Source organism: Halobacteriovoraceae bacterium (assembly GCA_020635115.1).
Classification (GTDB): Bacteria; Bdellovibrionota; Bacteriovoracia; order Bacteriovoracales; family Bacteriovoracaceae; genus JACKAK01.
Window position 1 is genome coordinate 57,672 of record JACKAK010000008.1, and the last position, 57,671, is coordinate 115,342.

At 32.8% G+C, this 57,671-nt stretch carries 47 protein-coding genes (2 of these 47 cut by a window edge); 26 read left to right on the forward strand and 21 right to left on the reverse strand.

What is annotated here, in order from left to right:
- Together H6622_13465 and H6622_13470 are read right to left on the reverse strand one after the other, a co-directional pair.
- Positions 1 to 601: the start of a hypothetical protein gene (locus H6622_13465; GenBank protein MCB9062525.1), read on the reverse strand. It extends 683 nt beyond the left edge of the window; only the first 601 of its 1,284 coding nucleotides appear in the window; the start codon lies at positions 599 to 601; the stop codon falls past the left edge of the window.
- 11 nt (positions 602 to 612) lie between these two features.
- Positions 613 to 1,164, reverse strand: coding sequence for an ATP-binding protein (locus H6622_13470; protein MCB9062526.1), 552 nt, complete (start codon positions 1,162 to 1,164; stop codon positions 613 to 615).
- Between the two features lie 180 nt (positions 1,165 to 1,344).
- Here H6622_13470 and H6622_13475 point away from each other — a divergent pair, with 180 nt between their 5' ends.
- The 8 genes from H6622_13475 to H6622_13510 all read left to right on the forward strand — a co-directional run bounded on the left by H6622_13475 (position 1,345) and on the right by H6622_13510 (position 11,963).
- Complete coding sequence (locus tag H6622_13475; GenBank protein ID MCB9062527.1) at positions 1,345 to 1,566, forward strand: hypothetical protein; 222 nt, start codon at positions 1,345 to 1,347, stop codon at positions 1,564 to 1,566.
- A 14-nt stretch (positions 1,567 to 1,580) separates the two neighbouring features.
- Positions 1,581 to 4,934: a type I restriction-modification system endonuclease gene (gene hsdR / locus H6622_13480; GenBank protein MCB9062528.1), complete on the forward strand. Its 3,354-nt coding sequence runs from the start codon at positions 1,581 to 1,583 to the stop codon at positions 4,932 to 4,934.
- A gap of 25 nt (positions 4,935 to 4,959) precedes the next feature.
- Positions 4,960 to 7,098, forward strand: a complete 2,139-nt coding sequence (locus H6622_13485; GenBank protein ID MCB9062529.1) for an N-6 DNA methylase — start codon at positions 4,960 to 4,962, stop codon at positions 7,096 to 7,098.
- Positions 7,098 to 9,371, forward strand: coding sequence for a hypothetical protein (locus H6622_13490; protein MCB9062530.1), 2,274 nt, complete (start codon positions 7,098 to 7,100; stop codon positions 9,369 to 9,371). The genes H6622_13485 and H6622_13490 overlap by 1 nt, the downstream gene beginning before the upstream one ends.
- Before the next feature lie 308 nt (positions 9,372 to 9,679).
- Positions 9,680 to 10,279 (forward strand): nucleotide-binding protein, encoded by a 600-nt coding sequence (locus H6622_13495; protein MCB9062531.1) that lies wholly within the window; start codon positions 9,680 to 9,682, stop codon positions 10,277 to 10,279.
- A gap of 12 nt (positions 10,280 to 10,291) precedes the next feature.
- On the forward strand, positions 10,292 to 10,729 hold the full coding sequence (locus tag H6622_13500; protein ID MCB9062532.1) for a hypothetical protein: 438 nt from the start codon (positions 10,292 to 10,294) through the stop codon (positions 10,727 to 10,729).
- Positions 10,730 to 10,980: 251 nt separating this feature from the next.
- On the forward strand, positions 10,981 to 11,082 hold the full coding sequence (locus H6622_13505) for a hypothetical protein (GenBank protein ID MCB9062533.1): 102 nt from the start codon (positions 10,981 to 10,983) through the stop codon (positions 11,080 to 11,082).
- A gap of 161 nt (positions 11,083 to 11,243) precedes the next feature.
- A complete protein-coding gene (locus H6622_13510) occupies positions 11,244 to 11,963 on the forward strand; it encodes a hypothetical protein (GenBank protein MCB9062534.1) in 720 nt (239 codons plus the stop codon).
- Between the two features lie 441 nt (positions 11,964 to 12,404).
- On the opposite strand, the gene H6622_13515 is transcribed toward H6622_13510, so the two are convergent.
- Complete coding sequence (locus H6622_13515; protein MCB9062535.1) at positions 12,405 to 12,740, reverse strand: DUF805 domain-containing protein; 336 nt, start codon at positions 12,738 to 12,740, stop codon at positions 12,405 to 12,407.
- Positions 12,741 to 13,114: 374 nt separating this feature from the next.
- Here H6622_13515 and H6622_13520 point away from each other — a divergent pair, with 374 nt between their 5' ends.
- Together H6622_13520 and H6622_13525 are read left to right on the forward strand one after the other, a co-directional pair.
- Positions 13,115 to 13,873: a hypothetical protein gene (locus H6622_13520; protein MCB9062536.1), complete on the forward strand. Its 759-nt coding sequence runs from the start codon at positions 13,115 to 13,117 to the stop codon at positions 13,871 to 13,873.
- A 282-nt stretch (positions 13,874 to 14,155) separates the two neighbouring features.
- On the forward strand, positions 14,156 to 15,949 hold the full coding sequence (locus H6622_13525; protein MCB9062537.1) for a hypothetical protein: 1,794 nt from the start codon (positions 14,156 to 14,158) through the stop codon (positions 15,947 to 15,949).
- A gap of 13 nt (positions 15,950 to 15,962) precedes the next feature.
- Here the strand turns inward: H6622_13525 and H6622_13530 are convergent, their stop codons facing one another.
- From H6622_13530 to H6622_13555, 6 genes are all read right to left on the reverse strand, one after another.
- Entirely contained in the window at positions 15,963 to 17,066 is a 1,104-nt protein-coding gene (locus H6622_13530; protein ID MCB9062538.1) for a HAMP domain-containing histidine kinase, read from the reverse strand.
- Between the two features lie 147 nt (positions 17,067 to 17,213).
- The gene (locus H6622_13535) at positions 17,214 to 17,627 is read right to left on the reverse strand and encodes a hypothetical protein (GenBank protein ID MCB9062539.1); all 414 of its coding nucleotides are present in this window, start codon (positions 17,625 to 17,627) and stop codon (positions 17,214 to 17,216) included.
- A complete protein-coding gene (locus H6622_13540) occupies positions 17,624 to 18,631 on the reverse strand; it encodes a hypothetical protein (GenBank protein MCB9062540.1) in 1,008 nt (335 codons plus the stop codon). The genes H6622_13535 and H6622_13540 overlap by 4 nt, the downstream gene beginning before the upstream one ends.
- Before the next feature lie 51 nt (positions 18,632 to 18,682).
- Entirely contained in the window at positions 18,683 to 20,170 is a 1,488-nt protein-coding gene (locus H6622_13545) for a response regulator (protein ID MCB9062541.1), read from the reverse strand.
- Between the two features lie 78 nt (positions 20,171 to 20,248).
- A complete protein-coding gene (locus tag H6622_13550) occupies positions 20,249 to 21,697 on the reverse strand; it encodes an adenylate/guanylate cyclase domain-containing protein (protein MCB9062542.1) in 1,449 nt (482 codons plus the stop codon).
- Complete coding sequence (locus tag H6622_13555) at positions 21,694 to 23,136, reverse strand: class I SAM-dependent methyltransferase (GenBank protein ID MCB9062543.1); 1,443 nt, start codon at positions 23,134 to 23,136, stop codon at positions 21,694 to 21,696. Before H6622_13555 ends, H6622_13550 begins: the two co-directional genes overlap by 4 nt.
- 297 nt (positions 23,137 to 23,433) lie before the next feature.
- On the opposite strand from H6622_13555, the gene H6622_13560 reads away from it, so the two are divergent.
- From H6622_13560 to H6622_13590, 7 genes are all read left to right on the forward strand, one after another.
- Positions 23,434 to 24,249, forward strand: coding sequence for a sterol desaturase family protein (locus H6622_13560; protein ID MCB9062544.1), 816 nt, complete (start codon positions 23,434 to 23,436; stop codon positions 24,247 to 24,249).
- 71 nt (positions 24,250 to 24,320) lie between these two features.
- Complete coding sequence (locus tag H6622_13565; protein MCB9062545.1) at positions 24,321 to 25,793, forward strand: hybrid sensor histidine kinase/response regulator; 1,473 nt, start codon at positions 24,321 to 24,323, stop codon at positions 25,791 to 25,793.
- Positions 25,794 to 25,890: 97 nt separating this feature from the next.
- Positions 25,891 to 26,193 carry a DUF2288 family protein gene (locus H6622_13570; protein ID MCB9062546.1) on the forward strand — a complete coding sequence of 101 codons (303 nt, stop codon included), beginning with the start codon at positions 25,891 to 25,893 and terminating at the stop codon, positions 26,191 to 26,193.
- A gap of 36 nt (positions 26,194 to 26,229) precedes the next feature.
- Positions 26,230 to 27,180, forward strand: a complete 951-nt coding sequence (locus H6622_13575; protein MCB9062547.1) for a hypothetical protein — start codon at positions 26,230 to 26,232, stop codon at positions 27,178 to 27,180.
- 65 nt (positions 27,181 to 27,245) lie between these two features.
- Positions 27,246 to 28,154 (forward strand): response regulator, encoded by a 909-nt coding sequence (locus H6622_13580; protein ID MCB9062548.1) that lies wholly within the window; start codon positions 27,246 to 27,248, stop codon positions 28,152 to 28,154.
- Positions 28,147 to 29,448 carry a glycosyltransferase family 2 protein gene (locus H6622_13585; GenBank protein ID MCB9062549.1) on the forward strand — a complete coding sequence of 434 codons (1,302 nt, stop codon included), beginning with the start codon at positions 28,147 to 28,149 and terminating at the stop codon, positions 29,446 to 29,448. Before H6622_13580 ends, H6622_13585 begins: the two co-directional genes overlap by 8 nt.
- Entirely contained in the window at positions 29,448 to 31,529 is a 2,082-nt protein-coding gene (locus tag H6622_13590) for a hypothetical protein (GenBank protein MCB9062550.1), read from the forward strand. Before H6622_13585 ends, H6622_13590 begins: the two co-directional genes overlap by 1 nt.
- Here H6622_13590 and H6622_13595 read toward each other — a convergent pair.
- Positions 31,510 to 32,322: a polysaccharide deacetylase family protein gene (locus tag H6622_13595; protein ID MCB9062551.1), complete on the reverse strand. Its 813-nt coding sequence runs from the start codon at positions 32,320 to 32,322 to the stop codon at positions 31,510 to 31,512. The genes H6622_13590 and H6622_13595 overlap by 20 nt on opposite strands.
- Before the next feature lie 296 nt (positions 32,323 to 32,618).
- Positions 32,619 to 33,677, reverse strand: coding sequence for a hypothetical protein (locus H6622_13600; protein MCB9062552.1), 1,059 nt, complete (start codon positions 33,675 to 33,677; stop codon positions 32,619 to 32,621).
- Positions 33,678 to 33,789: 112 nt separating this feature from the next.
- Here H6622_13600 and H6622_13605 point away from each other — a divergent pair, with 112 nt between their 5' ends.
- The 8 genes from H6622_13605 (at position 33,790) to H6622_13640 (ending at position 44,376) form a co-directional block, all read left to right on the forward strand.
- Positions 33,790 to 34,224, forward strand: coding sequence for a SufE family protein (locus tag H6622_13605; GenBank protein ID MCB9062553.1), 435 nt, complete (start codon positions 33,790 to 33,792; stop codon positions 34,222 to 34,224).
- On the forward strand, positions 34,221 to 35,207 hold the full coding sequence (hemB, locus tag H6622_13610) for a porphobilinogen synthase (protein MCB9062554.1): 987 nt from the start codon (positions 34,221 to 34,223) through the stop codon (positions 35,205 to 35,207). The genes H6622_13605 and hemB overlap by 4 nt, the downstream gene beginning before the upstream one ends.
- Positions 35,208 to 35,573: 366 nt before the next feature.
- Positions 35,574 to 36,338 (forward strand): hypothetical protein, encoded by a 765-nt coding sequence (locus tag H6622_13615; protein ID MCB9062555.1) that lies wholly within the window; start codon positions 35,574 to 35,576, stop codon positions 36,336 to 36,338.
- 1 nt (position 36,339) lies between these two features.
- Positions 36,340 to 39,930: a hypothetical protein gene (locus H6622_13620; GenBank protein MCB9062556.1), complete on the forward strand. Its 3,591-nt coding sequence runs from the start codon at positions 36,340 to 36,342 to the stop codon at positions 39,928 to 39,930.
- A gap of 96 nt (positions 39,931 to 40,026) precedes the next feature.
- Positions 40,027 to 41,418, forward strand: coding sequence for a TonB-dependent receptor (locus tag H6622_13625; protein ID MCB9062557.1), 1,392 nt, complete (start codon positions 40,027 to 40,029; stop codon positions 41,416 to 41,418).
- Between the two features lie 90 nt (positions 41,419 to 41,508).
- Positions 41,509 to 41,928, forward strand: coding sequence for a response regulator (locus tag H6622_13630; protein MCB9062558.1), 420 nt, complete (start codon positions 41,509 to 41,511; stop codon positions 41,926 to 41,928).
- Positions 41,929 to 42,009: 81 nt separating this feature from the next.
- Positions 42,010 to 43,131: a glutamate 5-kinase gene (proB, locus tag H6622_13635; GenBank protein MCB9062559.1), complete on the forward strand. Its 1,122-nt coding sequence runs from the start codon at positions 42,010 to 42,012 to the stop codon at positions 43,129 to 43,131.
- Positions 43,132 to 43,140: 9 nt separating this feature from the next.
- A complete protein-coding gene (locus H6622_13640; GenBank protein ID MCB9062560.1) occupies positions 43,141 to 44,376 on the forward strand; it encodes a glutamate-5-semialdehyde dehydrogenase in 1,236 nt (411 codons plus the stop codon).
- Between the two features lie 348 nt (positions 44,377 to 44,724).
- On the opposite strand, the gene H6622_13645 is transcribed toward H6622_13640, so the two are convergent.
- Together H6622_13645 and H6622_13650 are read right to left on the reverse strand one after the other, a co-directional pair.
- Positions 44,725 to 45,705, reverse strand: a complete 981-nt coding sequence (locus H6622_13645; protein ID MCB9062561.1) for a hypothetical protein — start codon at positions 45,703 to 45,705, stop codon at positions 44,725 to 44,727.
- A 139-nt stretch (positions 45,706 to 45,844) separates the two neighbouring features.
- Entirely contained in the window at positions 45,845 to 46,048 is a 204-nt protein-coding gene (locus tag H6622_13650) for a hypothetical protein (protein MCB9062562.1), read from the reverse strand.
- 136 nt (positions 46,049 to 46,184) lie between these two features.
- On the opposite strand from H6622_13650, the gene H6622_13655 reads away from it, so the two are divergent.
- A complete protein-coding gene (locus H6622_13655) occupies positions 46,185 to 47,780 on the forward strand; it encodes a lysine--tRNA ligase (protein MCB9062563.1) in 1,596 nt (531 codons plus the stop codon).
- Positions 47,781 to 47,785: 5 nt separating this feature from the next.
- On the opposite strand, the gene H6622_13660 is transcribed toward H6622_13655, so the two are convergent.
- The 8 genes from H6622_13660 to H6622_13695 form a co-directional block, all read right to left on the reverse strand.
- On the reverse strand, positions 47,786 to 48,580 hold the full coding sequence (locus H6622_13660) for a hypothetical protein (GenBank protein MCB9062564.1): 795 nt from the start codon (positions 48,578 to 48,580) through the stop codon (positions 47,786 to 47,788).
- A gap of 63 nt (positions 48,581 to 48,643) precedes the next feature.
- Positions 48,644 to 48,874: a hypothetical protein gene (locus H6622_13665; protein MCB9062565.1), complete on the reverse strand. Its 231-nt coding sequence runs from the start codon at positions 48,872 to 48,874 to the stop codon at positions 48,644 to 48,646.
- Between the two features lie 99 nt (positions 48,875 to 48,973).
- Positions 48,974 to 54,436: a hypothetical protein gene (locus H6622_13670; GenBank protein ID MCB9062566.1), complete on the reverse strand. Its 5,463-nt coding sequence runs from the start codon at positions 54,434 to 54,436 to the stop codon at positions 48,974 to 48,976.
- 172 nt (positions 54,437 to 54,608) lie between these two features.
- Positions 54,609 to 54,827, reverse strand: a complete 219-nt coding sequence (locus tag H6622_13675) for a hypothetical protein (protein ID MCB9062567.1) — start codon at positions 54,825 to 54,827, stop codon at positions 54,609 to 54,611.
- Between the two features lie 46 nt (positions 54,828 to 54,873).
- A complete protein-coding gene (locus tag H6622_13680) occupies positions 54,874 to 55,089 on the reverse strand; it encodes a hypothetical protein (protein ID MCB9062568.1) in 216 nt (71 codons plus the stop codon).
- Between the two features lie 182 nt (positions 55,090 to 55,271).
- Positions 55,272 to 55,901, reverse strand: a complete 630-nt coding sequence (locus H6622_13685; GenBank protein MCB9062569.1) for an HAD family phosphatase — start codon at positions 55,899 to 55,901, stop codon at positions 55,272 to 55,274.
- A complete protein-coding gene (locus tag H6622_13690; GenBank protein MCB9062570.1) occupies positions 55,898 to 57,259 on the reverse strand; it encodes a sodium:alanine symporter family protein in 1,362 nt (453 codons plus the stop codon). Before H6622_13690 ends, H6622_13685 begins: the two co-directional genes overlap by 4 nt.
- 205 nt (positions 57,260 to 57,464) lie before the next feature.
- Positions 57,465 to 57,671, reverse strand: partial view of an IS5 family transposase gene (locus H6622_13695; protein ID MCB9062571.1) — the 3' portion only. 543 nt of this gene lie beyond the right edge of the window; only the last 207 of its 750 coding nucleotides appear in the window; its start codon lies beyond the right edge, outside the window; it ends in the stop codon at positions 57,465 to 57,467.

A 57,671-nucleotide genomic window follows, 5' to 3' on the forward strand; every position in this document is an offset into this window, starting at 1 on the left:
TTTCCATAAGTTGTTTTAAGCGAAGCTTAAAGCTTTTAGAATTATCATCCCCAAGCTTTGATTCCATAAATTCCTTAATAGGTTTAGGCATCTTCTCTTTAAATTCAGCAGCAATATGCTCAAGCTCAAGATCACGACCGTTAACTTTTAGACCACTTCTTGTGATATCTGCTCTTATATTGTCACTAATAGGCTCAATATAGAGAAAGATCTGACTACCACCTGCAAGGATGGAAAACTTCTGAAGCCAAAGATTACTTGGAGAAAGGCGATTATAGATTTCACCTTTATGGATAATTGCAATATGACCTTTGGCCCCATTGTCAGTGCCTAGAAGAGTATTGTTCTTTTTTAAGAAGTCTTCTGGTTGTATCCACCAGTGAACAATGACTTCATCAAGTTTAACTTTTCCCTTAGCTAATGGACTCTTGTCCAAAAAACCTTTTGTTCCAATAATTCTTCGATTCTTTGTTCCTCCATAGGCATCATTACTATCGTCAGCAGTAAGTACAATACCTGACGGGATTTCATGAAACTTTTTGTTTAAGTTTTGGATGATTGCCTTAAAGCCAACATCACTTCGTTTTGCATTCGTAGTCATTTGTGTTCCTCCTAGTTATCAAAGTTTTTCCTTCTGGCGGTATTTTCATTTTTATTTTTACCGAGAAGGGTTACCGAAGTGCCGCTTTTGGCATTTCTAAGAATTGTTGGAACATCCTTGTTTGATATTTTGACTGGGCCATGAATGAGGTACAGACCATTCTTACTTGAAATGGTCATTTGGTAGCATTTCCCATTTTTCTTTGATTTGTAGACAACCCCATGTGGATTTTGCTTAAGAGCAGAGATTTTCCCTCCAACTCCAAAATTACCAGTTTCACCATGATTTTTATTACCACCTTCGACCGCCAAGGTACCTAGATGACTTTCCATCTCACTAGGAGTCATGCCATCACCGTTATCCACAATCATAAGTTTCTCAACTTTAAACTTAGCTTTGTAGATAGGGTCAACTCCCCAGTGAATTTGTCCTTTAACAACTTTTGTTCTTTTAATGGCCTCAATGGAATTTACAGTCAGTTCTCTGATGAACTGTTCTGGTGAGACACCATTAGACATGATGTTTAGTAGTCTACTTACATTTTCAACTTTTAGTTCTTTCATACTGTTTCCTGCCTTTTTTGTTAGCCCTGCGTTAAGTAAAAATAACATAATTTGAATTATTGTCAAGCAATATTGTCAGACAATAAAGATGTGCAACGATGATTTACAACATTTGCTTTACATTCGCATACTTATGGATCAAAATTTTGGATGTAACATTTACAAATCAGGACGAAATTTATGAATAAGAAAGGTCGACAGCCATCGGATTACCCTCAATTTGCCTTCAGGCTCTCAGCTACCGCAAAGGAAAAGTTAACAGAGATGATTAATGAGGTAACAGATTACTGTAATAAAGACCTTGGTCCAGGTGAATACATGTTTCGAAAAAATGAAATCATCATTGAAGCACTAGAACGTGGATTAAAAGATATTAAGAAAAAGCCAATGAAAAAGAATTAAAGGACTGGTGATATATGCAACTTCAATCGAGGAATTTTTATTTTTTAAAAGAGCATGATGAATCACTGGAAAAACTTGGTGCACTTGCTGAGTTATATTTTGTAAATGATCCCAACACATCACTAATAAAACTTCGTCAATTTGCTGAAATGTTGGCCAAATTTATTGCTGCAAAGATTGGTCTTGAAGATGTTTACAGAGAAAATCAAGTAGATCTTTTAAATAGACTAAAACATAAAGGTGTCCTTTCTGATACTGCACTAGATATTTTTCATTCGATCAGAAAAGCTGGGAATAAAGCCAGTCATGGAACCTTTAATGATCATGCTACTATTCTAGAGCTTCTTCGTATGGCCCAAAAAGTTGCAGTTATGTTTCATAAGGCAATGACCAAACAGGATAAATTTGATCCAGGCCCATTTGTCCCACCTTCTGACCCGTTTAGTGAAAATAAAGATTTAAAAAATGAAATTCAAAAGCTTAGAGACATTGCTAATAAGCGACTAGGAGAAAAAGAGAAGCTTCGTATTCAGCTAGAAGAAGAACGGTTAAAAGTTGATTCTATCAGCGAGTTCCAAAAAGAATGGGATAAAGCTGGAACTGAACTAGATAATAAGCAAAGTGAAATTGATTCAAAAATCAAAACTATCCAAAAAGCAGCTTCAAAAGAATCATCTGTAGAAAGAAAGAAGCTTGAAGAACTATTCTTTAAATCAAGTAATCTCGATCTAAATGAAGATGAAACTCGTCGCATGATTATTGATGGAAAGCTTCAGCTTAGAGGCTGGGAAGCTGATACCAAGAATATTAGGTTCTCTAAAGGTACACTACCTGAAAAAGGACGAAACCTCGCCATTGCTGAATGGCCTACCAATAATGGTCCTGCTGATTATGCATTATTTATAGGTGAAAAGTTAGTTGGTGTTGTTGAAGCTAAAAAATGGAAAACTGATGTTGCAAAAGATTTAATGCAAGCAGAGCGATACTCTTCAGGCATTAAAGATGAAGACAAAGAATATATCATCAACGAATGGGATTCATACCGAGTGCCTCTTGCTTTTTCTACTAACGGCCGTGGATACCTTGAACAAGTTAAAACGAAAAGTGGTATTTGGTTTAGGGATTTGAGGCTAAAAAGTAATCTTGCTAGACCACTAACAGAATGGCCAACTCCTAGAGAGATTGAGGATATTCTCAAATATGACGAGGAAAAAGCGAACTTTGACCTAAAAAATGAAAATATAGACATCCTTCCACTACGTCGCTACCAAAAGCAGATGATAGATGTTGTTGAAGAAGCAATACTAAAAGGTGAAAGAAAAGCTCTTGTCGCTATGGCAACTGGTACAGGAAAAACCAGAACAGCAATTTGTTTAGCCTACAGGTTAATTAAAACTAAAAAGTTTAATCGAATCCTCTTCCTAGTAGATAGAACTTCTCTGGGTGATCAAGCAAAGGATAGCTTTGAAGAATTAAAGATCGATGGAGGGAGAACTTTTGCTGAAATTTATAATATCGAAGGACTTGATAAAATTGAACCAGAACTAGAAACGAAAGTGCATTTTGCTACAGTTCAAAGCTTAGTTAAAAGAATACTCTATCCTTCTGATTTAGAAGAAATTCCTTCTGTTAGACAGTATGATTGTATTATCGTAGATGAGTGTCATCGAGGATATACGCTAGATAAAGAACTAAGTGAACATGAGTTTACTTATAGAAGTGAGCAAGATTTTATTTCTAAGTATCGTCGTGTTATTGATCATTTTGATGCTGTTAAAATAGGTCTTACTGCAACCCCTGCAAAGCACACCAATGATATTTTTGGAAAACCACTTAAGTTTTATACTTATTCAGAAGCTGTCGTTGATGGATTCCTTGTTGATCATGAGCCACCTATCGTGATCAAGACCAAGTTATCAGAAGAAGGAATTAAGTGGGAAAAAGGCGACGACGTTCAAGTGTATGACCCAGAAGATGGGAATATTGACGTAATCAATATGGAAGATGAAGTTAAAATTGAAGTAGAAAACTTCAATAAACAAGTCATAACCGAGAACTTTAACAAAGTAGTTGTCCAAGAACTCATTAAACATCTTGAGCCTCTTGAGAGGATGAAAGGAAAGACACTCGTTTTTTGTGCAAGAGATGATCATGCCGATATGGTCGTTAATCTTCTTAAAACAGAGCTAGAAAAAGAATATGGAGAAGGCTCAATCCCTAATGATTTAATTGTTAAAATTACTGCTACTGCAGACAGACCAAAACAATTAATTAAAAAATTTAAAAACGAAACCTATCCAAACATTGTTGTAACTGTAGATTTGTTGACAACAGGTATTGATGTTCCAGAGATAACAAATCTTGTCTTTTTAAGACGTATAAGATCAAGGATTCTTTTTGAACAAATGCTTGGTCGTGCCACAAGACTTTGTGAAGATATCGATAAAGATTCATTTAAGATTTATGATGCCGTTGGAGTTTATAATAGTTTAAAAAACTTCACTAGCATGAAGCCAGTTGTAAAAAACCCAAAGGTCTCATTTGAAGAATTAGCTGGTGCTCTTGATGATGTAGAACAAGATGGTGCAAAGAATGAAATCGTTGAGCAAATTCTAGCTAAGTTTCAGGCCAAGAAGAAACACCTTAAGGGTGAAGATCTTGAAACATTTAAAGCTTTGACCAAAATGGATCCTAGTGAGTTTGTCGATCATCTTAAAGAAAAGAAAGGTCGAGTCCTTTTCGATGAAGACCTTGCAAAATTTTTGGATAGATTAAGAGCTGAAATTACTCCTGTTCTTATCTCAACGCACAATGATGAAGTAACAGAAGTTTCAATTGGTCTACCTGATGGAAAAGAGGTAAAAGATTATCTATCAGAATTCAAATCCTATATAGTCCAGCATGAAGAAGATCTACCTGCTTTAAAGATCGTTTTAACGGCTCCTAGAGACCTTAAAAGGGATGATCTTAAGAAGCTTCAAGCTACACTTATGGCCGCTGGATTTGGAGAGAGAACTCTTGATGCCGTTCACAAGGAACTATCTGGTGAAGAGATGGCTGCTTCAATTATTGGCCACATCAGAAAGGCCATGGATAAAGATATTTTAATACCATTCAATGAGCGTTTGCATGAGGCATTGGATAAATTGAAAAAGAAACACGACTTCAAAAAAGGTCAACTTATTTGGTTAGAAAGAATTACTAAGCAAATAGAAGCTGAAAAAGTGGTTGATCGTGATTCTCTAAACTCAGGAATCTTCAGAACTGAAATTGGAGGATTTGAAGGACTTAACAAAATTTTTGAAGGAAATTTAGATTCAGTTCTAGGTGAACTACATGAATACATTTGGCAAAGAAAATCAAAATAGATTTATAAATATAAGGAAATGATAAATGACAAATTCAATTGATATCGTATCGAAACTGTGGAAGCTCTGTGATGTTCTTAGGGATGATGGTGTTAGTTACCAAAACTACGTGACAGAATTAACTTACATTCTTTTCCTTAAGATGTTAGCAGAAAAAGGCCAAGATAAGAGACTCCCTGAAAGATTTAGATGGGAGCATATTTCAAAGCTTGATGGAACTGTTCTTTACGATGAATATCGTCAGATGCTTCTCTCTCTTGGTAGTGGAAAAGATGAAAAAGGCAATACTATTAAAATTGATGAAAAGATCATGATGATTTACTCTAATGCTCAAACATCAATTAAGAAGCCAAAGCACTTACACACTATTTTTGAAACATTTAATAATCTTGATTGGTATTCAGTAGATAAAGATCATTTTGGGGATCTTTATGAAGGCCTTCTAGAGAAAAACGCCAATGAGACCAAAAGTGGTGCTGGCCAATACTTTACTCCAAGACCGTTAATTGACAGCATGGTTAAGCTCATGAAGCCTAAATTAGGAGAACTAATTCAGGATCCTGCGGCAGGAACTGCGGGTTTTTTAATAGCAGCAGATACCTATATTAAAAGTCACAATGACATCTTTTCCTTAAAAGAAGCTCAGTATAATTTTCAAGTCAAAGACGCATTTTATGGTATGGAAGTAGTTCATGATACTCATCGTCTGGCAATGATGAACATGCTCCTACATAACATAGAAGGTGACCTTAAATACGAAAGTACTTTATCATCTGCTGGAGCTGAATTAAAAAAAGCCGATCTTATTCTAACGAACCCTCCTTTTGGGGCATCAAAAGGAGGTGGAAGTATTACTAGAGATGACTTAACGATTAAAACCAATAACAAACAACTTTGTTTTTTACAGCACATTTATAGAAATCTAAAACCTGGTGGAAGAGCTGCTGTAGTTTTACCAGATATTATCGACAAGCATGGTGCTCAAGTATTTGAGGACTTAATGAATAAGTGCAATCTACATACTGTATTGAGATTACCAACAGGGATTTTTTATTCACAAGGAGTAAAAACAAATGTTCTCTTTTTTACTAAAGGAGTAACAGAGGTAAACAATACATCACATACATGGATTTATGACTTAAGGTCAAACATGAAGTCATTTGGAAAAACAAACCCTATAAAAGCTGAAGACTTCTATGAGTTTGAAAAATGTTTTGGCGACGATCCTTGTGGAAACAGCCCAAGAGTAGATTTAGGAGAAAGTGGAAGATTTAAATGCTTTAGCATTGAAGAAGTGCGTGCAAATAAATTTAACTTAGACATTAATTGGCTAAATTCATCAAATGGAAATCAGTTAAATGAAGAAGATCTTCCTACTTTACTAGAACAAAATACATCTAAGCTTGAGTCTATTCTTAATAATTTTGAAGAAATAGTGGATGAAATTAATTCATCTGAGAGTGATAGAGATAAAAACAATTGGGTGCAAACTATTATGCAATATATAGGAAATTGGGGAAGTGGAGGTACACCTCTACGTAGTAAAACTCAATATTATGGTGGAAGTATTCCTTGGCTTAAAAGTGGTGATCTAAATAATGGACTTATAACACAAGCTGATGAATTTATAACTGAAGAAGGATTGAAAAATAGCTCCGCAAAAATTCATGCAAAAGGCAGTGTCTCGATTGCAATGTATGGAGCGACTGTTGGGAAAATAGGTCTGCTTGATCTTGATGCTGCAACAAACCAAGCTGTGGCAAGTATTCAAACAAATGAAGAAATTTGTAACAACAAATATCTTTTTTACTACTTAATGAGCCAGAAAGAAGAGTTAATTAAAAAAGGAAAAGGAGCCGCACAGCCAAATATTAGCCAAGAGATTCTAAAGGCACATCCAATTCCTCTGGCTCCACCAAACGAACAAGATCATATTGCTTCAATATTGGAGGAAAAAATAGAAACATTTGTTCAAATGGAAGGATATTTAAAAGAGGTTTTGTCAGATATCGCCACCATAAAGGAGCTTTATTTAAAGAAAGCTTATAATGGCGATTTCACATTAAATTCGGGAGAACCATCTGTTGAGCAAAAATTAAACGAGATTATTGGAAGTAAACTAAATAAAAAAGAAACAGGTAAGAAGAAGTCGAGAAAAAAATAATGCAAGTTACAAAGCCTCATATTTTTTCTTCTGATAGACCAATCTCCCAATGCTCAGAAGATTTATTAGATAGAGCTAAATTTTCAGCAGAATTGGCAAAGTCTATTTCAAACTGGGAAGAAAAAGATAGTCTTGTTTTGGCCATATACGGTGCTTGGGGTGATGGTAAATCTTCTGTAAAGAATATGATTAAAGAGCGATTAAGTGAGAAAGAAAATAATCGGTCTGTTTCAATACTTGAATTCAATCCTTGGCAGTGGGGAAATTCGGAGAAAATAACTAAAGCATTTTTTGAGGAATTAAGCAGTAGCCTTAAAGAAAGTGATGACAGACAAGAACGAAAAATTGGGCAAAAATTAGAGCTATATTCAAAATATCTAGCTTTAAGCGATGATTTAATAACTAAGATTAAAGATTGGCTACAAAAGCTACTGCTATCTCTTGGTTCTGGAGGGTTACTATCAGGATACTTTTTTGAAGAGCAAGCCAAAAAAATAATAATTGTGTGTTCAATAGTGGTACTAGTACTCTCTCAATTGATAGATGTGATTTCATTTGGTGTAAATTGGCTACTCAAGCTAATAAACCTTAAGAAAACAAATGGCTCCACTCTTGATTCTCGTAAGAATGAAATAAAGATAGAGTTATCAAAACTGGATCGTACTGTTGTAATTGTCCTAGACGATATTGATAGGCTTTCCAAAGAAGAAACAAGAATATTATTTAAGTTAATTAAAGCAAATGCTGATTTCCCTAATATAGTCTATTTAACTTTTTTCCAAAGGGATATTGTAGAAAACAGTTTAAATGAAGACTCTATCTATGCAGGCAAAGACTATTTAAAAAAGATCATTCAAGTTGGATTTAACCTACCTCATTTATCTAGATCGAAAGTTCATTCAATTTTATTTAAAAAGCTAGACGAACTTCTGTCTATGTCACAATTAGATAAAAATTTTGAAAAAGGACGTTGGTCTTCAATCTTTAATGGAGGACTTGGACAATATTTCAATAACCTTAGAGACGTTAATCGTTTTATATCTACATTTACTTTTCATTTTGGAATCTTAAAAACAGATAAAACTTATGAGATTAATTTCATCGATCTTGTTGGACTTGAAGTCTTAAGACAATTTGAACCAAATATTTATACAGCAATTCATTCCAATAAAGATGCTTTTACAAAAGATTCATCTAGTGGGTATGAGCATGAACGTACTCGATATAAAGAGATAATTAATAATGTAATTGATAAAAATGAAATTGGTGACAAAGAAATAATCCAAACGATATTTTCAGAGTTGTTTCCGAATGTAAAATGGGCCTACTCTAATTATTCTAGAAATATTCATGAGGAGGATTTTCAAACTCTTAGGGTTTGCCATCCAGACATTTTTGATCGCTATTTCTTATTAAACCTTCCTGAAGGCGATTTATCTAAATCTGAATTTGACTACGTTCTTTCAATTACAAACGACGAGGAAGCTTTATATAAATACCTGATAGATCTAAATTCAAGAGGACTTCTTGAAACATTCATAGATAAATTTGAAAACTATAAGCAAGTAGTTGATAAAGAACATGCTGTAGATTTTGTATCTTGTATGTTTAGGATTGGTGATATTTTATCCGATGAACACGAAGGTTTTTTTCATACATCCCCAGTTGTACATGTTCAGAGAATTATTCACTGGTACTTTAAAAAACAAGACTTTGGAGACAATAAGAAAGATCTATATAAAGAAGCTCTCAAAAAGACAAAAGGTATATTCTTACCATTAGATGCTATCTATTCAGAGATAATTACGAGAAAAGAGGATCAGTATCCTGATAACTACGTTTTTTCTGAAAGTGACTTTGATGAGTTAAAAGAGATAGCTGCACAAATAATAGAGCGAGTTCTGAAAGATGAGCAACAGCTTGTCACCAATCGACATTTCCCTAGAATCCTTCACTGTTGGAAGCTTCTTGTAAGTGAACAAGATATGAAGGACTGGTTTAATAAATATATAGCCACAGATGAAAACTTGTTATTCTTCCTCTCTACGCTTGTGTCAAAGTCTTTTTCTTCATCTGGTTATGAAACAAAGATTGAGCATCACATTCACAATAATTGGCTGTCAGTATTCTTTGATGATCTTGAGGAGGTTTATTCAAGGATTCCTAATCTTGAAGCCTTGGCCCAAACAGATGATAAGAAAATCACAGTTAAAGCGTTAAAGGAAAGTGAGGATAAGTTGAGACATCCTGAAAAATATAAAAATAGATGGTAATTATGAAAATTATTGCCCTTTAAATATAAGGACTGTAAATGGCAAAAAGAAAAAGTAATCCGAGCCAAGTAAGATTAGAACCACCTGTGCTTGTAATTAGTCACAAAGAAGCAGAACAGAAAATACAAGACCGAATTAATAGTGGAAATGATCATTATAATCGGCAAATAAGCTCTGAGAAAGAATATGATGAGCTAGTTGCTGATATAAAACGATGGTCAAAGTATAATCATGAACTTTTAGTACGTATTTTTTCTAATGAATCAGTGGCTGAAGAGTACAGTAGATCTTTTGGGGGTTCATTTTTAATGAATCAATCTTGGAGGTATTGGTTAGACAAAGAGAAAGAAAGTATTGCAGACAAAGTGAATAGATTAAAGGCTATCAAGGAGAGATTAGAATTAATACCTTCGAATATCAAAAATGATGAGGTGCCTACATCATCTCGAGGAATTGATCCTAATAATAGACAAATCTTTATTGTGCATGGTCATGATAATGAGGTTAAAGAAACTGTAGCAAGAGTTTTAGAAAAAATTAATTTGGAGCCAATTATTCTTCATGAGAAAGCAAATGAAGGAAGAACTATCATTGAAAAATTTGAAGATCATTCTGAAGTTGGGTTTGCGATTATTCTTCTAACTCCCGATGATCAAGGATATGCAAAGAGTTCACCAGAAAAAATATCAGATCGAGCACGGCAGAATGTTATTTTAGAGCTAGGTTATTTCCTTGGAAAATTGGGAAGAAGTAGAGTGTGTGCATTGTATAAGGCTGGAGTTGAAATTCCCTCTGATATGAGTGGAGTTCTTTATGTTCCTTATGATGGCTCAGACTCTTGGAAATTTGCCTTGGCGAAAGAAATAAAAGCTGTCGGTATAGACATAGATCTCAATAAGTTAATGTAATAGAGGGGCAATATGAGTGATCCTATCTCAACAACATCAGGAATTGTTACAATCTTACAATCAGGATTTCAGTTTCTAGAGTATGTTAAAAGTTTAGCTGGTAGTGATGTTATTTCGGCAGTCTACAGATGGGATGGAACTCTTGTTGAAGGAAGTTCAAAAATACCATTAAGAATCCAATTTGATGAAAGTAAAACTACATGGTGGTATTGGGTAGAACGTCTGGAAGATTATACCTTTGTTAGGTTTCCAGTGGTTTCATCGTGTTTACAAGAGATACCTGGCCAACGAGGCGATGAGCAGACTACAAATGCAGATTATTGGAGATGGGTTCCTGTCAATATGCCTGGTACTATTGTTGGTGGGAATAGCAACTTTAAAAATATTATGGTTGATTTTATGATTATAGGATATCGAAAGAAAGCTCTAATTAAGCAATTCACCTCATAGATACTTTTAAGTAAATATCTACGTAGTTCGATAAATCCTCCAGTATTTTAATAACCCCAATGAGATCACAATGTAAAATCAATACCTTGTTCGATCATTTCCATTACACTGGTTCGATAATCGACCACTAGTGGGCACCATTTAAAAGCAGATACAAGATGACCGATTTTGATACTAGATGGATAAAGTACTTAATCAACTTAATGAATTTTTAGAAAAAAACTCTCAAAAAATTTGAAGAACAAGGATTAATTCAATCATTTGAGTACAATTTTGAGTTAGCTTGCAATACGATCAAAGATTATTATGAGTCGCAAGGGGAGAAAAATGTAGGAAAATATTTCAACATTTAAAGACATATACAAATTCTCAAATTTATTCTTCGTTTAAATCTTGAAAGTAATGAGGGAAATGGGGCAAAGTATAATTATCTTTCTAAACAACTCACTTCATGAATATTATATTTTTTTATTTTTTTATTTTTTTATAATATTTATTTACTTATAATTTTTCTATGAAAATATTTTTACACATTTTTATTTTATTAATTATATCTTCTTCAAAGGTCTTTCCTATGATGGTTCAAAGTAATTACGATGTAGTAGCATGGTCAAAAACCAATAAACAATTACTTTTGAAATTAATTGAACATGGTCCTGAAGGAGGTTCCTTAACGGATTACATGATAATAGATTTTGATCAGAAAATTCTCAATGTTTACCACTTTACAAATACAATGAGTCCAGGTGATGGCTCTACTCCAGAATGGATTAAAGAAGAGAATTATAAAGAAGCTAGAAAAAAATTAGTTGAAAATATTAATAAAAATTTTGATAGTATAAAAATCAAAGAGAGCATTTTTTCTGGTATGTTTGCAAAAAAGAGAAATTTAAATATCGTAGCTGGATCATCGAAAGATAAACTTATCTTTGAATATGTACCAACTGAATCTTCTCTTTTTTCTAAAAATATTAAGATCAAATTGAAAAACAAAAAATCTGTCGAATTCATTGATAATAAGGCTCATTTAGATATGTTTGAATTGGAATTAAAAGATTTTTCGATTGTACTTGAACAAAGTTTAGTCTCAGTTTCACCTGATTATAAATACATATTTGCAAACTTTGCCATTAGGTACAATGATAGTGATTTTGCCACTCCAGGAACATCCAATTATCTTGAATTGAAGCATGGAAAAATAATTAACCTCGAATTAAAAACAATTGAATATTAAATTTAAATCTCATTCCTCACAAACTAGTGAATAATTCAAATGTACCAACAATCAATTCTTTTGGAATTAATCGAATCTAAATATATGGCAGAGTTTTATTACCTTGTTGCGGAAAGTTAGATATAGAGATCTATTCAAATATTGTTCCTTTGGTACAAAAGAAATCAGATCTTAAGAAAGTAAGAATATAATGAAACGCAAAACTTATACTTGCAATTAATCCACTACGAAAATTAATAACTATTGGGGCAATAAAAAAAGAGTTAGCGTGGAGAGAATTAGTGTAGAATAAAATTGGTTCATGCCAATATCATTAATACTTCAGGTTGTAATCGAAAAATTTTGTAATAAAATACATAAGAAAAAAGATATAGAGACTATATTACACTACAGAATTTGAATAATTCATGTATGCAGAAAAGATAAAGTAAAAACGCTGAATTAGATTGAAAACAAAAGGTGTGTGAGCAAAAAAAGAAAGTAATCTACTCCTGTACAACTGTCAGTAATGTTGAAAAACATGGAAATATTTTTAAAGTAATTAATTACAATAATATGTGGATATAATCGTTTCCATGAGAAACGAATTGGAGATGGTGTATAGTTTCCTACAGGCCCATATTGGTTATCAGAATTTTGAGTTGGTTGAACGAGGAAAAATAATACAATGAATGATCCAATTATTGGAAAGACACCCGAAAATATATACGCCCCTGACTGGCCAATATCGTGAAATCGTCTAAAACTTACAGCAAGCGCAGGAATATAAACGGCCAATATGTATCCTATAAAAATTGATTAAAGAAAATATAGACTGATATATGACAGATATTCCATATAAAGAGTTTATTACTGATATGTTAACGAGTTGAAATAATCAGAATTCCTTTCTTGTTGCTCGGCCGTTAAATAGTAAGTATTTCCCAACGAAAGATAGATATTCATTCATTTGTTATTTAATATTTTCACAGTATTAAAATTTCTAAAACATAAGGGTATTATCATGCATAAAAAAATAATAGGTGAATTGTAAAAAAAAAACATTGGAATGATAGAATTTCAAAAATGAAGTTTAATAAAAGAAAAATTATTTTAATCGATTTTAAGAAAATAACTAAATATGAGATACTTACCTAGTAAAAAGCATGAAGATGAATAAACCAAAATTAAGAATTACAAAAAAACACGTGGAAGATTTTTTGAAAAAAAATGAATATCAAATAACCAAATTACGTGATTTCGATGTTGCCCTAGAGTGTATTAAAAGACTAGGAAATTTTTACAGCTTTATGGATGAAGTTGAAGACATCCTAAGTCATGATTTTTTAATTGTGAGAAAAGCATCTACCGGGAAAATTAGACTATTTCAATTCGAAAAATCAGATATGTTTCTAAATTCTAACTTTCATGATTTAAGTAAGGAAGATGAAATTCTTCATATCTATAGAGGAAAATATCCTTTAGAGAAAGCACAGAAGATACATGATAAAATTGGCTTTTCCTCGATTGAAGAGTTTTTTTACGCAGTTTTAGATGAGATGTACATTGAAAAAATGTGTTCACAATCTAAGTTTTTATTTGAACAATTTTTTAAATATATAGATAAAAAATTTGAAATTGTTACCAATTCAGAAGAAATTGAGAAAACTGTTACTGAACTTATTCAATTGAGTTCACTATTAAGACCAGAGAATGCAAAACATTTGGAAGAAATACAAATTGAGTATAATTCAAAAATTACAAATCCAAGTATTAGACGAAAATATAAAAATGATGCCATTACAAATCTCAAAAAGGTAAAAATCAGTATTGAATTAAAAGATGTTTTTCAGCTAGTAAGCGATAATGTAGGTACAAAATTGGGAGAAGAGGTGTTTCAGCATATACTTTTACAAAGACCCAGAAAGTAAAAAACATTTTAAAGCCTAAACTTTCTCTAGGTATTCGTGAACTTGTTAATATTGCGAAATGTTTTATAAAGTCAAAAAATAATCTTCAATTAATATCGACGATAAATAACAGAGTGATGAGCACGGGTAATTGGAAGAAATCTCAAATAATTTCAGGTTGTTAATTGTCCTTGTATCACAGAAGGATGTTTTAGAATATAATTAGTATGGGTGCTCGTTGTCTTTGTTAACTTTAGTTTGCTATCAAAGTCAATTGAGAGCAACTCTGGATGGAGAATTTCAATGAGTGTAGGAAAAATTATTTATGTAGGAAATGATCAGGCCTATTGGTCTAACTTACAACAACGGTTCAAAAAATATTATCCTAAAGAGAACTTTGAGTTTAAAAATATTTGGTCTGAACATGAGCAAGATATCACAAATTTTTTCATTCAGATTAGACAGATTCAAGATATCCTGGTTCTATACTTAGATTTTTCAAGACACACAAGCGCAATGATTGGATTAGCTAAATACTTAAGATCGTCAACTCCACTAGATTTTATTCCGACGATTGGACTTATGGACTACCTTATTGAGCCATTCACGCTTAAAAGAATAATGTCAACAGGAATTCTCATAAATCATATCAAATCTGATGAAATTTCTAACGTGATATTTCATGGACTATATTTAACTGGTAAACCTTTTTCTGCACCAGTTCAGTTGGCCAGTGGGAAATTGGATAGGGAAGCTAGTGCAGAGTTTACTGTAAGATTTGGAAATATGTCTGTAGAGGGAATTCATGCTGAGTTTGACTATCCTTTTGAGGAAGGTAAGACATATGAGTTTTCATCAAATATAGATCCAAAAATTTCAGCAAAATATTTTAAGCTTGTAACTTGGGACACAAAAAATCTATATTATTCTCATGCGAGGGCCGGAGATTTTGAAACTGTATACAAATTGAGACCCAATAGTACCACTAAAGAAATGGATAAACTTGTGGGAGAAAGAGATCATCTTGTAAATTACCTTTCCGGATTAGATAGAACAAAGCACAAAGAAGAATACAACAACAAATCTGAACGTGTTGTAGTTTTAGAAAATAAAATGAAAAAATTATCTTCTACTATGGAACGTGAGTCTAAAGATGATATCATTGACCAAAAAAATTATATTACTAAATGGATTGAAAGTTCAATTGATACATCTTTCGTAAAAAGAACTAGAGTTCTAGCAATTAGTCCTACTTTGCACTTTTTGAATCATACGAGAAAACGTCCTGGACTTTATTTTTTTTCTATACGTTTTCATGCAGAACTTGATCCAAATAGAAATTACATTGAAGAAACGTTTCCACATATTATTGCATTAGAGTTTACAGACAAAAAAGACAAAGTAGAAACAGAAAAAAAAGAAGAAAATAAAGAAGAAGATACTAAAATTAAGACTTATGTAAATGAGGCGGCCCTCAATATTCTTATCAAACAGATTTCTCAAGTACAAGATTACAAACCGATTATTGTTGTCTATCAAACAAATCTAAGTTCGACTAATTTGAAAGAGGCCTATTCCTATGATAAAATTATGAGTACGACTGATGGAATTAGTTTGGATCACCAGATTCACAAATTTGCAAAAATGTTTGAAGCGAAGCATGTGCAGGAAGATAAGCTTAAAAAAAACAAAATGTACTATTTTTCTAAGATGGATGAATCTAGTTTTGCTGTTTATAAAAATAAAATTCAAATGCTAGAGATTTCAGAGTCTGAAGTTGTTCTAAAAAGTGAGGTTCCCTTGCCTATTGGTACCGTCTTACAGTTAACTGAACCAATCAATGTTCATTTGACAATAGTTCCAGATCATCAAAACAAGTTACAATCATCGAATAAAGAAAATATTTATTTATCCTTTATACATGGAATGGGAGAAATTGAAATAAAAGAGCTAAGACATTTTATCAATTCGGTATTCTTTGAAGAATTGGAAGCAAAAAAGAAATCCGAGAAAGAAGAATTTAAAAAACTGAATGAAAAAGTACAGCATGAGAAGACTTCTTCTTCTAAAAAAGATAATAGCGAAGAAGAAGAATAGTTCGTCTCTCTAGTTAAAGTGTAAATTTCTTTAGAATAACTCGAAACTCACTCCAATGGTCGATAGGGTATTGTTCAATATCATGTGAACTTACTTCTATACTTCCACCATAGGTTTCTATAAAGGTTTTAACTAGGGGGAGACCGTAGCCAGTGCCTTTTTCTCCATTTGTTCCTCTGCGGCTAGTGGTAGAGCTAGGATTAAATAACTGGTCTATAAGTTCTTGAGGAATACCTATTCCATAATCTTTTAATTCAAGCACAACTTGATTGTCCTGCTCGTATATTTTAAAAGTAATTTTACCATTTTCAGGGGTAAATTTGACCGCGTTTGTAAATAAATTTGCAAAAACCTGGTTTGTGATACTTCCCACTTCACATACCATTTCTAAGTTTAAATCATTGCAGATGACTTCATAATTTATATTTTTTTCATCTATGAGAGATTTTGTTAGAAATTCAATTTCATTAATCAGATCAGAAGATTTTATATGTCCTAATTCTATTTTTTTCTTATTGTCTTCAATTGAAAAGCGTTCTCGAGTATAGGTGAGAATTTCCTTAATTTTATCAAGAGATTTTTCTAAATTAGAAATCGCATATTGGGTTCTTTTATCAGGATTCTCAACCTTTTCAGCTAATATTTTGTGAAACCCTCTCGCAACAGATAGTGGATTGACAATATCGTGACAAAGAACTCTTAGAAAAGTAGCTTTTTCTTGATTCATTTCTTCAATTTGTTTTGTTTTCTTTGCCGATTCTAAAATTGTCTGGACTCTAATATTTAATACTAGGCCAGAGACAGAATCTTTACTTAGAAATTCATTGACACCCTCTTTGAATGCTTCTTGCAGTGCTTCTTCTGCATCATGAGAGGTACATATAATTACTGGAAGGTTACATATTTTTTCGTTAGCTCGTATCTTTTTCAAGAGTTCAATCCCTGAAATTTCTGGCATTTCAAGATCAGTTAAAACAAGATCAGGCGGAGAGGTTGTGATGGCCTCGTAAGCTTCTATTGGGTTCAAAAATGTCGTAACGTCATACTCGTTAAGCATGTGAGCAAATAGTTTCAGAAAAATCTGGGTATCATCAACAATGTAGACCTTCTCTTTCATAAATTTATTTTGCCTTAACAAAAAGTAGAAACATAGAGAAATAGCTTTAAGTTAATTTATCTGAAGGGATAGGTTATAAGTTATTTAAACAACTAGCTTACATGAGCAAAATAAATGGTCAAAAAAAACAACAACATATGAAGATTTCTATATTTTACACTTTTTTGTGCCCACTTTTGGAGCACTCATTTCAATTCCCTCTACTTTGTTGTTTTTGCAGAAAAATGAGACTTTAATACTGTCTTTAATGCCCCCTCCTAGTATGAATCTCGTTTCTGGATCTTTCCAGTTACAATAATAAGATAGCGAGTTTTCATTCATAAAAATGGGCATACTTTTGTGATAGCTTCCACAAGTTTGAGCGAAAAGACAGTCTTCTAAAACACTACCTTCTGTTTTGGCACAACTTTTTTTTAAAATGAATACTTCTGTAATTTTCTTTTCATTATTTTTATTCCAGTTCAGCGAACAAAGGGATTTGTATTTGGCTTTAGGGTAATTTTCATTACAGGCATAGAGACTAATTTGAAATAAAACAAAAATACATAATATATATTTCATTGGCCATTTATCCTTGCAAATTGCATCGATCCAATGCGGGTTAGCTTTTCGCAGCGAGCACCTGATCCGTTTGTATTATAATTACTTGACCAATAACAGACCTCTGTAATAATACCTTTTTGATTTCCATTATAGATTTTCCCATCATCAGTTTTAAAATGTGAAAAAATAGCTGCATGTCCAGCATAAAATACAGTTTCATTTCGATCTAATTTTAAAGCGTCAGTGGATTGTGGTATTCCTTTTGCAAATTGATTTTTGATTGTATCTGAAATGCTTTTTGGAGAATCTTTATAGGGAATTTCTATCCTAGCAGTTTTCCCTAATTCATAGTCGGCCGTAAATTTGATAAGATTTGCTTGTCCATAATCTAGATAAAATCGAGGAAATGGTTTTTTACATTCTAAAAGATGTAAATATTTTTTTTCAAAATCTGAACGTTGTTTTAAGATTTTAATGATGGCCAAGAAACTCGCTGTTGTGCAATTTGAAAGGTGGCATTTAGTTTGAACTCCGGTAATAACATCATTCATGGCCTGACATACTTTATTTGTTTCATTTCGTTTGAACCCTTGTCCCTTCTCAGAATTTCCTGATTTATAACCACAATTTGCAGGTGGGTCAGAAGATAAATTTTTAACTGAAAAATCATTTTCACTCACTTTATATACGCTTTCTTTCGGAAGGCCTTTTTCATATTCTTCTTTTGCAGTAAGCATAATATCTCGTTCTTTATTGGTTAAGTATTCACAATGATATTTGGGATTGACATAACCATCAACTATTTCAGCTATTTGACCACTTGAAATGATTGATGTTGTTTCTTTTGTACTTAGATTTTCATTATTACTACTGTTTTTTTTAACATCTTTTTTATCTTTCTTAACTGAAAAAAAGTCATAAAGCGGATTACTATATGTGTTTTTAAAATAAGAAGATTGTGCAATAAGTGAATCACATGGAGATAAGAAGAAAATTATGAGTAAAATATATGCAAATTTCACTTTATTATTATAGATGGGCCTCTCATCGTTCTCGAAGGGAAAAATATTCCTTTATTTATAAGGTATTATTAATTTAACTCTAAGTTGAGACGAAATTTCTTGAAGCACTAGATCTCCCCCAATTTTTTTCATTATTCCTCTTGAAACACTCATCCCTAGTCCTTTGTCTTTACCAAATATACCTGTAGTAAAAAAAGGATCAAAAACTTTATCTTTAAGTTCAAAAGGAACTCCATTGCCTGAATCGATAAAAGTAATACTTAAATAATCATCATACTCAAAAAATAGTTCTACTGATTTATGATTTAAATTGGCCACGGCATGAATACTATTTTCAATAATTTGTAAGATGACTTTATTCAAAAGATTTTTATTCGTATTCAAATAAAAGTGAGAATCATAGTTATTTAGTTGTAAATAGATATGTGAATTTTTAAGTCTTATATCAACAAGAGAGAGAATGTGAGTGATGATCTCTTCAAGCTTTAATTTTTCTGAAAACTCGAATTTATTTGTATTTTCTTGGGTATATTCCTTCAAGGCCTGTGTAATATGATGTATACGATGTGAGTTTTCTCGAATATTATCGATAAGTTCCTGATCTTTAACCTCTAATAAACCTTTGTTGTGCAAGCTACGCTCCAGTTTCAACAACTTTCCTAAAAGTATCATGAGTGAATTATTATTCTCATGTGACATACCAGACGCTAGACCGGCAATACATTCATCTTTTAATGCAATTGCAAGTTCATTTTGAAGTTCAAGTTCATGCTTAATACTTTTTGCCAAGAGTAGTAATCCGCTTATTCCAAGAGATTCTTTTTCAATTGGATTCATTGTAAGAAGTGTTTGATGAACTTCTCCATCTATCGCAATAAATTCGATTCTTTGTTCTGTTTTCATTTGACCTTTTCTAAGGCACTCAAGCAAAGGTGATTTGATTGGAACAAAATTTTTAATAGATTTTCCTATGAGTTCACCTTCACTTAAACCCACTGCGTTGCAAAATGATCTATTTACTTTAATAATCATAAAATTAAAATCTAGAACAATGACAAAATCACTTGTAGATTTAAAAATTTCTTGTAAAAAATAGAGTTCTTTTTCATAAAGTTCATTGATTATTTGATCAGTATTATTTCCAATTGCTTGAACTGAGTTGATACTTTTCAAATATTTTAGAATATTTTGTGTGATATTCTCTTTTTTTAAAGGTTTAAAAAATAGCCCATCTGAGCCATTTTCAAAAGCTTGAGTGATAATTTTTTTGTCTGTCTCTGATGTAAAGATGAGAAAATATACTTTTGGGTAATTTTTTTTAAAGTAGGTGAGCAAATCTAGACCAGTCGAATCAGGCAAGTGCCAGTCGCAGAAAACGATATCCAGATTATTTAAGTCAGGTGCTACTTTTTTTGCTTCGGCCGCAGTTTTGGCCTTAGAAATCTGACTAACTCCAAAATTATTAAGTATGTCTTCAAACTCTTGAAGTATCTCACAAACATCATCGATGATTAAAATATTTAGGTCTTTTATTTCCATTAGTAACTTATCGTCTTCTCCATTTATTTCTATAGCTATTTGGAATTAAACGAAGAGATTTGAATTCAAGATTATACTCTATGCTCCCTTTTTAAAGAACATATCCAGTTCGTCTTCACCTGCTAATACATAGTTACAAACTCTACATTTGAATTTGTAAATACCACCTTCAACTTGGAGATGGAGAATTCCATGTCCTTCAGGGCAAAATATAAGACTTCCTCCATAATGTTCCACTGAATCTGGGTCTAAGGAATAGGCAGCGACTGTTTTTTTAAATCCTTTTAATCTAATATCACCTTTTTTAAAAATACTATAATTCATATCACTAACACTATTTTTTACATCTTCAGAAATTAATACTTCATTTTCTCCGGCAGCTGAACAGAGCCTAGATGCTAAATTCACTACTTTACCAATAGCGGTATAACTTTTTATAGTTTTCTCATCTCCATAGAAACCTACAGAGGCTTTTCCCTGCGCAATTCCAACTTTTATTTTTAAATCATCACCCCAATGTTCTTGGTAAAAACTGTTATTTTGTTCAAGTCTTTTGAAAATTTCACATGTAGCATTTATAACTCTTAAGATATAGTTTTCCTGTTCCAAAGGATCATTTGAAAAAGCAAGAATTCCATCTCCTAAGAACTTATCAATAGTGATGTCATATTTTAATAAAACGCCCATTGTATCATCTATAAACATTTTGATAACTTTATTTAAATCATTTTTATCAATATTTACGACTTTTTCAGTTGAATTAACGATATCAATGAAAATTGCACAAATATCTCTTTCATGAAGATTTGATTCAAGGCTTATTTTACCTTTTTGAATTGCATGAATAATTTGCGGACTGAACTGACGAGACATTTCTTGTAGTTTTACGGCCTGTTTTGTTTGTTTATCAATAATTTGATCTCTATCTCTAATTTCTAAGGCAAGTTCATGTTTGCTTCTAACATCTTGCTCTCTGAGTTTTTCAGTAAAATGTCTAACAACATGGATAATGACGATAGTTGCAGATATGAAGAATTGGTTCAAAATGATTGTTCGCCAGTTAAAAGAACCAAATAGTGTTAACCCCCCCAAAATATACGGTACCCATACAACAATAATACAACCCATAAGAAACTTCTTAGTCCATGGGACGAACGTCATCGCTCCAATATAGACTAAGTTAATCCCTGCATAGTAAGGTGATTCCAGACCTTCCGTCATGAGAATCATCGTAGTAATTACATTTGCATTCAGTGCTGTATGGGCCAGACTTACTCGTTGAGCTGTAATTGAGTTATTTATTTTGTCTATATTTTTTATGATTAGAATATTCGAAAAAACAATCAGAATTCTTAGGGATAAAAATTCGAATTTATAGTGGGGGGCATAGAGAAGATCAGCTACCCAAAACAAAAGGAAAAGTGGAGCAGATAAGTATCCACAATTCACTTTCATAAATTTTTTTATCTCGATTAATCGTTCATTATCTCTGATTTCTTCGAGATCGACATCAAATATATTGTTCATTTTCCTTTTGGAAAGACAGCAAAGAGATTAACTCCTTCTTCTTCTTCCTCTACTGATACTTCAGAACATATTCCATTATATAATTCGATCAGTTGCTTTTCATTTCTATAGATAAGATTCCAGTCTAAAACATAAATCATTTGAATAGCTGAAGAACCTCTAATGCAAAAATTCCCAATATTTAAAGTACCATTTGGATTTAAGGCCTTATACATCTGAGAGGCAGCTTTTTTAGCAACAGCATCAGTGAAATAATCAAAAAGACCTGCAGAATAAATGATATCATATGAGTCTGATAATCCATCGATGATAATATTTTTAATTGTTAAGTTATGATAAAAGAATTTCGTTTGATGATTTGTTTCCTTTAGAAAATTATTGTTTTCTCTTTGTGCATATTTCAATGATATGAGATCTTGATCTAGTAAATTAACTTCAAGTTTCTTGCTCAATTCTTTAGGTAGGCTTTCAAGCAATAATCTTATCTCTCGTGCTGGACCAGAGGCAACACACAATATTGTAATTCTGTTTTGATTTTTTCTTTTCTCTATAGCTGAAGTAAGAAATTTTTTTAAATACTGAGATCGATTTCTGACTGCTTTGGCATTAGAATGGTTAACAAAATACTGATTTAGTGCTTTTCCAAATAAATTTGGCCCAACTGCTTCATTTCGATAAAGTATATTCATCATTTCAAAATCACCAGCATATCCTAGAGGCTTATAATAACTTCTGTGGGCAAAAGGGGAGAGATAAAGAATATCTTTTAGTTCTTGTCTAAAAAAATCGTAGCTTGCATTGAGAGTTTTATCATCCAAATTTTCCGTGAAGTAAACTAAACTTTCTAATAAAGGCGTAAAATATTCATCTAAATATGTCATTAATTTATTGGAAGTAGCTTTTTGAAAAGTATTTTGTTGTTCTTGAGAATAAAAAAATTGCTCTTCTTCTAGTCTTATTACCATTTCTTTTAAATGTTGGAGAGTGCTTTTTACTTCAAAAACAGCAGCCCTAAATTCAGGAGGCATCATTAAAATTTTTTCAAGATATTTACGATGTTTACCAAGGAGTGAAATCATTTTTTCTTGGGCCAAAATGGCCTCTACTGGAAACATATTATGATCAAAACCAATTGCAACTTTGTAATTATGACTGTCTATGAGTTGAGTTCTCATTACATGGCCATGAAAAGGATTAATTTCATTTTCTCCATCAGAAAATCTAATATCACTCAATTCTTTTCCAATTTCGCAATCTTCGGGAGATAAAAAAGAAATACTAAAATACGAAAAGTCGATAACTTTGAATATTTTCCCATTGATTTCAATTTGATAGTTTTTATCAGAACATTCAAATCTATCTTGTCTAACAATTTTTTTCCTTTGCTCTAATTCAATTAAAAAATCTTCTTGTTGCATTTTTTCTTGCTCTTTAGACATTTTCTCTCCGTTTGTTAGTTGTAGATAATAATCGACATAAATGGTCTGAATCTTTAGCAGTTTTAATATAGATACTTGCGTGCAATAAAATTAGTTAGTTGGATCTTTTTTGGGTTTTAACTCTTTGGATTTGGCATGTATTTTATTAAACATTACAATGAGTATATGCAATATGATTATTTTATATATTCAATCTTCATTTTTTATTTTTTTATATTGATTGAGATCATTACACAGGTAAAAAATCAATCCATAAATTATAGTAAATCGATATTTTTAAGTAATTTAAATTGTGGTATGATATATTACTTACTAAAAGGTTTATTTAGATTATCTATTTTTACTCCCTATCTCTATTTATACCAACATTTTTCGATTCCTCATTTTTTATCTATTACGCAACCATTTGATTGGGTTATAGGTTTTTTTTGCGCTGATTTGGCCTATTATTGTTATCATAGAGCATCTCATAAAATTAAATTCATCTGGCCAATTCATGCTGTTCATCATCAACCTAAAGAAATGAATCTTTCTGTGGCAATGAGAATTCCTGCATTTCCATATATTTTTAAAACATTATTTTATCTTCCCCTAGCAAATTTAGGTGTTCCGCCTTTAATGATCCTTAGTTTAGAGATTATTATTCAATGTTATCAATTCTTTACCCATACAGAATTAATTAGAGACTGGCCTTATCCTTTAAATTTTATTTTTAATAGTCCTTCTCATCATCGTGTTCATCACGGAGTGAACAAAGAGTACATTGACAAGAACTTTGGTGCAGTTTTTATAATTTGGGATAGACTCTTTGGTACATTTAAGGCCGAAGTTGATAAAGTAATCTATGGTGTTACTGAGAGTTATCCTCTTAACTTTTCAATACTTGCTAATTTGTATCCTTGGGGCATTAGCATTCGTGAAAAGATTTATGAGATAGAGGAGGGAAAAATTGCTTTTATTCTAAGTATCATTTTTTTTATTTTTTCTCATGTCATTATTGTTTTTCTTTTTTTAAATATTGAAATCCTTCAAAGTTCAATAGTGATAATATGTTCACTATTATTTTTTCTTTCAATTTTTTTATCTGAATATATCTTGGCCAAACAATTGTAATTACGTATAAAAGCGATGAGTGTGATTATATTTCCTGGGTCAAAATATTTCAAAATAATCTAAAATAAGGTATGGATACTGAAAACGATAGTAAAATGATATACTTCATCATTGATAATAAAGAATATCTTGAAAAATTGAAGACAATTGTTGCTGATTTTGATTATAAAATATTTTCAAATCCCCTTGAGGGTGTAAGAGAAGTCATAAAGACCCCCCCCCAATTAGTTATTACAACACCACAAATGGAAAAAATGAAAGGGATAGAATTAGTAAAACATATTCGCTTCGAGGCCATAGTAGGTGATACTCCAATTATGATGTATTTATCTTCAACAGATGAAGTGGATATTGAAGATTATTTTGATAATGGAGTGAATGACTGTATATTAGATAGTTGTTTTAATCCTAAACTAACAATTCTAAGAATAAGAAATATGATTAGTTCCTTTAACAAGACAAAAGATGTACAAAAAATGATACAAATGGTGAATTTGTCACCAGCAAATATTATGCTTGCAGACTTAAACGGCAAACTTATTTATCTAAATGAAAAATCAAAAAAGACCCTTAGATCTTTAGAACTTTTACTGCCTGTAAAAGTTGATGAAATGATTGGTAAAAACATAGATATTTTTCACAGTTCTGAAATTCCTCAAATGATAATATCATCAGCACAGAACCTTCCTTACAGTTCGCAAATTGTTCTTGGTACAGAAACTTTGGAGTTGAATATCTTTCCTTTATTTGACCAATATAATAATTATATTGGTCCTATGGTGTCGTGGGAAGTGATCACTGATAGGTTGGTTGCTGAAGAACTTAAAGACCAGTTAAATACTGAAAGAGCGAGATTCTTAAGAGTTTTGTGCCATGATATACTCAATCCTATCACTGCTATAAAAGGATTATATGACATTTTAAATAAGGTCATTAAAGATATTGAAAATGAAAAGGTTCACGATATTTTATTTCGGATAGGTAAATCAATTAATAGAATCCAAGATATACTGTCTTCAACAAGGGAGCGTTTGTCAGTTGAAGATAGCCGAAAAGAAATTCTCTTAGTCCCTTATAAAATAAGTGAACTACTAATGGATATAAAACTTTTAGCAGAAGGTTTAATGGCCTCTAAAAAGATAATTTTTGAAACAAATGTACAAAACCATGATTTAGAATTTATCTGTGAGCCTCAAAGTACTATAAATCAAGTGTTTTTAAATATATTGTCGAATGCTTTCAAGTTTACTCAAGAAAATGGAAAGATCTTATTTTCTGTTGAAAATGATGATGAAGATGTTATATTTAAAATTAGAGATAGTGGAATTGGCATTCCCGAAGAGTTGCGGCCCACATTATTTGATTCCACAGAAACTACAAGTAGAGTTGGAACATCAGGTGAACAAGGAATAGGTTACGGACTTCCACTCGTAAAATCTTATATAAAATCATACGGGGGAAGTATCGAAATATTTTCACAAGATATTGAACAATTTCCCGAAGATCACTGGACAGAAGTTATCTTAAAACTAAAAAAAGCTTAACATTTCAAAAAAGCTCTTAGAAATTACAATTTCTATCAAATAGTTTGCATCATTATAATAATAGAGATAAAGAGTACAAAAACCTTAAGGAACTGAAATGAATACTCTTATAGAAAAATTGGAAAAGGATGTGGACAAAGCTTCCTGGGATTTATTAGCTCCATATTTTGCAAAAGGCTTACTTTTATTTGTTGAAAAAGAACTAGATTTGTGTGAAGTGGGACAGGCCGTTGCGCAAGATGATATTGAAAAGGTAAAAAACTGGCAAAAAAATAATTTATTCATTCCTGTTTCCAGTGAACAAGCATCGATTTGGTCTACTTTGCCAAAGGATTCATGTTTTTGTCATTTTATCATCGTACAACCATTTGTATTGATTCAAGAATTTACTCAAAATTAGTTTTTCCTTAAATTGAAAATCAGATATACTAAACGGATGAAATATTTAGTCATACTACTTTTGTTATCAAGAACAGTCCTAGGCCATACACTTTTAAATTATAAATATCTTAATGAACTTACTTCAGATCATTTTAGGTCTCAAAAAAATATTCTCAATACTCAGTGGAAGAGGGATGAGCTTTCTTACCCATATCCAGAAGGTGTTGTTGACGGTCATAATTTTGAATTTAATTTTTTGAATGATAAATTTGAGGGATTTAGTAAAGAATCTTCATTAACGATTATGGATCTCCTTTATTCTTTTTCCTTTTTAGATCATCGGGCCACTTTGGGATTGAAACACTCTACTTTAAACTTTGGCAATACAGAACACTCTTTGGTTTCTCCATACCTCAGTTTTGAGAAGCTTTTTCAAAACAATGCATATTTGAAATTAACTTATGAGGCCGGTAAACTTGCTCAGTCGGTTTTAAATATTTCACCGCTACAGGAATCAACAAATTTCAAAAGTATACAACTCAATTACTCTTTTTATTGGTTCGAGCAACTTAAATCATCCATAGTTTTTAAGCAAGAATATCATAGCAACAATAACAAACTCATGCACTTTGATTACGAGATGAAATATCAACTATTTCCATCAATTTTTGAATGGTTTTGGGGAGGTCTCGGGTTTACATATCTCTCAAATTCAAAAGAGATCTCGGGGTATTGGACTCCGGAGAATTTTAAAAGTTTGGGCCCTCGTATTGAAATGTCTCAACATCTATTTAATAAATTTTATTTCAGTGGGGCCTTTAATTTTAATTACTTCAAAGAAAATGATGGCCCTACAGGAGATGGGTTTTATTCTGATTTATCTTTACAATATGGTTCAAGAGAAGAGCTCAATTTTCGATTTGGAACAACTCTTATTCGCTCTGAGCAATCTGGATCAGAATGGACAAGTAATCTTTTCTACTTATCTGCGCATTATTTCATTTAAAAATTACTTTACAAATTTAATTAATTCCCATAGAAAGTCGAACAGTCTCTTGAAGGGAGTTTGTTTTGGCCATTTTAAAACTAGAAGAGAACATAACATTTTGTCCTTTGAAAAAACATATCCTTGTTATTGATGATGATGTTGACGTACTTACTTTATTAAAAGCATCATTTAAAAATGATTATGATGTACATTGTTTAGAGGGGCACAGAAATCTCATTACCACCATTGAAAAAGCAAGACCAGAATTTATACTACTTGATCTTAATATTCCGCATGTTGATGGTTATGAAATTCTTTCAATCTTGAGTAATAATCCAATTGCAATTGATATACCTGTTATTTGTATGAGCAGTGATAAAAGTAGTAGCGTAAGAAAACGAGTGAAAGATAATGGAGCAATAGGTTTTATTCAAAAACCAATTAAAAGAAAATTAGCACTAAATGATATCAAAAGCTACTTAAATACACTTAACGTTGATATCACTAATAAATTTGGAAATTATCGCTTTATATTGGCATTCAATAATAAAATTAGGCATGATTATTTAGAAGAGATAATATTTGATGATGTCGAGGATGATTTACCAAAAATTGTTTGTTCATGGGAATCAGGAAAAAATATATTCGAGAATGAAAACAAATTAAAACACATAGATGAAGAATCAATCATATATTTAGAAATGAAACCTGCCCTTATTATAAAGTTTCCATATCTCCAAGATTTATCACCAGTGCTACATGAGCTTGAAGAATTTATGAATGATAGATCTAGAAAATATCATTTAATCTTAGATGAACCCAGAAATTTTCTAAATGTCTACGGAGGTGAAAGAGTTTTTGCCCAATCGATAAATTTTATAAATTTGATAAAAGGAAGATTTGAAAAAATAACTGTTATAAACTCAAGGCCACATTCAAAGGATGCGGATGCCTTTTTACAAAAAATTGGGAAATTAATAGTCAATGATTAGGATAGCATCAAAACTTTTTTTTGTTTTTTCGTCAATAGTTATTTTACTTTTTGTTTCTATCGTATTCTATGCAAATATTTTTACAAAATGGGAATTTGATATAGTAAGTGTTACACTTACTAAAATGATGGTATACTATCTTTTCTTTGTCTTTTTTAAAACGGGCATCTATATTATTTTTTCTTTTCTTGATTTTATTTACAAAATTAAACTAAAAGGGCCTGAGTTTTATCCTTTAGTCTCACTCATTATACCTTGTTTTAATGAAGAGAATGTTATTGAAAAGGCAATTGAATCTGGTTTGAAATTAAATTATCCAAATTTAGAATTAGTTGTTGTAGATGATGGATCTACTGATAATACTCTTGAAGTTGCAAAAAAATATGAAGATGACTTAAGAGTAAGGATTATATATAAAGAAAATGGTGGGAAAGCGATGGCCTTAAATAGAGGGATTTATGAGGCCAATGGAGATTATGTATTATGTATGGATGCTGATAGCATACTAGATAAAGACTGTCTCATGAAAGCGATTCCATATTTTCAAAATGATTCTAAAATAGCAGCTCTGGCAGGAAATGTGGTTGTCGGAAATGATAAAAGTATTCTTACCATGTTTCAAAAACTTGAATATGTAATTGGACTCAATTTCTATAAAAGAGCACAGTCATTTTTGGGAATTGTAACGATAGTTCCTGGCCCTATTGGTGTATTTAAAAAAGATGTTATATATGAAATTGGTGGTTATCGTTCTAACACGTTTGCTGAAGATTGTGATCTCACGTTGAGAATTTTGGCCAAAGGATATCAAATCAAATATTCAAATGATGTTATTGCTGTCACTGAAGTCCCTGAAGATATGTATTCATTAATGATTCAACGTTATCGCTGGTCAAGAGGAATTACACAGGCCATTAAAGAAAGTATTCGTTTGTTGAATAATAAGAAAAATTTTTTAAGAAATCTTCTCATAACCACAATTATGATTATCGAAAGTATATTTATACCTGTCGTCAATTTTTCTTTCTTGTGTGCAGCTATAGGATATGCATTGATATATGATACAACACAGTTTTTGGGACCTTATTTTATTGGACTTACATTGCTTGACCTAACTTTATCATTTTACTCGATTCTGACAGAGAGACAAATTATTGGATTAACATTCTTGGCAGCAATAAATAGAGTCACATTTGGATTATGGTTGGAAGTATTAAGATTTTTAGCGCTAGTTGATGAGCTGCTTTTAATTCCCATGAATTGGGGTAAACTCAAAAGAAAGGGATTAAATTAGTGACAATTAAATATATATTTAATCTCATTTTGCTTGCTCTATGTGTGACTACAATCATGATTACTCTCGTCGTTTTTATTGTTTTCAAGGTCCGTCAAGGTTTGAGTGGCACAAATATAACTGATAAAATATTTTTAGATGGTGTTTTCTTCAGGAGATATTCTCCTAAATTGGAAGCAATTAATGAGGAATATAAAAAAAAAATAGCAAAAAGAATGAAACCAATGGATCCAAGAAAAAAATTGATCCTCATTTTTGCTGGCACATTTACTTTTGTTCTCAGTATGATTTCATTTGAATCTTTTTATGTACATAGAAGACAAATTGAGCAAAGAATTGTAAAGGCACAAGAAATTCAAAAGATGATTGAAAAAGGGATGCTTAGAAAATATTCTTACAATTTAGCGGAAGAATTTCAAGCTTTGAATGAATTTATACCCAAGAACTCAAAAGCAATATACCTCAATACTATTTCTAGGTTGAAGCAATACGATTTTATAATGCTAGATTCACTTTTATCCCAGACATTTGGGAAAAAAGATTATTTTACATCATTTGAGAGATGGAAAAAATTCTTGGAAAAGTCAAATCTCAAATTCAAAATTCAAAATAATCTTCCTTCTAGTTTAGAAGATAATCAAGTGTTAATACTTCCAAATACTATAAGTTTAACAATGAAAGAAAGACAAATCTTGGATAAATTAATAGATGTAAATTCAAAGATTATTCTAGAAGGAAGAATAGGACATCTGAATAAAAATGGCGGCCAAAATATGGATGGAGATTATATACAGAGATTTGATATATTTATATCAAAAAATACCTCCAAAAGTTTTCCAAACACTCAATTGAATTCAATTTTGCAAGATTCTTTTCTTCCTCTTTTTTCACCTTTTTTCTGGCCAGATAGAAATGATTTTGATTATTTCTCACCCAATGAAAATATCTATCTATATGCTTCAAATTCAACAAATCAGATCAATCGAGATGAACTAGGACGTGAACAGATTAAAGCAAAAAAAGTAAGAAAGAATGTCTTATGGTTATCTAATCCTCCCTTTTCTGAAACAGAATCTGAATCAGAAAATGATATTTTGATAAACAACTATTTAGTTTCAAAAATGATTCTAGATTCTTTTGGGCATCCTTTTGTTAAGTTGGCCAGATGGCCAGAAGGTAAAAAAATTGCACTTGTGAATTACTTTGTTGCAAATACAAACTTAGATGATATTCGATATATTCTTTCTTACTATAATCAATATAACATGCCTTTAACTATCTTTCTAAATACAAATAAATACAGCGAGGATGATATTCGCGAGTTTTACAATAATTATCCAAATGAATATTCACTTTATTTAGAACTAGATTTTTCTCAACTGAAATATAGAAAAACAAATCTATTTGAACAAATCCAAAGTGAGAGAATAAGACTTGAGAGGCTCACTGCTAGTAAAGTCGCAGGGGTATTCTTCTCTGATTTTATACCCAATACTGATACATATAATATTTTTGCGCAAAATAGGCTTGAATACATCTATGCAAGTAATTTTTTCAATCGTCTCTCACCTTATTATCTTAATCACGGTAAAAATATGTTTTACTCAAAATATTTTGAAGCTGATGATGAGATTTTTTCTGAAAACGTTATAACAACTGTAAAATCATTCGAAGATTATTTAACGAAACATATTGAAAATTTGAAGCAGTATGAGGGAATTTATACATTAGGTATTAGAAATCAGTCTCTAGCAAAAAGATATAACAGACCGTTCTTAAATATAATTAAAGATCTCTACGAAGAAGATAAAACAATTTGGATGACAAGTTTTTCAGATCTATCAGATTGGGTCAACCTAAGAAATTCAATTTCAATTATTGAAAATGATAAAAAGGTAACTATTAAAAACCAAAATGATACGCAGGTTTCAAAAATAATGCTCAAAGTTCAAAATGCTGCATTTGATAAGGAATCTACCGACATTGAAAGGGCAATATTGGCCATAAAAGGTGAAAAAGAAAATGAATTTTTGATAGAAAATCTTAATCCTGGACAAGAAATTACTTTAAATTTGAAATAACTTCGCCAATTGTTTTAACATTAATTTTTTCATTTTTTAAGAATTCGACAAATTTCTTAAAATCACTCATTGAATATTCAACTAGGCCTTCAGGATTTTCTTCTTTTAATTTATGAAACATGAAGATACCCCAAGTTTGTGATTTAATACAGTTTTTTACAATAGCAATGAGTTCTTCAACTTTAGTTTGCGAGGTAATGTTGACCGAGCGCAGGAGATATTTATTTCCTGGAGGTATTGTCTCTGGCCCTCCTCCGACAATTCTTCCACTTTTGAAATTATTTTTTATAAATTCATATCTACCATAAAGGTCGAATTTGCCTAAAGGATAAGCAAAGTGTGGTTTAATCGAAGGGAGTATTTTTTTAGTTTCAAGAAAGTCATCTTTTAAATTCTTACCCAAATTTTGAAAATACATATCCGTAATAGGGTTATAGTGATGATAGGCCAGTTCCATTTTAAGTTTGTGAATTTCGTTCAATTCTTTTAGATTGAGAAATTCTACTCGATCTCTATATTTTGGTATTATAAAAAAAGTACCTTTTAGGCCATTCTTATGGAGATAGCTTGCGACTTTTAAATGATCCTTAGTTCCATCGTCAAATGTTAATGTAATAATTGCTGATTTATTTTTCTTTTTAATTTTTTTTAAAGGTTGGATTGAAATTCTAAAATCTTCAGAGAAGTCCTTTTTAAAATCAAAGAGAAGCGAAAACATTTTTAGCTTTTTATCCGCATAGAAATTTGGAGCAAAAGTCATTTTTACCCATTCATCTTCCTGGATCAGATTCATATTTAGGTCAGCATAATAAGCGATTTCACGAAATTCAATTGAATCATCATTATAGTGAAATCTTCCTCTGATAGAATTTATATTTTCAACTTTTTTAACTTTGAGTGCAATTTCTATGAGTTCATCTTTTTTTAATTTTAATACATCACTTTCTAAACTCATGGGTGGTGCATAAGGCCTAAAGTCCTTCCACTTTCTACCAAATACATCCTCTCTTGGTATTTCATAACCATTAATCCATGAAGATTTAAAAGCATATAGTGGTTGGAAAAGAAAAAACAAAAAAAGGAATAGTTTCATTTGTTTTTACCAAATTGAGATAATGTTGCAATCGTTACCGGATGGAGGAGATAAAAGCCTTTTACTTCTGATTTTAAAGCATCATCTTCTAGAAACCTCCAGATAGAATGACCTTTTAATTTAAATTTTTGAGATTCCTTAAGCACTGAACTAAGCCATAAGCTTTGTTTGGTCACAGACGCTTCTCCTTTCAGATCCCACGCATAAGGTTTTTCAAATCCACCTTCTTCAACTGGGATTCCAATTTCTGAAATATAAATAGGTCTTCCAATGGAGGCAATATTTTTAAGATATTCTAAGAACATTCTGTGGTGAAATTTTCTTAGTACTTTTTCAGTTGGTTCTTTAGTTGATTTAAAACTTGGATAGTAGTCAACTCCAATAATATCTACTTTATTCAGAAATTCAATGTACTTATACTCTTCAAAGGATTCTGTGAAATTAGGAGCATAGACAATTTTGCCCTTATACTTTGTGCGAATTTCTTCAATGATTTTCAACCAAAATGCACTAAATTGTGGAGAGGTCATTTTACAAAGCTCGGCCCCTATAGTCCACATTTCAACTTTTTGAGTTTCAAGTTTGCGCGCCATGTTGCTGTACATCTCAAGTAGCTTTTCGAATGCTTTCTTTTTATTACTTGGATTCCAATTACATCGCCAAGAACCATTTTCAAGATCAATATATGTTCTTATATTCACTGGATAATTTTTGTTTTTTGATTCAGTGATTATTTGAGCAAGATACTTCTCCTTCGGAGTTCTATCCGTATTACAATCGATATCAAAAGTTGTTAAATTTTTTGTGTAGCAAGTGTATAAAAAGGAAGACATATTCGATTTTGTCTCTTTTAAGAGTTCAAAATATCGTTGATTGGCCCTAGAACTAGTATATCCATCTTCATTGTAGGCAGTATAGACAATCGAACTAATATATTCTGGTATATTCAACCTTTGAATTCCATCATTTATTTGAGTTTGTTGGTTTTCTTGCTTACACGAAAACAAAAAAATAACAGAAAAGAATAAAATGATTTGGTGTAAATTTCGTGACATAGGAATTATTTTAACTTGATCACAAATATTGCACACGCAGGAAAAACTAACCTTGTTAAAACCTTTTGACACACTGATAGGTATTCGATAAAAGAGACAAAAAGTGAGTTTTATGTCAATTAATCAAAGAATGAAAGATACAGTTGAACTATTTATCAAGATAGAAGATTGGCAAGATCGTTATAAAAAAATTATAGATTTAGGAAAATCCCTGCCACCAATGAGAGAAGAATTTAAAATCGAGACTAATAAAGTTAAAGGCTGCCAGTCTCAAGTTTGGCTAGGAGTGGATTTTAAAGATGGCCTGATTTATTTTGAAGGTGATTCTGATGCATCTATTGTGAAAGGAATAGTTGCCTTACTTCTTGGTGTTTACTCAGGTTCAACTCCAGATGAAATTCTATCTACAAAACCTACATTTATTGAAGATATTGGACTAAAACAACATCTTTCTATGAGTAGGTCAAATGGACTTAATTCTATGATTAAGCAGATTACAATCTACGCCATGGCCTTTAAAGCAAAACTACAAATGGAGAAATCATGAAGCAAACAATTAGACCAAGAAGATTGAGACAGAATTCTCAGATACGATCTCTAGTGGTAGAGAATTCTTTAAGTCCAAGTGATTTCATCATGCCGCTTTTTTTAATCGATGGAAAAAACACACGAGTGGATATTTCATCAATGCCTGGGCAATGTCGGTTTAGTTTGGACTTGCTCATAGAAGAATGTAAACAGTTACAAAATATTGGAATAAAATGCGTGGCCCTTTTTCCGGCTTTGGACAATTCTCTGAAGACACCAACTGCAAAAGAGGCCCTCAATATTGATGGACTCTACTATAGGGCCATCAGTGAAATTAAAAGCGCCTGTCCAAATTTGTTATTAATGACAGACATTGCTCTGGATCCTTATTCCAGCGATGGACATGACGGATTAGTGGACTCAAAAACAGGTGAGATACTTAATGATCAAACTCTTGAAATCTTATCACAGATGGCCATTCTTCAAGCTCGCTCTGGCGCAGATATACTTGGGCCATCAGATATGATGGATGGACGAGTTGGCGTCATTAGAGATGCCTTAGAGCAGGAAAACTTTAAAAACACTTTAATAATGTCATATACGGCCAAGTATGCTTCAAGCTTTTATGGACCTTTTAGGGACGCACTCGATTCGGCACCTAAGAGTGGTGATAAATTAACTTATCAAATGAGTCCATCGAATTCTACAGAGGCTTTAATAGAAGCACAATTGGATCAACAAGAAGGTGCTGATATACTTATGGTCAAACCTGGTCTTCCATATTTAGATATTATTAAACTGCTAAAAGATAACTTTAATTTGCCTATCGCTGCGTACAATGTGAGTGGTGAATACGCCATGATCAAAGCTGCAGCTCAAAATGGTTGGCTTGATGAAAAGAGAGTAATGCTTGAGATGTTAACTTCTTTCAAAAGAGCAGGTGCCGACATTATACTGACGTATTTTGCGAAAGATGCGGCTGGACTGATAGCGAATCAATAATTACTTATCAGCTTTTGCCTTAATAGGAACTTTAGCCCTGGCCTTTTTTTGGTTACTAGCTAACATAGCTGCTGAAATTCCTAAAAGAATAACACCTATAACTATATCCATAACGGCCTCCTTAGATACCGAGGTCATACCTTATTATAACCTGGTTTTACAAAAATCGGCAATTTTGCTCAGACTTTTAGTCTTTTTTATAAGTATGACTTAATTTCAAGAACTTAGAATTTTGTGCCTTGTTGGCCTTTTGCCACAAAAAATCGTCGTTTTTAACAGTTTGATATTATTACTACTCCATGTATTTTAATGTGGTTATATATTCTCCTTTGATTCTATAGGGCCAGTAGTTATAAAATGATCTACATGAGAGGGTTGTTTTTATTTTTTGGATTATTAATCGAGGCAAATTGTTTTGCACGCACAGTTTATGATTTTGATCAAAATCGCATAAACACAATTTTAAGTAGGTTTAAAAATGTAAATGAACCAATTTCATCAAATTCAGAGTTAAATGATGATTTTAGGAATAAACAAATTGCTAGAGCTGTAGAATTGCTAGAATCAGAAATTTTTCAATCACGAATCAAAAAATCAGATATAAATAATATGATTCAAAATATGAACGAAAAAGTTAACCAGTCAACTAAAGATGGTATAGTAAATGAAATTGAAAAAATTTTATCTGAAACATTGTTATTAGTATCGAATAGAGAAAAACAACAAAATCCAGTCGGTGCTGCCGGTAATTGCTCTACTAAGAGTTGTCAAAAAGATTTGATTTGTACAGGAGTAATTGGGAATGAAGTCTGCTCAATGTTGAAATTTAAAAATCAAGAATGTAATATAAATATTGATTTATGTGAGGCCGGTACTTTTTGTGGGATAAGAACAATTCCAGGTATAAATTTAGTGAGTATCGTTAAAGGGGAACCTAATTGTGCAGGTAAAAAAAAATCCACTAATAGTAAATGCAAAAATAATCAGAAAAAATTGACAACTACTTGTATACCCTCTGGTCAGAATAATGTTTTACAAAGGGGGAGTGGTGTCAAATTAAATAGTGGAGAAACATGTAGGGATGGATTTTACAGATTAGATGATTATTGTTTCCCTCATTTAGGTAATTAATATGCTTAGAATTTTTAATATTAATAAGTTTATATTCTTTATCGCGATATTAACTATTTCAGTTAACAGTAATCTTCATGCTCAAAACATACAAACTTTAAGAAAATGTGCCGCTCTAAATGAACAATATAATCTCGATGCTTTCAATCTCTCGGGAGTAAATCCTGATCCATGTACTTCTGCAAGTATTGGAAAAATTTATTTAAATACAGCACAATCATGTTATACGAATCATAGAGAAGGATGTTATCAGGATACAATTAATAGAACCAAATGCGATGTGAGTGCTTATGATAACTGTATGGAAGCACTTACGAACGATCCTAGTATTTCAGATTATGTTAGACGATTGAATGAAAAAGTTAAAAACCAGTTCAGTTCAGGTAGTTCAGGATCAAATGTCGGTACAACGACAGAAGAAATTATTTCGGCCGGAAGGAATTCTGGATGTGCTGGAAAAACAGGTCTTGCTGCACAAAGGTGCGCTTGTGGTTCTGGAAATCTAGATTCATCTGGACTTGTTACACAGGGAAAAAGGGCGGCCGTAAATACATGTCTAGATGAAATTGATAAGAATATGATCGATAGTATATATTCTACTAAGCTGATTGAATTACAAGGTAATTCTAGTTTGGTCAGTGATACAGATATGTTTAACTCAGCAAAAACTGCTCTTGAAAACGACAAAAATAGACTTTTTGAAATGGTCCAGAGGAATCGCGAATGTTTAAATGAATATGACCTTAGTTCATGTAATGGTGTTTCTACCCAATCGATTATAAAGGCCAGCGGCGAATTACCTCTTTTAAAAATCGGTGGTATTTCAAATCCTGAAAAGTGTGACTTTAATCTTAAGGCCGATTATATGTTCGATTTAAAACAACTGGCAATTCTAGGAAAAATTTCTGCCGGCGAAGATCAGGATTTGAAAATTAGTGATACTAATCTCTTGAATTACTATAAAAACCAAGCAAACTCAGGTGATGCTGATAAGCAAATGTATATTAGTAAATTAGACGAATATCAGGCCAGAATTGCTTTACTTGCAATGGAATCCCTATTTTTGGGAATCAGTGATATGAATTTTGATGAATCAGGAAAACCAACTGGCGTTTATAATGGGCATGCTAAAGATTCTCTGTCAAATGGTGTAAATGATTTATGGGTTGATGTTCATGGTAAATCAGTTTACGAAAAAACTCAGGCCATTGCCATTTCATTGAAAGAAAATCGAAACGAGTTTAATACAAATTTAAATAATCTGGGCCATGATATGTTTTGCGCTTGTATGGATTTCAAGGGGCCAGATAACTTTTCATCAGAAAAGAAAAATAAATTTTTAAACTCTTGTACGCAGGCAACAGATTATTTGGCGAGAATAAATGGAGAAAGATCTCAAAGTGATACTCTGGCCCAAAGAGCTGCAGAAGATGAAGCAAATGCCAATGCGATCAGAGATGAGAATGTAAATAAAGCTTTATCAGAAGCCGAGTTGGCCCAACAACAGGTTAATGATCAACTTGATCAAGAAATTTCCACTCTAAAGTATCAACTCTTCATGACTCAGGCCATGGAAAAAAGACTTATTTTTGAGGCCCAAGAATTAATTTATGATGTAGATCACTCTGCAGAAATGGAAGAGATAAGAAGATTTCTTGTAACAAGAGATTGGTATGGAAGTAATAGACAATATCTTACACATCGTTTCTCTAAAAGTAATACGTTCTCATGTATTTTAAATTTTATTGTTGGTGTCAGATTTTTAGGGCTACCATTTCTTGCAGACAATAAAGTAGGACTTAGTATATCTAGTATTGCAAAATATGGCCTGGGTGACCCAAATGTTTCTACATCTTTAATTGAAGAGACTAAGGCCATGGCATACTTTGATCAAGTAGGGTTTAATTATGGCGATTCACCTATTCGGATACCAGGTGTGCATTTATATCAAAATGTTCAAATGACTGATATACAGTCCGACTTAAGGGTTTACTACGGATCTCGTGGTAATTCAATTATGTGTTCTAACCCAAGAAGTCATGGAATACTTTCCGGCTGTGAGTATACAATGGATTGTAGGGGTTATTCGTATCAACCGAATAATATCTGTGGAGTACCTCAACCAAACGGAATGTGTGTGCAGTCTTTGTTTAAAATTCCAAATGATTCTAGCTTGTTTAATTCAATTCCTAGTACTTCTGGTACGAATCCTAGTATGAGACCTTTTTTAACAAAAGATGACCCTAGTCAACATTGGTTTTTATTAGATCCACGCTTTCCAAATAGAACAATGATAGATGGTAATCCAGTTAAAAGAAATCTTAAATCTTTTAAGCTTGGAGATAATAATCCTATGAATACTGAAGCGACTTATACTAGTTTTGCAACAGATAAAATGTTGTGGGGAATAGATGGTGTATTTAATAGGATAAAAGACTATGCTAAGACTCAATCATTTTTCTATGTTAGAGAACCAAATAGTCAACATGAAAGTTCTACTCCAAGTTCAACAGATGTAGGATCAGATAGTGTCTTAGCTTCTGCTGAGTATGATTCTATGGAAAAAGTACTTGAAGAATTTGCAGAATATACTTTTCGCTATCACTTCATTATGCCTTCTGCTTCACCTGTTACTTTATATCCTACTCCTGGAATTTTTCCATATTATGAACTACTAACAATTGCTTTGGAAAATGTATCTCTTCTTGGTGCAAACGATGTAGAAGATCTAAATAATATAGTAAAAGATAATCTTGATTTAACTACAAATATTTTAGATAGATTCACTCGAGTAAACACTGGTGCAATCGCTAGTAGTCCTCGTTATCAAAATGTAATCAGTAATATTTCCCAAGAAATTGACAGAATCAGAAATACCACAGATTCAATAGATCAAGTCATCAACGCTAATTCTAAAAATATTACTGATTTTTCTTCTGAACTAATGCAGGCCCCAGAATTATTTACTTCTACTCTCTCTAATCAAAATGGTCTCACTTCTCAGCAGTTAACAACATTAGGTCAAAGTTTTAATGCAGTTAAGCAGATAAAAGAAAAACAAAAAAAGAGAACAGAACGTAAAAATGAATTATCAAAAAGTGAACTTGGAAAAGAGCTTTTGAAGGAATCTAATGAATTAAAAAACGGATTTAACGCTGATTCTTTTGTTAATAAATCTCTTTCACAAGCAGCTGAAAGTATATCTAATTCAAAATTAGATATAAATGCAAATGGATTAGGGAGTTCAATGTCCCTGGGGGCAAAAAGAACTAAGAAAATTAAAAATAAAGAAAATGAAAGTTTACAAAACAAAAACTTTAATCAAGGAAAAAGCTATAAACCATATGGGCTCAATTCCATAAAAAATGGAATCAACTTCATTGCTCCTGACTTAAGCAATTCAAATAACGGAGAATTTAAGAATGAAAAGTTTCCTGACAAAATTGTTGGAGATCAAATATTTGGCAAATTTGGTGAAGGAGACTGGGGTGAAGGTGTACATAAAGATCGAGATGGTCTAGGACTTTTTAAAATAGTTTCTGAAAAATATCGAAGAAAATACCCTGTTTTACTAGTCAAGAAAAACAAATAATAACATTCTTACATTTCCCCATTGGAGGAGTGATTTTTAAATCTTATAATAGGGTTGCACCCAAAAAAAAGGTTTAATATGACTTTTCCAACTGTCTTGAATTCGAAACAAAAAGCTTTGCAAATAAATTTAGATCCCCAAATATATGGCTCTTTTGCTGAAATTGGTGCAGGACAAGAAGTTGCACGCTACTTTTTTCAGGCCGGTGGAGCTGCTGGAACTGTTGCTAAAACAATGTCCGCCTATGACATGAAAATGAGTGACTCAATATATGGTAAAGAAGAACATGGCAGATATGTCTCAGAGTCAAGAATGATACGCATGCTTGATCATGAGTATCAACTACTTTTAGAAAGACTTAGCACGAGAGGCCCAACATGCTTTTTTGCTTTTTCTGATACTGTTGCAGCGAAAGCTTATAAAGCGAATAGAAAATGTCATGGCTGGATGGGGGTCAGGTTTCAACATACTCCCGGAGCACCAGAGAGCCAGATACATATCCACCTTAAAATGTTAGATAACCAAAATATTCTACAACAAAAGGCCCTAGGGATCATTGGAGTTAATCTCATCCACTCCAGTTTTTTTGCTCGTGAAACAGAAGTTGAACTCATAACTGGACTAATGGATAATTTAACAACGGACCAGATTCAAGTCGATATGCTTAAGACTCAAGGACCTGCTTTTAAGAAATTAGATGACAGAATTCTTTCACTTGAGGCCGTAAAGGCCGGACTTACAAAAGCAGTTCTCTTTGAAACAACTGGATCAGTTATTCCTCCTGAAGAAGAACTTTATAGAAAACGTCCTGTTATATTAAGAGGGAGTTGGCGACCGCCTACTCTTGTTAACCTAGATATGCTCACAACTGGACATAAAAAAGTCCTTGAAGGTCTTCCTGAAAAAGATCAAGAAAGTATTATTATGCTCCCTGAAATTTCTATGTCTAAACTTTTAGAAAGAGGAGAGGTTGATCCCCAAGACTTTTTAGCAAGGATCGAACTCATTAACTCGCTCGGACATAGAGTAATGATTTCAAAATGTGAGAGATTTTCTGATCTCAACGAATATATGCTTGGTTTAACCAATGAGCCCATTTCCTTTGTAATGGGGGTTTATAATATGCAAGAAGTATTTGATAAATCTAATCATGAAAGAAACCCTTTGGGTATTTTAGGCGAAATTTCGGAACTATTTGGAAAAAGAACAAAAGTCTACCTCTATCCTGCCTATGTCGATGGAGTAAAAGTAGATACATCTAATTTTACAACTCACAAGCGATTTAAAGATATATTTAGCTATCTCGTTCAAAATGAACTCGTTGTTGATATCACAGACTTTAACCCTAACTTAATGGATATCTGGTCTAGAACAGTTCTAAGGATGATTCAAAATGGAGAAGAAGGTTGGCAAAAAATGGTTCCCAAATCCATAGCTAAAACAGTGAAAGAAAAGTGTCTTTTTGGTGCAGTATGTAATAAAGAATAGATAGCACGCTTTATTTAAGATTTTCTTTTTTTCTTAAAACAAAAGCAAAAATACCCGATAATTAGATTAATATTCAGAGTTTGGAGGCATATGAACACTCTTAATCCCAAAGATGTCTTAATTGTTGATGACGAGAAAGATATTTGTGAAATATGCAGTATGTATTTTGAAAAAATGGGAATATTTCGAAATATTTGTATGGCCCACGACGGAATTCAGGCCACCAAAATGCTCGATAACCAAAAATTTGAAATTATTATTTTAGATATCAATCTTCCTAAAAAAGATGGAGTAAAAATAGTTCAGCAATTTGGGCATATTCCCAAAAATTTGAAGGAATCAGTAATTGTCATTTCTGGAAATTTAGATGCACCTATACTTAAGGAAGTAATGAAAAATGGGGTTAAAAACTTTTTAGTAAAACCCTTTGATGAAAAATCTTTTATCACCAAAGTCGCCGAAGTATTAAAACAGGTCGAAGTCGCACGCAGGAAAAAGAAAGTTGCATAAAACTGAATATCCTAATCTCAAATGAGAATGCTGTAAATCATCTTTATAGACTATTAAAATGAGCAGTGGTATATGCTGTTCATGAAAAATCAAATACGGGAACAACTAAATAAAAATATCTCACGGCTAGTAATTAAAGTAGGCTCACTAGGTGTAACTCACTCAGAAGGCGGAATTGATAGAGACAAAATCAACAACTTGGCAGCAGATATTGTCAGGTTAAAAAAACAAGGTATTCAAGTCATTTTAGTCAGTTCCGGTGCGATAAACGCCGGGGTAAAATACGTTTCTAAAAAAGAAAAAAATTCTCTTAGTTTTGCTCAAGCTTGCTCTGCAGTTGGACAACCTCTACTTATGCATGCTTATCAAGAAGAATTCTCAAAAGAAGGGTTTCAGTGTGCACAAGTATTACTTACCCATGACGATCTTAAAAATAAAGCCCGATATTTGAACATTAGAAACACTCTACTTAAACTTTTAGAAAATAATGTTATACCGATCTTAAATGAAAACGATTCAGTGAGTTTTGAGGAGATTACCGTAGGCGATAATGATCAACTCGCAGCTGTAATTGCAAAGTCAATCTTTGCAGATGTACTTGTTCTTCTTTCAAGTACAGATGGACTTTACAATAAGGACCCATCTGAAAAAGACGCTCTCAAATTTGGATACGTAAGCATGGAAACCGACTTGGCACAAATTAAAACTTTCACCAAAACCAATGCTGGCCGGGGAGGGATGAAAACCAAACTTTATGCAGTTTTAAAAGTTGCAGACCTTGGAACTGATGTCATAATTGCTACATTCAAAAAAAATCAACCCATCACAAGAGCAATAACAGATGAAGAGGCCGGTACAATATTTGTATCTAGAAAAAATAACAAAGAAAATAGTAAGAAAATATGGATTACGACTACTGTTAAACCGGGAGCTATTATTAAGGTCGATGAAGGAGCATACAATGCTTTACTTAAGAATGCTTCATTACTTCCTATCGGGATAAAAGATATTGTAGGATCGTTTAAAAGAGGGGATTCAGTTGCTCTTAAATTTCAGCATAAAGTTTTTGCTTACGGAATTTGTGAATATAGTTCTAAAGAAGTTATTCAAATTGCTGGAAAAAAATCAAATCAGATTTCATCAATATTGTCAAAAGTTCATTCAAAAACTGTCGTTCATCGAAATAATTTATGCTTAAAATAGGGAGTAAAAATGACTACGCTAGATATTGCAAAAAATTCTAAAATAGCGAGTATAGAATTCAGATCCTCAAGTGCTGATGAAAGAAATTACGCCATTCGAGAAATTGCTAGATCTCTCACAGAACGAATGAATGATATTATTTCGGAAAACAATAAAGATGTTGAAGAGGCCAGAAAACAGGGACTCACTGATGCCATGATTGATAGGCTCACTCTGACTGAAAATAGAATTCAAGCAATTATTGATTCTGTCCAAGCAATTGCCGATCAAGAAGAAGTCGTTGGACAAATCATTTCTCAAAAAGAAGCACCAAATGGACTCAAAATTCAAAGACAACGAATCCCTTTAGGAACAATAGCAATGATTTTTGAGAGTAGGCCAAATGTAGTCATTGATTGTTCATGTCTGGCCATAAAATCAGGAAACTCCATCATTCTTAAAGGAGGTAAGGAAGCTAAATACTCAAACAATATCCTGAGTGAATTAGTTAGAGAAGCTATCTCAAGATATATTCCCAAAAATGTCGTTCAACTTGTGAGTTCTAAGGAGGCCGTGAGCGAATTACTCAAACTCAAAGATTATATTGATGTAGTCATCCCTCGTGGAGGAGAGAAGCTCATACAATATGTTTATGACAATGCTAAAATGCCTGTCATTGCTCATTTTAAAGGGCTATGCCATATCTATGTCCATAAAGACGCAGATCTAAAAAGTGCCAAGGAAATTATACTAAATGCCAAAGTGCAAAGACCAGGTGTCTGCAATGCTATGGAATCACTCTTATTACACCACGATCTTCCAAAAGATTTTGTAACTGATATAATTGAAACACTTCTGGGAAATGATGTAGAAATATTTGCTGATGAAGCTATTAAGTCAATTGATCAAAGAATTAAACTTGCAACAAATAAAAACTATGCCACTGAATATCTCGACAAAAAACTGTCAGTAAAAACTGTTGGTAATGAAAAAGAGGCCATTGAGCACATACAAAGCTATGGATCTCAACATACAGAGGCAATACTTGCAAAAGATGAAAGAGTCATCCAAGAATTTCAAAACAAAGTTGATGCATCTTGTATTATGGTCAATGCTTCAACACGATTTAATGATGGCGGAGAATTAGGTCTTGGTGCTGAACTTGGAATATCTACTACAAAATTTCATTCATATGGCCCTATGGGGGCCGCTGAAATGACTACAACTAGATTTGTCGTTGTTGGTCAAGGCCAGATTAGAGCATAGTGTACATCACAATATTTTAAGTTATGTTGGCAAGATAATTTATGATTTTTTTATTTTTAACTTCTATTTTGGCCAAGGAAAAGAAGATTAGATTAGATAAGTTTAAAACATCTAAATTGTTATAAAGGCCATATCTTTTTGTTAAGTTGTAAGATGAAAAATTAAAAGTATGAATGCTTCTAAGCTTTATTAAGTATAATCAAGTTACTTTTTCAAAATTATAAAATTAATTTTTAAGTAATCAAAAAATAACATTTGGTCTAATTATTGATAAAGCAAAAAAGGCCCTCGCGTTTAGGGCCTTTTTCGTTTATAGGGGGATGATCATCGGCATAGGCCGAATTTTTACTACATCTTTATTGGGCTGAAACCTTTTATTCCTTTAAAACATTTTGCTTCAACAAGGTTATTGAACTCAATTGCCTTAGTTTTCTTACCTTTTGCTAAGTCTTCTTCAGCTTCTTTTTTCCAAAGCTTCAGAATGTCATTGACCTCAGTCAAATCAGAGTTTTCGATCTTCGCTGTTAGCTTTTTCAGGATCCCATTTTCCCAACCTTGAACAATAATCCAATCAAATCCATGTTCTCTAAATTTTGTACCACCATTGTTTTTACCAATTGTAACAAGAGCATTGAAAAAATCTTCTTGAGCTGAATTCAATTTTCCATCTTCTTTCATTTGAAGAGTTGTGGCCATTCTTGATAGTTCTTCACTTTCAACACTTTGCTTAGTAAAGTAAACTAGATCTTCGTTTGAAAGTCCATGCTTTGGACCAAGGGATTTAACCGTTTCAATTAATGAATCTCTCGTAGTCATTCTTGGTATAGACATTGCTTTTACAAGTGATTTATTTGCTCTTGCTGAGTATGGTTCTTTGACTAGAACTTCTGTGTCAGAAATTTTTTGTACATTTCCAGCATTGTACTGTGAAGCACTCTTGGCAGCACAGCTTGAAGAAGCGCAACTGACAGCGGCCTCAATCTTAGCTCCCTTAGTAAGTCTTTTCATTCCAGATTTAAGAGTTTCAAGATCCCTTGCTGTAACATTTTTTTTGTCAGCGATCTTGTTTAAAATCGCTTCAACTCTCGCGTAGGTACCAAAATCTGATCCAGTAAAACTCACACCCTCTAATTTGTAGGATGACTCAAGTACTTGAATCACTTCGTTGATTGCTTTTTGAGAAAATTTTCCACTCAGTTCACCAATTTGCTTCACTGCTTTTTCGGCGAGTTTTAGTGAATATTTTCCAGGGACACTAAGTCCTTTAGCAGAACTCACGTGCGTTGTTAGAGAAAACACAACTGTTAAAATGGCCAGTAATCTGAACATTATTTACTCCTTATTTATTCAGTAATGCAAAAGATGCTATCACCTATGTTATTTGTCTAAAATATCAAAATCCAAATACTATATTTTTTACTCAATATGGTCAAAATTTGCTCAACAGAAACTGTCCAAATTTTAGATATTACTCACCCTCTTTGACGACTTTATAATCTGCTACAATATCTGACGGACGAGAAGTCATCTTTGAAGAATTTTGAGTTTTTTGCTCATTAATCCCATATTGCTTACCTAAATCTATAAACTTGGACCCAATGAGGGCCTTTATAAAGCGCCAAGCGTAGTAGAAAAACACATAAAACAGAACTAGTTTAATTAACATACCCATTTTTTCTCCCTAGACTTACGCTTTATACCAATTGTTTATGCAAACTGCAGGCCTAAAACATAGTCATTTCATTTATTAGGTGTTAAATTTCGGGAGTTTAAAATGATGCATGTAATATAAGACAGTGGAGATTTTCATGGATTCACAGGGATTTAGACCTGTTCATTGGGCAGAAATAACAGCAGAAAGAATTATTAAGCAGTGTGGTGAAAAAGAGGAATATACTCTGGCCAGTGGCATTACTCCATCAGGTGTCGTGCACTTTGGAAATTTTAGGGAAGTCATTACAGTTGATTTTGTGGCCAGGGCATTAAGAGCAAGGGGCAAAAAAGTAAGATTTATCTTTAGCTGGGATGATTATGATACTTTTCGCAAAGTTCCTAAAAATATGCCCAAACAAGAAGAGCTTGAAAAATGCTTATTTCGACCAATAGTTGATACACCAGATCCTTTTGCTGTTCATGAGTCATATGCTTCTCATCATGAAAATAACTTTGAAAAGCAATTAGAAAGAGTAGGGGTAGAGGTAACGCCAATTTACCAGGCCCAGAAATACCGTAAGGGAGATTACAAGGAAGGGATTCGCAAAGCACTTCACGAAACAAGTAAAATCAAAGAAATACTCAATGCTCATAGAACTTCTCCTCTAGATGACAGCTGGTTGCCTGTATTGGTCTACTGTAGTTCTTGTAATCGTGACAGAATAAAATCGATGTCCTTTAGTGGTGATCATATTCTCTCTTATGAATGTGAACTTTGTGGTCACAAGGGAGAAGAAGATTTAGATACGACTTCAAGGGTGAAACTCCCTTGGAGAGTTGATTGGCCAATGAGATGGGCCTATGAAAAGGTTGATTTTGAACCAGGAGGTAAAGATCATTCTTCTCAAGGAGGATCCTATACGACGGCCAAAGAAATTGTAGATAAAATTTTTGGTTTTAAGGCCCCTATTTACTTACAATATGATTTTGTTTCTATTAAAGGAGCAGGTGGAAAGATGAGTAGTTCATCAGGAAACCTTGTAACTGTTAATGATGTTCTAAATGTATATGAACCTGAAATGATCAGATGGATTTTTGCAAGTTACAAGACAAATATTGATTTTGCAGTCAGTTTTGATCTCGATGTGATTAAAACATATGAGGACTTTGATAGGCAAGAGCGTCTGGCCTATGGAATAGAAATTGGAAATGATAAAAAAGTCACAATGGCCCAAAGAGTATTTAAACTTTCACAATTAAATGCGCATACTGAAGATCTTAAACCTGAAGAAATGCCTTTTCAGCCTTCATTTCGACACCTGACAAATATTTTACAAATAAATGATGGTGATATATCAAAGGCCCGTGAGAGTTATATCAGCGAAATCAAAAACGAAAGAGATGAGAGACGCTTCACGCAAAGAGCAAACTGTGCACTTTTCTGGTTAGATAACTATGCACCTGAGGAGTTTAAGTTTACCATTAATAAAGAGAAGGTAAACATTGAAATTAGTGCGCAGATTACTGAGTTCTTGACAAAATTAAAATCCACAATTGTCCAAGATTGGGAATCATTTCAAACGGATAAAGATCTCCATGAAAAAATCTATGAATTAATTAAAGAGATTGGAATAACTCCGGAAGATGCATTTAAAACTTTATATGAGTTATTAATATCAAAGGAAAAAGGCCCTAAACTAGCTGGATTTATCCGAACTATTGGCAGAGATAGAGTGTTAAATCTTTTATAATTTTTCTAGAAGTAGATACCAAGTTCGGCCGAAAAACTCACCCACGAAAAAGTAAGGGATCTCCCACTAGCTGATTCAGTGTCGTACAGTCGTTCTCTTTTTGATGGAAGTATATTATAGGACATTTTAGTTCCGATATGAAAGTGTTTTGTCCATCTATAGGCCATAGCATAATCGGCCCTGTACCCAATACCGCTATATTTAAGTTCCCTTAAACTATCATTGATCATACCATAGGTCATAAATACAGTCGCATGCTCAAAAAACTTTAGAGAATCGAACAATTCAGTGAGTAGATTAAATCGATAACCCATACCAATTCCGCCATACAAAAAGGTTTCTTGATCATCATCTGCACGAGGATTGGCACCTTCAGAATCAGAATCACCTGTTGGTGTTGGGTTTTCAGCTACGGCCTTAAATTGTGCGCTTAAGGTTTGAATAAAACCCTCAAACCAAAAATTTGAAGTTTTTCTAGAAACTGTTAATTCAAATCCGTTTAGAATCATAAGCTCAACAAGACTCGAGTTTACATGGTAAGCAATACTTGCTTTCCAAATATCATTACTAACGTCATAAGGTCTTCCAAGAATTCCCGTATCATAGTCCATAGTACGTAGTCTTAACTGAGCATCTTCAACGAGGTGCTCTTCAATTGTGACTTCCTCTTTCAAGGCGTAGTCTTTTTCAATAATTGGAAGTGGTTGTTCTAGTTGTTTATCGAACGCATCTTTTTTGGATTCGCAAAGGGCCAATGAAGAAAGAAAAAAAGGCCAGAGTATTAAGAGAATTGTTTTCATGTAAACATGAAAACATATTCATATATGGAAGTAAACAATTAAAGGGGATGTGCAGAGAGTCAACTATTTGATCCCAAGTTTAGAATTCAACTCTTCTTTACTAAGTTGTCCTTGCTCGACAGCTAGATTGACAAGTATGAGTGCTTTTTCAAATTCGCCCCTTTCACTTGAGTTTGCAAGAGTGAGATCGAGGTGTTTTTGTTTTTCTATGTTTGAGAATTTTACAATTTTTTTGAGTAAATTAATTGCTTCAATTGTTTGTACTGAAATTTCAGGTTTAACTTCTTCGCTCATGTATATTCCTTTTTTCAGACATCATAATCATCGACGAGTTTAAATTCAAGGTAAATTTTAAGAGTAGGTTTTGCAAATAGTGAAAACCTACTCTTAATTTCAAATGAGGTAGAGGATTTCATTTCGTTTTTTCAAAAGAAGAAGCATTAATATATTTTTATGATCATCAAACTGTGTTGAAATTCCGTCATATTTTGAAAAGATTTTAATAATTTCATGTGCTTCATCTTCAGTATGTTTGCTAATTCCTTGATAAAACTCTTTTGAAGGTACTCTTCTAAGAAGGGCCAAAGCATGAGGGTCATTATCTTTTATAAGCTTTTTAAAAGCATCTGGTCCTTGTTTTATAATATTTTTTCCATATTTATCTTTTCTTTTGATCAAATTAAATAGATTAACAAGTGGCCCTTTGTTTTTACTTTCGAGATATTTATAAGCATTAGTTGCGACGTCGTCTATGAGCTTCTCATTGTGCTCCATTAAAAGAGTATTTTCTTTTTCAAGTTGATTTAATATGGCCAGGTCTTCTCGAGCAATGTTTTTTCTTCCTTTTGAAGCAATGAATTCAATTTTATTTTTATTTTCAATAATTCTTTTTTGAATAGTTTCCTGATAGGCCTTCACGACTCTGTCTGATAGTTGAAAATGCCCACTACCCCCAAGATAAACTTCTTTAGCTGCCTTTTCAATTTCGTTTAAATCCATAAGATAGTTTTTTGCACTAGACATTCTTTTAAACATTACTCTTTGGGCCCAAGTATTCATATAAATGAAACTTTGATCATTGAGAAAAGCTCTTAATGGTCCAAAAAACATTGATTTTTTGCCTGTGGAAAAATATTTTTTCACAGCATCAGGGACAATGTAATCAACAATAGTATTCAATGTTTTGGGTATATATCTAAACAGTCCTAGCATTGGAATTCTGTTTGATTGAGCAACACCACCTTGTGCCGCCATGAAGTGTGGTATATTTTTTGGGGATATGCGGACATTAACCATTACTTCTGAGAAATTATGATTTCTCTCAAGTACTTCTTTAAGTGCAGATTTGTGAGTCTGGCCATTGGCAATCATGGACTTTACTTCGTTTCTTAGTTTTGTGTAATGCTTATAGTCAGTTGCCAATTTAAGATTTTTCTTTTTTAGCCAAATATTAAACTTGGCCCTCCATCTTACCAACCGGGAAGAATCCTTTATCTGTTTCTTAAACTTTTGGTTAACGGCCTTGGCCTTCGTTACACGTTTTTCTATTTTTAATGTGTCAAGAAAGTGATCAAAATATTTAATATCGTCGTAAAAATACTTTGCAGATTGACTTGCCCAGCTTTCTGCGATTTGAGCATCACTGAGTGAATCAACAAGTTTGCTAAAACTTTTGTTCCAATTTTTTCCATCCTTCACAATTTGATAGATTGTGGGGGCAATATCAGTCTTACCGATGAGGGCCAACGCTTGGTGTTTCATTGAGTATTCGTGCGCGAGTCTCTTGTAGATTTGCTTTTCTTCTTTCCCAAGTTCTCCTGCTGCATTTTTAAGACCTAAGATGTCTTTTTTTATGAAGTTTCCTTTTAAGCGCAATGCTCTTGCTGCTTTAAAAAGAGGATTGAGTAAAGTTATACTAAAGAATATTTCTAAATAGACGGAGCGGTAGCCTTTTTCCATAAAACCACCTTCTGCACCTTCAACACTAGAGTGAGGGACAATTCCAAAGCGTTCAAGCTCTTTCATATTTTCCGCAGCTTCTATTCTATCCCAGGACAATAAGAGTTGTGCTCCTGTGAAGAAAACACCTGTTCCAATCAATAAAAGAGACCAAATAAGCGCTGGCACGCCTAAAACAGCACCAGCAGAAAACGCGGCCATCAGGAAAAAGATCTGTAATGGAAGAGTTGCAATTGTTCGATTAAATTCTTCATCTGTCATATCGCTAAGTCTTTCTTGGATAATTTCCATTTCTTCAACGCCATATTTTTGAGAAACTTCTTTTTGGGCCGGGATAGTCGCATAGTAAAGGTTTTGAAAGTCTTGATCTCGAAATACGTGATTAAAATCGCACAATCTTTTAATGCTAGTAGGTCTCATTTGTTGTTGTTTATAAGCAGACTCTCTCATTAAATGTCTATATAGGGGTCTTTTAATTTGATTATCTAACTTCATGATATACATTTGTGCGATTTCACTAGTGTATTCTTCGGGTTTGACGTTTGGATTATCATCAAACCACTGCTCTAATTTCTGGAGTTGAACTTTAGGGTCTTCAATATGTCTTAGTTTATAGATATCAAGCACTGCTAACATATCTATAAATTCAGGTTGTTCTGCAGTGGCATTGTAGGCCTCTTTGGCCGCTGAATTGTCTAAATCATAAGTAACAGAGTCAAGGGCCTTGTCAAAATCTTTTTCTTCAAAGAGGTTTGAGTCGTTAATATCAATAATTTTCTGGTAGGCCAGTTTATCATTGTCAAAGGGGGTATGAAAAAGTCCTGCGTACTGGTTGTTAAATTTATCAATAGTTTCTTGCCACATAGAAAACATATCGCGTTCAGAGAGTACTTCTTGGGCCATCATTGGTTGTAGGGGACGATCCATTTTTGCGACATTGGTATATATTTTATTCCAAAGACGCAAAAAACCTTCAGTGGGATGAGAATTCAGAATTTCTTTGTTAAGCTGAAAGAAGGATAATCTTAAAATCGCCCACCGATTATTCACTGAAACCTGTTTTCGAACAGCAATCTCTTTGTCGACTCTTGGACTCGCTCCTAGAGACTGTTGTAAAAATTTATATTCAGATATTTGAGCTTTCTTTAATAAATCATTTTCTTGTAATTTTTTATAGATAGATTTAATGTAAGGATAGACTGATTTTATTGCTCTGATTTCAGAAGGGTGAGTATCAAAATTATTTTCTTTATTCAAAAAAGGTAAGAGCTTACGATAAAGGAGTTCTGCGATTCTTTCTCCATCATTTTCAGTTTTTCGTTGCGAATTTTTTCGGGCAATTTCACCATTACAGATCTCAAATATACTATTGTTCCAAGAATTATGTTTTGACTCTTTACAGGTTTCTCTGAGGATTGAGTAAAAGCGTTCTCTTCTCTCAGATGATTTAAATTCAGCATTTTTTAAATTGAGATTCTCAAGTTCATATGCAAGAATTCCAAGTGGAGTTCTGATAAGCCAGGCGGATGTGTTCAGTTCTGGTAATTTGTAGCTTGTTCTATTTGATTCAAACTCATTTAGATCATTTGCAAAATAAATTTTCCAATCAAAGAGATTATCTTGTAACTGTGTAAATCTCTTAAATAGAAATTCGTTATGTGAATAGAGGGGATCTGCTCCAGTTGGATCAGAGATTATCCCGTTCTCATCCGTTTCACATTCTGGAGTACTCTCAGATTCACATTTGCGTTTTATATCAGTAAATTTAAAGATATCTTCAATCTGAGCAGAGAGGTAGTTTAGTTCATCTTTTGAAATTGATGTTTTAATGACGTTCTGACCTTTATATTTTTTAAGCTCATCATCTTTTCCTTCATTTCTGATGGTAATAATGATTTTTGATTGTAGAATTTTGCTGGCCTGATCAAAATGGTTAATATCATCTACGTTTGGGAGAATTCTCGACTCATCACTATTATCAAAAATAGCTCCTCCTTCCCAAAGGTATTCTGCAAGTTGTTTAAATATTGAGTCATGCTTGGCAAAGGCACTTACACCTTTCCAGGCATGGTCATAGACATACATAGGTCTAAGGCCTGAGATTTGTCCGTATTGTGGATTTTCAGGATCTAGTTTGAAAGAGGCATCTATTCCCATACTTCCCATTTCAGCGTCTGCACCATATTCTGTGAATGCCAACTCAAAGTTTGGCCCTAAGAGGGCATCTATAAAGAGTTCTTGTTCCTTGGGATCTGTTTTTAAATTAGTGTATGGAGCGAATCCAGGAAGTCCTCCTCCGTCAACTGTCTGGCAAGAATGAGGAATTTCAATTCCTTTTTCTTGTTCGGGCATTATCGTATTATAAAAGTCCAGGGCATTTAAATGTTTATTAATTTGATGAAGTTTTAAACTTCTCATATAGTGGTGATGTGAGCCTATGCGGAGGTATGATTTTGCTCCTTCTCCACGAGTTAAATACTTTACAGTGGGAGCAAACTCTATTAAATGCTTATCTTCAGTTTGAACAAGTCTAAAACGTTCAGAATTTTCAAAAATTCGTGTCAATTTTTCTAGTGGAAGTAAATCACTTTCTGAAATAATGTCTAAAAATTGAATGGCCTCTTTTGCTCCAATAATTTTTTTTTCCATCATTAAATCGAGATATTTTTCTTTAAATTCATCAATGTCTTTTTGAGAAATTTTGCCACCTTTGACTTTTAAATTATCTTCGGCAACTGTAGCTAAAATTTTGGATATTTTGTCTTTTTCTTCCTTGCTTGCATTTAAAAAAGCATTGGACTTAATGATATTATTTTGTGCAGTTTGCATAAGTCCTTTGTAAGTCATTTGATAAACATCCTCGACGCTCATTTGGCGAATATCCCACTTTAGATTGAGTGATTTTCTTAACTTATCCATGTAACGATAGTTTTCTTTTTCAATCCAAAACTGGTTTCTTAGATCCATGAAGGGGAGGTAAACGTTATCAACATAATTGGCCAAAACTACGAAATAAGTATCTTCGAGTGTCTCCTTGTAGGTTGAAAGAAGTTGCTCAACCATTTCTTTTGCAGTTAACATCATTTGATAGAGCTCTTGAATATCTTTATCTTTTTGAGGAACTACCCAGAAGTAGTAATCATCTGTCCACCAATCTTTCATCTCAGTTCTATCGGCCATGAGGTACTGTTTTCTCAGTTTTGGGAAAATATTTTTAGATTTTTTAAAATTAACTTCACCTTTTTCAACTTGATCTTTTACTTTCTTGAGTTCGTCTTCAATAAATTTATCTTTGAGTTCTTTGCTTTTAAAATTAGCTACGATTTCTCTATATTTTCCATCCTCATCCCTTATAAGATGCTCTTGAGAAACATAGGATGTGTAATCAGTAATGGCCCCCATGTGGCCATATGAAATTTGAATAGGGGTTAGTTTAAATTCAAAGAGATTATCTATGGGGTTCTCTTGTACAGGAATTCCTGATTTTTTTGCCTTAAATCGCAAAATGGCCTCATGGGATTCTTGTCTTATGAGTACATTGATGAATTCTTTTCTCTTTTTTGGATTATTTTCAACTTCTTTAAGATAATTTATGCGCTCTTCAGCATCCGCTAGCTCTGAAAACTTCTGACTTTTATCACCGATGTCCCTATTTTCTTCTTCTTCTGTACCAAAAAGTTTGATGGCAATTTTTTGGTACTGTTTCATTAAGCGATCATGCAATAGATCTACAGGTTTTTTTGTTTCATCATCAGTAGGTTGGTAATCTTCGTTTGGTGCACTATAGACTGCTGGAGACAAAGAGATAAGTCCCAATACAGGCCATGCAACTGATTGGGCCCAAAAAAGGTGAGTAATTGTGAGTATCAGATACTTTCTTAAGAGAGAATAGAACACTATTTACTCCTTGCTGCCCAAACTTTAGACAGTTTATCTCGATTTAAACATTAATGTCTGCTATCTAGTAAAGATTACATAGATGCAGTATTTTTGAATATTGATATGCGAGAAAGATGCCAGTTTTAGAGTAAATCTTGAGCTATTTAAAGAAATAAATTTGAACTTTGAATTAGGATGCCATTTTTTTTACTATAGAGTCATTGCTTTGTTCATCAAGTCCAAGAAATTTGTCTAGTGACTTTGAAAAATTATCAATTTTTTCTAATGATTGATTAAAACTAAGGGCGCATTTTTCGTTTTCTTTAACAATGCTTAACGTTGATTGGGTGATTGAGTCCAGATTTCCCATAGCATTGTTAATCTCACTCACACCTTTTTGATTGTTCATTGGAGGCAGTGGAAATTTCTTCAATAGTTTTATGAAATAGGCGAGACTAGTCGATTATTTTATCGATAATAAATGTTGTTTTTTTTCCTAATTCGATTCCATTATCAATTTTATTTTTAGTCATTGAAGTCATTTCGTCAATTCTTAGCTGTGAATTGGAAATGATCTCATTCACTTTAGAGATACTCTTATCAAGCAAAACAGAAATTTCTTGCGCTGACCTTCCACTCATCGCGGCCAAATTTCCGACTTCTTCGGCCACTACTGCGAAACCGCTGAATGAAACCTACCCAAAACTACTCACGTAATTCTGGTGTTCATTCAGCGGTCAAATTCACCGATAAATATATTACCTTCCTGTGGGCCCTTAATTCTAGGACATAAAGACGAAACAGTTGAAGAAAAACTTAAGAACTAAAAATTAACAATAAATCATAATATAAATTAGCTCATTAGGATAAATTCAGGAAGAGGCCGATTTGTTTTATGATGATGGATATGTATTCCAAGTTCTTTGGCAGCAGATAAATGTCCAAAAGTGTCATCAATAAAGAGCGTTTCACTTGCTAATAAATTGTTCTCATCTAGGATCTTTAAGAAAGCATTATGATCAGGCTTTCTCAATCCAAAAATATGCGAGTAATATACTTTTTCAAAGTTTTTTTCAAAAGTTGAAAAGTTTTGTTTGGTTTGAATAATTTGTATGAATTTATCATAGTGAATCATATTGGTATTACTTAATAGAAAAAGGCGGTACTTTGAAGATAATTTTTGAAGTTGATTCAATTTGACTTCAGGTACATCTAGCAGCATTGCATTCCAAGCTCTATCAAAAATTGTAAAGTCATTTGGTAGTTTTAATGCACTTATTAATTCTACGCGGAAATTTTCGGCCGTTATTTTTCCTGTTTCAAAACTGTCAAATAGACTACTTTGCTTGTGTTGTGAATAATAATCTTTAAAATTTAAAGCTGAAAGATTTTCAAAGGCCTTCTCCGTAAGCGAGTAATCAATGTCTATTAAAACTCCGCCAAAGTCAAAGATGATATTTTTAATATTTGAAATACTTTTCAAATTCTTCCGGCCCGCAAGTCTGCAGCATATTTTTTAATTTGTTCCTTTAGTTTTGGGGCCAAAATAATATTTGCTGTAAGGTTGGGAATGGCCATGAGTCCCAAAAATGCATCTGAAAAATTAATTATTGTATTGAGTTCTGTGACTGCACCAATCGCTACAAAAATAACAAAAATAATCTTATAGACTCCAATATATTTGTGGCCAAAAAGAAATTCGACCCCTTGTTCACCGTAATATGCCCAAGAAATAATTGAAGAAAATGCAAATAGGACAACTACGAGTGTAATCATCAAGTTTCCAGCTTCTCCGTAGAGTGTACTAAATGCCGAAGCTGTTAATGCTGCTCCTTGTAGACCTTGAGGATTAGACCATACTCCAGTGATAAGAATGACAAGGGCAGTTAAAGTACATACGACAATTGTATCTATAAAAGGGCCTAACATTCCGACAAGACCTTCTTGTATAGGTGAGGATTTGGCCGCTGAATGTGCCATCGCTGCTGAACCAAGACCAGCTTCGTTAGAAAATACTGCCCTTCTTACACCTTGTATAACAACTTCTTTAAATCCAACTCCGAGAAAACCACCAACTGCGGCCGTACCACTAAATGCATCTGAAAATATACTGACAAGAAGTTGTGGAATGGAATGAATATTTGCAATAATAATTCCGATTGATCCAAAGAAATAAATTATCACCATGACTGGAACTAATTTTCCTGCAACGTTTCCTATACGTTTTATTCCACCAATAAGAACAATTGCACTTAAAGCAGCGAAAAAGAGTCCGGTTACAATATTTGGAATACCAATTGATTTAGAAATCATACTGGCCATTTGATTGGATTGGAACATATTTCCTGCGCCTATTGCCCCAAATATAGTTGAGAATGCAAAGAGATAGGCCAGTGGAATAAATTTACCACCAAGGGCATTTTTTATTGTAAACATTGGTCCACCATGCATTTGTCCATGATCACCTTCTGTTCGATAGATGAGGGCCAAAGTAATTGATGAGAATTTTGTGGCCATTCCAAGAAGGCCTGCGACCCACATCCAAAAAACTGCTCCAGGGCCACCACTTGTAATGGCGACGGCCACTCCTGCAATATTTCCTAAACCTATTGTTGCTGATAGAGCAGCACATAAGGCCTGAAAGTGAGTGATTTCTCCGATGTCTTCGGGTTTGTCATATTTGCCGACTGTAATATCGATAGCATGTTTAAAATATCGAAACTGTGGAAGGAGGAAGTAAAATGTAAAAATGAGACCTGCGCCGAATAAGAGATAGACCATAGGGAGACCCCATACAAGGCCTGCAAATTGTTCTGATATTTGAAATAGTTTATCAAGCATAAACCCTCCGTAGATTAGCAATTTTCTAAGCCTAGCAACTTGGCCCTTAAATGCCAATAATTTTCATCCAGTATTTTTAAGAGATCGAAAAATTGCATGAGTTTATTTACTATGCTTAAATATTTTTAAGAGGTTAATTTGAATTTTTGTTTGAGAATATATTTATTTTTTCTATTAGGGGCTGTCCAGAATTCCCGGCCTCGCATCAAAGTTTTAACCATATATAAGCACATGCCAAAGAAAGCATGGATTTGTAATTTCTTTTGAGTTTATCAAACCTAGTTGCAATGGACCTGTAGTGCTTCAACCTAGCGAAAATATTTTCTACTTTATATCTTTCTCTGTAGGCCGTTTTGTCTAAATTAGTGTTTCCAATCTTCGAGTTTTCTTTCCTGGGGATTACTGGAATTGA

Bases quoted from the DNA above. Each gene is read 5' to 3' on its own strand.
- H6622_13470 (MCB9062526.1), bottom strand. From the start codon at position 1,164: ATGAAAGAACTAAAAGTTGAAAATGTAAGTAGACTACTAAACATCATG.
- H6622_13475 (MCB9062527.1), top strand. From the start codon at position 1,345: ATGAATAAGAAAGGTCGACAGCCATCGGATTACCCTCAATTTGCCTTC.
- hsdR (MCB9062528.1), top strand. From the start codon at position 1,581: ATGCAACTTCAATCGAGGAATTTTTATTTTTTAAAAGAGCATGATGAA.
- H6622_13485 (MCB9062529.1), top strand. From the start codon at position 4,960: ATGACAAATTCAATTGATATCGTATCGAAACTGTGGAAGCTCTGTGAT.
- H6622_13490 (MCB9062530.1), top strand. From the start codon at position 7,098: ATGCAAGTTACAAAGCCTCATATTTTTTCTTCTGATAGACCAATCTCC.
- H6622_13495 (MCB9062531.1), top strand. From the start codon at position 9,680: ATGAATCAATCTTGGAGGTATTGGTTAGACAAAGAGAAAGAAAGTATT.
- H6622_13500 (MCB9062532.1), top strand. From the start codon at position 10,292: ATGAGTGATCCTATCTCAACAACATCAGGAATTGTTACAATCTTACAA.
- H6622_13510 (MCB9062534.1), top strand. From the start codon at position 11,244: ATGAAAATATTTTTACACATTTTTATTTTATTAATTATATCTTCTTCA.
- H6622_13520 (MCB9062536.1), top strand. From the start codon at position 13,115: ATGAATAAACCAAAATTAAGAATTACAAAAAAACACGTGGAAGATTTT.
- H6622_13525 (MCB9062537.1), top strand. From the start codon at position 14,156: ATGAGTGTAGGAAAAATTATTTATGTAGGAAATGATCAGGCCTATTGG.
- H6622_13530 (MCB9062538.1), bottom strand. From the start codon at position 17,066: ATGAAAGAGAAGGTCTACATTGTTGATGATACCCAGATTTTTCTGAAA.
- H6622_13535 (MCB9062539.1), bottom strand. From the start codon at position 17,627: ATGAAATATATATTATGTATTTTTGTTTTATTTCAAATTAGTCTCTAT.
- H6622_13545 (MCB9062541.1), bottom strand. From the start codon at position 20,170: ATGGAAATAAAAGACCTAAATATTTTAATCATCGATGATGTTTGTGAG.
- H6622_13550 (MCB9062542.1), bottom strand. From the start codon at position 21,697: ATGAACAATATATTTGATGTCGATCTCGAAGAAATCAGAGATAATGAA.
- H6622_13555 (MCB9062543.1), bottom strand. From the start codon at position 23,136: ATGTCTAAAGAGCAAGAAAAAATGCAACAAGAAGATTTTTTAATTGAA.
- H6622_13560 (MCB9062544.1), top strand. From the start codon at position 23,434: ATGATATATTACTTACTAAAAGGTTTATTTAGATTATCTATTTTTACT.
- H6622_13565 (MCB9062545.1), top strand. From the start codon at position 24,321: ATGGATACTGAAAACGATAGTAAAATGATATACTTCATCATTGATAAT.
- H6622_13570 (MCB9062546.1), top strand. From the start codon at position 25,891: ATGAATACTCTTATAGAAAAATTGGAAAAGGATGTGGACAAAGCTTCC.
- H6622_13575 (MCB9062547.1), top strand. From the start codon at position 26,230: ATGAAATATTTAGTCATACTACTTTTGTTATCAAGAACAGTCCTAGGC.
- H6622_13585 (MCB9062549.1), top strand. From the start codon at position 28,147: ATGATTAGGATAGCATCAAAACTTTTTTTTGTTTTTTCGTCAATAGTT.
- H6622_13595 (MCB9062551.1), bottom strand. From the start codon at position 32,322: ATGAATCTGATCCAGGAAGATGAATGGGTAAAAATGACTTTTGCTCCA.
- H6622_13600 (MCB9062552.1), bottom strand. From the start codon at position 33,677: ATGTCACGAAATTTACACCAAATCATTTTATTCTTTTCTGTTATTTTT.
- H6622_13605 (MCB9062553.1), top strand. From the start codon at position 33,790: ATGTCAATTAATCAAAGAATGAAAGATACAGTTGAACTATTTATCAAG.
- hemB (MCB9062554.1), top strand. From the start codon at position 34,221: ATGAAGCAAACAATTAGACCAAGAAGATTGAGACAGAATTCTCAGATA.
- H6622_13615 (MCB9062555.1), top strand. From the start codon at position 35,574: ATGAGAGGGTTGTTTTTATTTTTTGGATTATTAATCGAGGCAAATTGT.
- H6622_13620 (MCB9062556.1), top strand. From the start codon at position 36,340: ATGCTTAGAATTTTTAATATTAATAAGTTTATATTCTTTATCGCGATA.
- H6622_13630 (MCB9062558.1), top strand. From the start codon at position 41,509: ATGAACACTCTTAATCCCAAAGATGTCTTAATTGTTGATGACGAGAAA.
- proB (MCB9062559.1), top strand. From the start codon at position 42,010: ATGAAAAATCAAATACGGGAACAACTAAATAAAAATATCTCACGGCTA.
- H6622_13640 (MCB9062560.1), top strand. From the start codon at position 43,141: ATGACTACGCTAGATATTGCAAAAAATTCTAAAATAGCGAGTATAGAA.
- H6622_13645 (MCB9062561.1), bottom strand. From the start codon at position 45,705: ATGTTCAGATTACTGGCCATTTTAACAGTTGTGTTTTCTCTAACAACG.
- H6622_13650 (MCB9062562.1), bottom strand. From the start codon at position 46,048: ATGGGTATGTTAATTAAACTAGTTCTGTTTTATGTGTTTTTCTACTAC.
- H6622_13655 (MCB9062563.1), top strand. From the start codon at position 46,185: ATGGATTCACAGGGATTTAGACCTGTTCATTGGGCAGAAATAACAGCA.
- H6622_13660 (MCB9062564.1), bottom strand. From the start codon at position 48,580: ATGAAAACAATTCTCTTAATACTCTGGCCTTTTTTTCTTTCTTCATTG.
- H6622_13665 (MCB9062565.1), bottom strand. From the start codon at position 48,874: ATGAGCGAAGAAGTTAAACCTGAAATTTCAGTACAAACAATTGAAGCA.
- H6622_13675 (MCB9062567.1), bottom strand. From the start codon at position 54,827: ATGAACAATCAAAAAGGTGTGAGTGAGATTAACAATGCTATGGGAAAT.
- H6622_13690 (MCB9062570.1), bottom strand. From the start codon at position 57,259: ATGCTTGATAAACTATTTCAAATATCAGAACAATTTGCAGGCCTTGTA.